At 44.9% G+C, this 54,303-nt stretch carries 41 protein-coding genes and 1 pseudogene (1 of these 42 running past the window's edge); 22 read left to right on the top strand and 20 right to left on the bottom strand.

All coding sequences use genetic code 11. From position 1 onward, the window contains the following. Positions 1-310: 310 nt before the first annotated feature. Positions 311-1,465 carry an IS110 family transposase gene (locus L1D60_RS16940; protein ID WP_239842145.1) on the bottom strand — a complete coding sequence of 385 codons (1,155 nt, stop codon included), beginning with the start codon at positions 1,463-1,465 and terminating at the stop codon, positions 311-313. Between the two features lie 265 nt (positions 1,466-1,730). On the opposite strand from L1D60_RS16940, the gene L1D60_RS16935 reads away from it, so the two are divergent. Continuing rightward, on the top strand, positions 1,731-2,126 hold the full coding sequence (locus L1D60_RS16935) for a hypothetical protein (protein ID WP_239842144.1): 396 nt from the start codon (positions 1,731-1,733) through the stop codon (positions 2,124-2,126). Between the two features lie 150 nt (positions 2,127-2,276). Continuing rightward, entirely contained in the window at positions 2,277-2,600 is a 324-nt protein-coding gene (locus L1D60_RS16930; RefSeq protein WP_239842143.1) for a hypothetical protein, read from the top strand. A 48-nt stretch (positions 2,601-2,648) separates the two neighbouring features. Here the strand turns inward: L1D60_RS16930 and L1D60_RS16925 are convergent. Both L1D60_RS16925 and rplY read right to left on the bottom strand, forming a co-directional pair. Continuing rightward, positions 2,649-2,753: pseudogene (locus L1D60_RS16925) on the bottom strand (CopG family transcriptional regulator); the annotation flags it as partial. Between the two features lie 192 nt (positions 2,754-2,945). Further along, the gene (gene rplY / locus L1D60_RS16920) at positions 2,946-3,224 is read right to left on the bottom strand and encodes a 50S ribosomal protein L25 (RefSeq protein WP_239842142.1); all 279 of its coding nucleotides are present in this window, start codon (positions 3,222-3,224) and stop codon (positions 2,946-2,948) included. A 369-nt stretch (positions 3,225-3,593) separates the two neighbouring features. Between rplY and L1D60_RS16915 the strand changes: the two genes are divergently transcribed. Both L1D60_RS16915 and L1D60_RS16910 read left to right on the top strand, forming a co-directional pair. Beyond that, complete coding sequence (locus L1D60_RS16915; protein WP_239842141.1) at positions 3,594-4,322, top strand: glycosyltransferase; 729 nt, start codon at positions 3,594-3,596, stop codon at positions 4,320-4,322. Between the two features lie 16 nt (positions 4,323-4,338). Beyond that, positions 4,339-5,595 carry an LssY C-terminal domain-containing protein gene (locus L1D60_RS16910; RefSeq protein ID WP_239842140.1) on the top strand — a complete coding sequence of 419 codons (1,257 nt, stop codon included), beginning with the start codon at positions 4,339-4,341 and terminating at the stop codon, positions 5,593-5,595. Between the two features lie 104 nt (positions 5,596-5,699). Here L1D60_RS16910 and L1D60_RS16905 read toward each other — a convergent pair whose 3' ends face one another. From L1D60_RS16905 to L1D60_RS16890, 4 genes are all read right to left on the bottom strand, one after another. Continuing rightward, positions 5,700-7,046: an ATP-binding protein gene (locus L1D60_RS16905; RefSeq protein ID WP_239842139.1), complete on the bottom strand. Its 1,347-nt coding sequence runs from the start codon at positions 7,044-7,046 to the stop codon at positions 5,700-5,702. Between the two features lie 59 nt (positions 7,047-7,105). Beyond that, complete coding sequence (locus L1D60_RS16900; RefSeq protein WP_032552202.1) at positions 7,106-7,765, bottom strand: response regulator transcription factor; 660 nt, start codon at positions 7,763-7,765, stop codon at positions 7,106-7,108. A gap of 51 nt (positions 7,766-7,816) precedes the next feature. Further along, positions 7,817-8,230 (bottom strand): hypothetical protein, encoded by a 414-nt coding sequence (locus L1D60_RS16895; RefSeq protein ID WP_239842138.1) that lies wholly within the window; start codon positions 8,228-8,230, stop codon positions 7,817-7,819. Positions 8,231-8,361: 131 nt separating this feature from the next. Beyond that, on the bottom strand, positions 8,362-10,104 hold the full coding sequence (locus L1D60_RS16890; protein ID WP_239842137.1) for a DEAD/DEAH box helicase: 1,743 nt from the start codon (positions 10,102-10,104) through the stop codon (positions 8,362-8,364). A gap of 95 nt (positions 10,105-10,199) precedes the next feature. Between L1D60_RS16890 and rsuA the strand changes: the two genes are divergently transcribed. The 3 genes from rsuA (at position 10,200) to L1D60_RS16875 (ending at position 12,894) form a co-directional block, all read left to right on the top strand. Then, on the top strand, positions 10,200-10,895 hold the full coding sequence (gene rsuA / locus L1D60_RS16885; RefSeq protein ID WP_239842136.1) for a 16S rRNA pseudouridine(516) synthase RsuA: 696 nt from the start codon (positions 10,200-10,202) through the stop codon (positions 10,893-10,895). A 125-nt stretch (positions 10,896-11,020) separates the two neighbouring features. Further along, the gene (locus tag L1D60_RS16880; RefSeq protein ID WP_239842135.1) at positions 11,021-12,232 is read left to right on the top strand and encodes a Bcr/CflA family multidrug efflux MFS transporter; all 1,212 of its coding nucleotides are present in this window, start codon (positions 11,021-11,023) and stop codon (positions 12,230-12,232) included. Further along, entirely contained in the window at positions 12,232-12,894 is a 663-nt protein-coding gene (locus L1D60_RS16875; RefSeq protein ID WP_239842134.1) for a DUF2913 family protein, read from the top strand. The genes L1D60_RS16880 and L1D60_RS16875 overlap by 1 nt, the downstream gene beginning before the upstream one ends. A 298-nt stretch (positions 12,895-13,192) precedes the next feature. On the opposite strand, the gene L1D60_RS16870 is transcribed toward L1D60_RS16875, so the two are convergent. Further along, on the bottom strand, positions 13,193-14,671 hold the full coding sequence (locus L1D60_RS16870) for a DUF2867 domain-containing protein (protein WP_239842133.1): 1,479 nt from the start codon (positions 14,669-14,671) through the stop codon (positions 13,193-13,195). Positions 14,672-14,935: 264 nt separating this feature from the next. On the opposite strand from L1D60_RS16870, the gene L1D60_RS16865 reads away from it, so the two are divergent. The 5 genes from L1D60_RS16865 to nhaA all read left to right on the top strand — a co-directional run bounded on the left by L1D60_RS16865 (position 14,936) and on the right by nhaA (position 22,113). After that, positions 14,936-16,309, top strand: coding sequence for an MATE family efflux transporter (locus L1D60_RS16865; protein ID WP_239842132.1), 1,374 nt, complete (start codon positions 14,936-14,938; stop codon positions 16,307-16,309). A gap of 122 nt (positions 16,310-16,431) precedes the next feature. Next, entirely contained in the window at positions 16,432-17,103 is a 672-nt protein-coding gene (locus L1D60_RS16860; protein ID WP_239842131.1) for an ABC transporter ATP-binding protein, read from the top strand. Further along, complete coding sequence (locus tag L1D60_RS16855) at positions 17,084-19,537, top strand: ABC transporter permease (protein ID WP_239842130.1); 2,454 nt, start codon at positions 17,084-17,086, stop codon at positions 19,535-19,537. The genes L1D60_RS16860 and L1D60_RS16855 overlap by 20 nt, the downstream gene beginning before the upstream one ends. Further along, entirely contained in the window at positions 19,538-20,674 is a 1,137-nt protein-coding gene (locus L1D60_RS16850) for a lipocalin-like domain-containing protein (protein ID WP_239842129.1), read from the top strand. Positions 20,675-20,949: 275 nt separating this feature from the next. Continuing rightward, a complete protein-coding gene (gene nhaA / locus L1D60_RS16845) occupies positions 20,950-22,113 on the top strand; it encodes a Na+/H+ antiporter NhaA (RefSeq protein ID WP_239842128.1) in 1,164 nt (387 codons plus the stop codon). A 157-nt stretch (positions 22,114-22,270) separates the two neighbouring features. Here nhaA and L1D60_RS16840 read toward each other — a convergent pair whose 3' ends face one another. Both L1D60_RS16840 and L1D60_RS16835 read right to left on the bottom strand, forming a co-directional pair. Continuing rightward, positions 22,271-22,879 (bottom strand): OmpA family protein, encoded by a 609-nt coding sequence (locus tag L1D60_RS16840; RefSeq protein WP_239842127.1) that lies wholly within the window; start codon positions 22,877-22,879, stop codon positions 22,271-22,273. Further along, the gene (locus tag L1D60_RS16835; RefSeq protein ID WP_239842126.1) at positions 22,879-24,186 is read right to left on the bottom strand and encodes a TolC family outer membrane protein; all 1,308 of its coding nucleotides are present in this window, start codon (positions 24,184-24,186) and stop codon (positions 22,879-22,881) included. The genes L1D60_RS16840 and L1D60_RS16835 overlap by 1 nt, the downstream gene beginning before the upstream one ends. A gap of 285 nt (positions 24,187-24,471) precedes the next feature. On the opposite strand from L1D60_RS16835, the gene L1D60_RS16830 reads away from it, so the two are divergent. The 4 genes from L1D60_RS16830 (at position 24,472) to fabV (ending at position 34,146) form a co-directional block, all read left to right on the top strand. Further along, positions 24,472-29,337, top strand: a complete 4,866-nt coding sequence (locus L1D60_RS16830) for a VCBS domain-containing protein (RefSeq protein ID WP_239842125.1) — start codon at positions 24,472-24,474, stop codon at positions 29,335-29,337. 429 nt (positions 29,338-29,766) lie between these two features. Further along, the gene (locus L1D60_RS16825) at positions 29,767-30,396 is read left to right on the top strand and encodes a TetR/AcrR family transcriptional regulator (protein ID WP_239842124.1); all 630 of its coding nucleotides are present in this window, start codon (positions 29,767-29,769) and stop codon (positions 30,394-30,396) included. Between the two features lie 55 nt (positions 30,397-30,451). Further along, entirely contained in the window at positions 30,452-32,734 is a 2,283-nt protein-coding gene (locus L1D60_RS16820; RefSeq protein ID WP_239842123.1) for an acyl-CoA dehydrogenase, read from the top strand. 209 nt (positions 32,735-32,943) lie between these two features. Further along, complete coding sequence (fabV, locus tag L1D60_RS16815; RefSeq protein WP_239842122.1) at positions 32,944-34,146, top strand: enoyl-ACP reductase FabV; 1,203 nt, start codon at positions 32,944-32,946, stop codon at positions 34,144-34,146. A gap of 341 nt (positions 34,147-34,487) precedes the next feature. On the opposite strand, the gene L1D60_RS16810 is transcribed toward fabV, so the two are convergent. After that, positions 34,488-36,170, bottom strand: coding sequence for an aspartate:alanine antiporter (locus L1D60_RS16810; protein WP_150894274.1), 1,683 nt, complete (start codon positions 36,168-36,170; stop codon positions 34,488-34,490). 235 nt (positions 36,171-36,405) lie between these two features. Further along, a complete protein-coding gene (locus L1D60_RS16805; protein WP_239842121.1) occupies positions 36,406-36,669 on the bottom strand; it encodes a GrxA family glutaredoxin in 264 nt (87 codons plus the stop codon). Between the two features lie 437 nt (positions 36,670-37,106). Between L1D60_RS16805 and L1D60_RS16800 the strand changes: the two genes are divergently transcribed. Further along, the gene (locus tag L1D60_RS16800; RefSeq protein WP_239842120.1) at positions 37,107-38,387 is read left to right on the top strand and encodes an iron-containing alcohol dehydrogenase; all 1,281 of its coding nucleotides are present in this window, start codon (positions 37,107-37,109) and stop codon (positions 38,385-38,387) included. Positions 38,388-38,460: 73 nt separating this feature from the next. On the opposite strand, the gene L1D60_RS16795 is transcribed toward L1D60_RS16800, so the two are convergent. The 5 genes from L1D60_RS16795 to L1D60_RS16775 all read right to left on the bottom strand — a co-directional run bounded on the left by L1D60_RS16795 (position 38,461) and on the right by L1D60_RS16775 (position 44,060). Next, entirely contained in the window at positions 38,461-39,315 is an 855-nt protein-coding gene (locus tag L1D60_RS16795; protein WP_239842119.1) for a MurR/RpiR family transcriptional regulator, read from the bottom strand. A gap of 372 nt (positions 39,316-39,687) precedes the next feature. Then, complete coding sequence (gene panP, locus L1D60_RS16790; protein ID WP_239842118.1) at positions 39,688-41,331, bottom strand: pyridoxal-dependent aspartate 1-decarboxylase PanP; 1,644 nt, start codon at positions 41,329-41,331, stop codon at positions 39,688-39,690. A gap of 133 nt (positions 41,332-41,464) precedes the next feature. Then, positions 41,465-41,992: a hypothetical protein gene (locus tag L1D60_RS16785; protein WP_239842117.1), complete on the bottom strand. Its 528-nt coding sequence runs from the start codon at positions 41,990-41,992 to the stop codon at positions 41,465-41,467. A gap of 207 nt (positions 41,993-42,199) precedes the next feature. Further along, a complete protein-coding gene (locus L1D60_RS16780; RefSeq protein ID WP_239842116.1) occupies positions 42,200-43,105 on the bottom strand; it encodes a lysine exporter LysO family protein in 906 nt (301 codons plus the stop codon). Positions 43,106-43,139: 34 nt separating this feature from the next. Continuing rightward, complete coding sequence (locus tag L1D60_RS16775; protein ID WP_239842115.1) at positions 43,140-44,060, bottom strand: HDOD domain-containing protein; 921 nt, start codon at positions 44,058-44,060, stop codon at positions 43,140-43,142. 364 nt (positions 44,061-44,424) lie between these two features. Between L1D60_RS16775 and L1D60_RS16770 the strand changes: the two genes are divergently transcribed. Then, entirely contained in the window at positions 44,425-45,006 is a 582-nt protein-coding gene (locus L1D60_RS16770) for a TfoX/Sxy family DNA transformation protein (RefSeq protein WP_150868835.1), read from the top strand. A gap of 116 nt (positions 45,007-45,122) precedes the next feature. Here L1D60_RS16770 and L1D60_RS16765 read toward each other — a convergent pair whose 3' ends face one another. The 3 genes from L1D60_RS16765 to L1D60_RS16755 all read right to left on the bottom strand — a co-directional run bounded on the left by L1D60_RS16765 (position 45,123) and on the right by L1D60_RS16755 (position 48,286). Continuing rightward, complete coding sequence (locus L1D60_RS16765; RefSeq protein WP_032548717.1) at positions 45,123-45,665, bottom strand: hypothetical protein; 543 nt, start codon at positions 45,663-45,665, stop codon at positions 45,123-45,125. A gap of 187 nt (positions 45,666-45,852) precedes the next feature. Beyond that, entirely contained in the window at positions 45,853-46,350 is a 498-nt protein-coding gene (locus L1D60_RS16760; protein ID WP_239842114.1) for a response regulator, read from the bottom strand. Next, complete coding sequence (locus tag L1D60_RS16755; protein WP_239842113.1) at positions 46,343-48,286, bottom strand: ATP-binding protein; 1,944 nt, start codon at positions 48,284-48,286, stop codon at positions 46,343-46,345. Before L1D60_RS16755 ends, L1D60_RS16760 begins: the two co-directional genes overlap by 8 nt. Before the next feature lie 185 nt (positions 48,287-48,471). Here L1D60_RS16755 and L1D60_RS16750 point away from each other — a divergent pair, with 185 nt between their 5' ends. The 4 genes from L1D60_RS16750 to L1D60_RS16735 all read left to right on the top strand — a co-directional run. Next, a complete protein-coding gene (locus tag L1D60_RS16750) occupies positions 48,472-49,734 on the top strand; it encodes a DUF945 family protein (protein ID WP_239842112.1) in 1,263 nt (420 codons plus the stop codon). Positions 49,735-49,945: 211 nt separating this feature from the next. Beyond that, positions 49,946-51,040, top strand: coding sequence for a 3-phosphoserine/phosphohydroxythreonine transaminase (serC, locus tag L1D60_RS16745; protein WP_239842111.1), 1,095 nt, complete (start codon positions 49,946-49,948; stop codon positions 51,038-51,040). 302 nt (positions 51,041-51,342) lie between these two features. Beyond that, positions 51,343-52,542, top strand: a complete 1,200-nt coding sequence (locus L1D60_RS16740) for an extracellular solute-binding protein (RefSeq protein ID WP_239842110.1) — start codon at positions 51,343-51,345, stop codon at positions 52,540-52,542. Positions 52,543-52,565: 23 nt separating this feature from the next. Next, a protein-coding gene (locus L1D60_RS16735) for a GGDEF domain-containing protein (RefSeq protein WP_239842153.1) crosses the window boundary here: on the top strand, positions 52,566-54,303 show its 5' portion. The gene runs 200 nt beyond the window's last position; the window shows 1,738 of its 1,938 coding nt (coding positions 1-1,738); it begins with the start codon at positions 52,566-52,568; the stop codon falls past the right edge of the window.

Raw genomic sequence — 54,303 nt, 5'->3', positions numbered from 1 at the left:
GGCGTTGATATGACCCCCACTGTCAATAAGAGCGTAGAAGTTTCTGCTCCCACATTTCCAGAGCCTTACTAGTAAATCAGTAGTAGTGTTACCGCATAGGTGAAGCAAGTAATTTCGTCGGTTCTCATGCTGATATACGTGGATTACTCACCGTTGGTGAGCAGAGCCTACCTTACTTGTTCCGTCGTGGCACCTGTCTTCAGTCTATGCTCGTGGTTCAATACAGCTTACGCTCTATTGCCGTCCTAACGCCGTCGGTGGTTGTGCCACACCCGATGCTTCATCCTTTGCGATAACACTAATTCGTTGTTCATGCAGGCAGCCTTGCGATGCGAGTTTTAGGATCGACGTCGCTAATGACAACCTCTCTTGCGATAGCCCAGATATAAGCAATCATTTCTCTAGCGATAGCCACGACAACAACATTCCTATGCTTCCCTTTTTGAAGCAGTCGTTGATAACGTCGACATAACCTTTGCTGGGCTTGCCAAGCGATATCGACGATCTCTTTAGGCAGTCCTTCTTGCCTTAGTTGGAGTTCTACAGAGATGTTCGCTTTGTGCTTATAGGTATGCGCGCCTTCAACGAGTAACCGTCTAGCCCGACTGTTACCACATTTTGTCAGACTGCCACGGCGAGTTTTACCGCCACTAGAGTTTTCTGTTGGGACAAGTCCAAGGTAAGCCATAAGCTTTCTTGGATGGTCGAACCGCCGTAAGTCACCCAGTTCAGCTATTGTTCCGAGAGCTACGAGTAACCTTACTCCTCGCATAGCTTGTATGGCTTTCACTACAGGATAATATCGCCAGTTTTTAACTTGGTGGAGCAGTTCGTTATCGAGTCGTTGAAGCCGTTGTATCCGTTCATTGATTGTGATGATCATCTCTTGTAAGACGATTTGTTGACTATGGTGAGGAAGAATGAGGTCGGTCAGCCACCGTAGATGCTTTTTAGACCAGTTATCATTCACCGTAGCTTGGATATTGTTACGAAGAAGAAAGCCTTTGAGTTGGAACTTTGCGTCTTTGAGATCTTTCATGGCCGTTTCTCTGGCACGTGAGAGGTCTCGAATGGCTTCATCCTCGGCTTCCGGTACATAGATGGGTGTAAGCTCTTCGGCTTTTAATAACTTAGCGAGCTTCACTGCGTCTCGTTTGTCAGTTTTAACTCGATCACCAGGCTTCTTAGGTATAAGTGATGGAGCGATAACATAGCAGAAGTGTCCAAGGCTCGTAATTAAGCGATAAGTCCAGTAACCACATGGGCCTGCTTCATAGACAAAGTGCAGAGTAGCTTTGGGATACTTGGATTGCAGTTGTTTGGTTAATTTAATTAACGCGGACTTATTGGATTTAATACGACCTAATTGTTGTGGTTTTGCCCCTCGATGTTCTTGTAAAACAGCGACTTGAATAAATGACTTATGCGTATCTAAGCCAATGAAAATTATGCTATCGTTAGTCATGCTAGCCTCCAAATTTAGTTGTTTGACGCACTAATTATGGCTCTGGCTTTAAGCTAACCCACGATTTTGGAGGCTAGCACCTCGTGGGGGTCATTATGTCTANTTATGCGTATCTAAGCCAATGAAAATTATGCTATCGTTAGTCATGCTAGCCTCCAAATTTAGTTGTTTGACGCACTAATTATGGCTCTGGCTTTAAGCTAACCCACGATTTTGGAGGCTAGCACCTCGTGGGGGTCATTATGTCTATGTGCAAGAGGGATAAATGAATAAGTTTAGGATGTATCTGTTATTTTTGTTGCCACTTATCATTGTAGGGCGAGAATACTACCCTCGCTATAAGGAAAATCAGCAGCTAGAAGAGTTAAAGTCGCAGTTTCAAGGGTTGTTGTTCGAGGAAGATGGAAAAGTAAAGGTTACTTCTTTAAGGGTTGAAGAAAACGTTATTTCTTTGCAAGTACATATATCAAATGTAGATCTAAGCGATACGAATAAAGAAGTACTTACTCGAAATTCTCGAAAAATGTTGCCAGCCAAGATATGTAATAGCGTGGGAATCAGTGAATGGTTGTCGAATGGAAAGTGGATTTCCGTAGATGTCACAGCCAATGGTAGTAAGCCCGTAACCAATGTGAGAATAACAAACGACAATTGCACATAACAAACTGCTTAAGACGGACTATCAACGCTCGGCGATTTTGGTTCTGGTCTGGTACAGTGTTTACGGTGGTTAGTTTAAGTATCGTGGTTTGCGTTGCTAACCACTTAGCAGGGCGTTATATGCAATACCAGACAAAGGAATGAAGTACCTATGGAGTTAAAAGTAGACGCAGATAATTTTATTCTTCAGCAGGAAGTATTTACTGGTGAGATGATTGCACGTATTGCCGAACATTTGGAAAGAGCTGGTATTAAGGGAGCATTGCTAAAAGAACTAACTGGTAATATTTCTTTTGAAGTTGCAAGTATGATCGACAGTTCTTCAAGCATTAGTTTTGATGGTGATGAAGCACATCCTTACTTGGCGTTTCTGAGTTGTGACAGTGATAATGAGTTAGTTCATTTGGGAGGTAATTCCACGTGCCATGAAATGGTGTATGGTATTTTAAATGCAATGTTTGAAGACAGCATATAACAAACTGTTTAAGAGGGATTCCTAACGCTCGACGCGTCCACGCCACAGTAGTGTTCGGCCTTGGCTTTCTGCCACTTGTTGAGCTAGTCGCTTCGTTTCTTCATCAACACGAAATTGAATTCTAGCGTCCACTATTTCTTTATGTGTACGAATGTTTGCAGTGGGTATGAATGTGGGCAACTAACTAAATACGCGAGATTTACGACGCTTTTGAGGGCTCAAAAACCGTGAAACCCCGATGTTGGTAGCATCGGGGTTTCGAATTTTTAGATTTATCGATTGGTAAGGTCGATTTATCTTTTATGCAAAAGGTTGGATTTATCCAACTAATTCCTTGGTAGGGAATTAGATGCGGATGAAGTCCATGTGCTCAACTTTTGGCTTGAACGCGTGACGTTGAACGTCTTGTGGCTTAACCTTAACTTCTGCGCCGTCGATCACTAGAGTGATTGCTTCGTAGAATTCAGGCTTGTCCATTTGGTTGATCACGTCGTCGTGTACTAGCGCGATAGAAACTGGCGCTGCTTCACCACCGTAAACAACTGCTGGGAATTGACCAGCGTGACGTAGGCGGCGGCTCGCACCTTTACCTAGTTCAGTACGTACTACTGCTTCGAATTTCATAGTTTTACTCTCAAATTAGTAAAAATTAAGTTCACACCTCAATGCGACCTTGAGTGTGTGGTAATGCTCAAAATAAACAAGTTCATGTTTGAGCGAGCGCGGATACTAACACTCTATTCTAGATTGAGCAAGTCAGAACCTCACTTGGAAACAAAATAAACGAGAAAATTAGTACGTTTGTAGAGAAAACCACCGGAAGTGCTCGTTTCTGCAATTTTATCTGTTTTCCACAGTGTCACCAAATCCATTTTAACCTTCATCAAATCATCACGTTAATGAACGGAATATGAATGCCAAACTAAGGATTGGTTAAGGCGTATCTAGTTAATCTTATTGCAACTTAAACAGCAGAACGTAATAGGTGGATTTATGGAACCGATCAGCATTGTGGTTATCACGTTAAACGAAGAGAAGCGCATTGGGCGTCTAATGGAAGAACTGAGTGTTCAGACACACCAAGAGTTTGAAGTTATCGTTGTTGACTCTAACAGCGAAGACAAAACCCGAGAGGTAGCACAAGCGTATGAGAGCGCGTTACCGGCGCTTACTGTTCATCATATGCAAGAGCGAGGTGTGAGCTTAGGCCGTAATACAGGCGCATCGCTTGCGAAATACAACAGGATTCTTTTCTTAGATGCTGATGTTGCACTACCAAGAAACTTCTTAGCGAAAGCTCTATACGAGCTGGATGAGCGTAAACTTGAAGTGGCCGGCGTTTACATGAGTTCTAAAGGTTTACCTTTGGTACATAAGTTTGGATACGGCTTATTTAACATTGGTTTATTCGCAACCCAGTTCTTTTTCCCGACGGCAATTGGCGCTTGTATCTTCTCAACTAAGCGTGTTCATCAAGAGATTGGCGGCTTCGACGAAGAGATCGTGCTGTGCGAAGACTGCGACTACGTGAAAAGAGCCAGTAAAACATGGCGCTTCCGCTTCCTCAATATGACATTTGGCTTTGATCCAAGACGCCTAGATCAAGATGGTGTTGTGGAAACCGGCATGACTTATCTTAAGGCGAACGTGCGTCGATTCTTCAAAGGTGAAATGCGGAATAACGAAATGAACTACCAATTCGGCCACTACAGAGAGCAATAATTAGAAAGGTATCGCTATGTTTGAGGGATTAGGACTGTTTCTAGGCGCATTAGGTGATGCGCTGATCGGCCCCAACCTTTTTGTACCGGGGGAGCCGTTTTTCATTGCTGCAGGGTATCAAGCTTATTCTGGCGTATGGTCGGCCTTGGTATGGGTAATGTTGGGCGGCTTTATCGGTGATCAACTTAGCTACTTTATCGGTTCGAAATGGGGTTTTAAGGCGCAGAGAAAGTTGATGGCTTATCGCCCGAAAACAAGACGGCTGATAGCACGTTGTCGATACCTTATTGCCAGAAAGGGAACTTACATTATTCTGTTCGCACGCTTGCTTGGCCCTATTGCTTGGGTAGTGCCTGTTATCGCTGGCTCTCATAAGGTGTCATGGCATAAGTTTTCATTGTTAGCGACCATTGGTTTGATACTGGGTGGTGGTCAGTTTATCTTTTGGGGAGCGCTACTGGCTCATGGCCTAGAGCATTTTCCAATGTTACAAGGGGTTCAAACCTTTATCTCTGAGCACCAAAGCTTGCTCATTGGTCTATTTGTCGTTGGTGTGTTTGCTATTATTGCGCGCCGCCTTAAGTGGCGTAAAGTGATGCTTAAGTCGAGCGCAATGCTGGTAGCTTGGATGCTTTACGCAAATTATGCCCATTTCTTCTGGAAGGCAGATGATTTTAATACTCAACCTTCAGAACTAGCGGCGCAGGCGATACATTTAGACACGGTTACATACAAGGCGTTTCCGGGGAAGTCTTCTTTCTATGACGCACAAGCAATCAATGTAGTGTATATCGGTGAGAGCCCACGAGAACTGATGGGCGAGCTTGGCTGGATCGAAAATCAAACCTTCTCTCGCAACGAGATCGAATGGGTAGGATACTTAACACTGCTAAACGAAAATACGCCACCCGTCTCCGACCTGTATTGGCGAGGTGAACCACAAGATATGGCATTTCAGCTACCTGGTAATTTGATGAAACGCAGTCACATTCGTTGGTGGCGAGCGGGCTTGGATCCAGAGACTCAACAGACGAAATGGCTTGGTGCGATTAGTTATGACAACGGCTTAAAGCTAACCCCATACTCAGGCATTGTGACGATTTTGCATAACATTGATCCAAACGTTGACGCAGAGCGTGACAGCTTAGAATTACAGGTGAGACAAAACCTTCCTCAGGTATCGATAGAACAACAGCCCTTAGCGAGAGCCGAGGTTCTAAACGATGACCATGATTACTTTACCGATGGCAATATTTTGGTTATTGGTGGGTAACGCCTTGTTAGCTCGCATCGCTCAGGTATTCGATGAAACTGGGATAAGCATACCAATGCGCTTGGTATGCTTATCTGATTTGCTTACTATCAAGCTCTAAGCATCTATTTTTGAGAAAGCTGAAGAATAAGGGTGGCTTTCAAACCGCCCATGGAGCTTTTTTCTAAATTGAGTTGGCCGCGATAGCTGTGTGCCATCTCATTTACGATGTTGAGTCCTAAACCTGTTCCCGGGGTTGTTTCATCCAAGCGTACGCCACGCTTAACCGCTTGGCTCATTTTCTCTTCTGGGATACCCGGTCCATCATCTTCAATAATCAGTTCGATTTGACCTTCACTAAGCTCATTGGAGTGCACGCGAATTATGCTGGCAGCCCATTTGTAGCTATTTTCCAAAAGGTTACCGACCATCTCATCAAGATCGGTCTTCTCTACGGCTACCTCAATCTCTGAATCTAGCTCGTTGATCATGGTCACTTCATTGGCAGCATAGACTTTATCAAAGGCCATCGAGATAGCTTCTACGCGTTCACAAGGCGATGACTTTACCGATAGGATATTCATTGCGCCCGCCATACGAGCTCGACCTAAGTGATAATCAATCTGGCTCTGGATCTGGTCTATCGGTTGCTGTAGTAAGTGTTGGTTCTCTTTAGGGACAGAGTGCACCTCATTTTTGAGAACCGACAGCGGTGTTTTTAATGCGTGCGATAAATTGCCGGCATGGTTTCTGGCGCGCTCTAGTAACTCTTGATAGTGAAAGAGTAGGGCGTTTAAATCAGACACCAATGGTGAAACCTCTTTTGGGTAAGTGTCGCTTAGCCCTTGCTGTTCGCCTTTACGTAACATGACTAACTCACGCTGCATCTTGTTCAGCGGTAACAGTGACCAACTAACTTGAATCCCGATGAGTAGTAGCACGCCCACAAACAGAAGCATTAAGATAATCCATACTTGTCCAGTTAGGTCGTGCAAGGTGGATTCAAGCGGGTCTTCATCGACACCGATAGTTATGGTGACAGGGTCACTAAATTCGGGTAAGTAGATTTCTTGCTCAATATAAATGAGTTTTTCTTTGTCTGGACCTTTAATCGAGGTATGGATCGGCGAGCGCTTGATGTCCATGTCCTTGTCCCACAGTGAACGGGAACGAATTACTTGCTCTTGAGTCGCTGCGCGCCAATAAACACCACTGTAGGGTTGGTTGTATCGCGGGTCCGATAAGCGTTCGGCCATGACAAGCAGGCCAGCACTATTAGTTTCGATGTTAGCTGTAAGCTCATCCATGGTGAGACTGAGCTGCTGCTTTAAATCATCAACCAGATAATCATTGACCAGTTTTGGGATACCGATACCGGCAGCAAGTATCATGGCACCTAACCAAAAAGCCGCAGCAAGGAGCAAGCGGCTTTTGAGACTGATTTTCTTGAGGGACTTTTTATTTAGAATCATCGCTATTTTGGCTCACTTTTATCTAGGGTCAAAATGAGCCATTCACAGAGAAAAAGAGATCAGTCGGCGTTCAACTGATAGCCTAAACCACGCACAGTTTTAATGATCTTCGGGGCGATCTTTTTGCGGATGCGGCCAATGAAAACTTCAACGGTGTTTGAATCGCGATCGAAGTCTTGCTTGTAAATGTGTTCAACTAACTCAGTGCGCGAGATAACCTTGTCTTTGTTGTGCATAAAGTAGGCAACGACTTTGTACTCAAGCGCCGTTAAGCTAACCGCTTGGCCCTGCCAAAGTACCTTCGAGCTGCGAGTATCTAGGCTTAAATCACCGATTTGTTGAATTGGCGATGCAGAACCAGATGCTCGACGCAGTTGTGCACGGATGCGAGCAATCAACTCAACCATTTCGAAGGGCTTAGTCAGGTAGTCATCGGCACCTGCATTTAAGCCTTCTACACGTTGAGTTAAGGTATCGCGCGCACTAAGAATGATCACTGGCGTATTGATATTCTCGTCTCGAATGCCTTTTAGTACCGTTAAGCCATCGAGTTTTGGTAAGCCAAGATCGAGAACAATCGCATCCCACTCTTCTGAAGTTGCACGATAAAGCGCATCGATACCATCTTGCGACAGTTCAGGAACCCAGTCGGCGCCTTCGAGAGTTTCAATAATTTGTTCGCCTAAACGCGGTTCATCTTCAACGACGAGAATTTTCATGATTGGCTCTTCTTATTTGTTGTTATTCGTTATTCGCAGTGGGCAATATTTTTATTGTGGCGATGATTCAGTGTCAGTTTTAATCGCTTCTTTGAAGTTTCGCCCTTTTATCATCAGCATCTCTAACGTTTCCGCGTTGTATTCGACCTTGATGATGTTGTTCTTGTGGTTAATTTTGAGCTCGTAAACCCAGATATCGTCGTCTTCTTCAAGTTCGACTTTGATGATGCGACCGTGCAGGTCATTTTCTACCGCCGCGTACATCTCAGAAAACGGGCGAATGTAGCCTTCTCTAACGGCTTCATAAACTTCATCTTGGTCTTCTTCGAACTCGATGCGCGTACCTTCCTTATGAACGTCTTGAACGAGGTCGTGCCCGTTAGGGTGTGAGTCCGCCCATACAGAGCCGGAAACCACTAAGCCAAAGCTTAAAGACATCAAAGAAATCATTGCTTTACTAAACATAGCGAATCCTAGGTAATGTTGATAGTAAGTAGTATAAAAAAGTGAAGATGAACAGAAAGTGAATCGTACCCACAATGAGACTTTAGCAGCCTTTGTTGTGGGTTTAGTGACACAAGAACGGTGAACTAGGACTAGCGTTCTTGAAGTTCATCATCAAAGATTTTGTCACGCATTTTCCAGAAACGACCGACCTTACGTGCAATCACGAATTGTGGTGGCCTGAATCGATGTTGGTGAGCGACCACTTTGGTTGGAGATGCTTCCTCAAAAGGGCGGTGTCTGTCGGCCAAATGAGGGCGAACAAATTGATCTTTAAAGGTCTGCTTTTGCTTTTGGGTAGTTAATGACCAAAACTCATGAACTTGCGCTTGGTTTTCACCTCGATACGTCACCTTAAGCTGAGATTTACCTTTATCATCTTTAAACACGTTTAGATCCATCTCTAGGCACTCAAATACAAGGGCATCTTTAAGGTTCAGTGCGTCTTTTAGCTTTTTGTCTGGGTCGACTAAGGTTGCGTCGCACTCATGACAAATTCGCGCTGCTATGTCGTTGTCGGCGCCACATTCACCACAATACTTGGCTCGGAATCGGTAGCCACAATGTTCGCGCTCGCCAGTTTCCTCGTCGGTGAAGTAGCCTTGGCATTTACGACCGAAGTGTTCTAGCAAGAAACCATTACTATCGAGCTTGCCCCAGAAGTTGTTATTGAAACCGCAAGCCGGGCAAGGAATGGTGATGATTTCACTGTCAGAGTCTGGTTTTGGATCGCCAACTTCAGGTTGATAAAGATCGTAACTGTTGCCAGCATAGTCCAATATCAAACACTCGTCTTTACCTGGAGACAGACGAAGACCACGACCAACGATTTGTTGATACAGGCTAATCGACTCAGTAGGACGCAGAATTGCAATCAAGTCCACGTGTGGGGCATCAAAGCCAGTGGTCAGTACTGATACGTTTACTAGGTACTTGGTTTTGCGCTGCTTAAAGTCGTTGATGATCTGATCGCGCTCTAAGGTTGGAGTATCGCCAATCACAATTGCCGCTTCGCCCTCAGGGAGCAAACTAAGGACCTCTTGCGCGTGACGCACAGTGGCGGCAAACACCATGATGCCTTGCTTGTCTTTCGCTAGGTGAATGATCTGCTCAACGATTTGTGGCGTCGCGCGTTTTGATTGTTCAATCACCATATCGAGTTCAGCTTCTTTGTAGCGCCCAGTGTTGGCGGGCTTTAGCTGAGAGAAGTCGTAACTTAATACCGGCGCATCAATCATGCGGGCAGGGGTTAAGAAGCCTTCGTCGAGAAGATAGCGAATAGGTAATTCAAAAATACAGTCGCGGAAGAATCTAGGTTCCTCTGAACGGACTTGACCGCGAGTATGGTATTGGTAAATCCACCCCATACCCAAGCGATAAGGTGTTGCCGTAAGACCAAGCACTTTAATACCCGGATTATTTTCACGTAGGTGAGCAATCACTTTCTGATAGCTACTGTTTTTCTCGTCTGGTACTCGGTGGCACTCATCGATAACCAGCAGCGAAAACTGATTTGAAAAGGCATCAAGATTACGGACCACTGACTGTACAGATGCAAATACCACTTGTTGGTCGGTCTCTTTTCGACCTAATCCTGCCGAAAATATCGAGCCTTTTAGGCCATAGCCTTCGTATTTTTCATGGTTCTGTTCAACCAACTCTTTCACGTGTGCCATTACAAGAACTCGCCCCTTGGCTAGGCGTGCTAATTCGGCAATAACCAAGCTTTTACCGGCCCCTGTAGGTAGCACCAGAACGGCTGGCGTTTGGTGTTTACGAAAGTAATGGATAACAGATTTTACGGAGTCGGCTTGATATGGGCGGAGTGTATACATACTGCGTCTTGTAAAGTGGCAAAAATAGTGTGAAATCGCTCAACTAATTGAGCAAAGGTGACTATAATACCTGACTTAGATTAGTTGAGGTATTCATGCGTTTAGATAAATTTCTATGTGACTCATTGGGCGTCACTCGAAAAGAAGCAACACAGATTTTAAAATCAAAAACAGTGACAGTGAACGACGTCATGCAAAAAAGCGGTGCCACTAAGGTTACCGAAGAGTGCGTTGTTGAATGGCAAGGCAATGAACTGCGTGTTCAAGGCCCTCGTTACATCATGGTTTACAAGCCTGAAGGTTTTGTTTGCTCGCATGAAGACAGCTCTAATCGCACGGTTTTTGATCTACTTGATGAGATCAAGATGGACAAGCTTCACTTTGCTGGTCGTCTAGATGTGGATACTACAGGTCTTGTACTTGTGACCGATGACGGCCAATGGTCTCACCGTATCACTTCACCGAAACATAAATGTGAGAAGCTATATCGCGTTTGGCTGGTGGATCCGGTTGAAGACGATTACGTAGAGAAGTTCAAAGAGGGCATCCAGCTGAAAAGCGAAGATGGTCTGACTCTCCCTGCACATCTTGAAGTGCGTGCAGAGCGTGAAGTGCTGCTTACCATCCATGAAGGTAAGTACCACCAAGTTAAGCGTATGTTCGCGGCACTAGGTAACAAAGTAGAAGCTCTACACCGTGAACGTATCGGTGAAATTGAGATGGACGAATCTTTAGAGCTGGGCGAGTACCGTTACCTGACTCAGGAAGAAGTCGATTCTATCTGGAAGTAATCTTCCTCTCTGTTTAATGCCGACCAAGGACAGCGTCGGCTATTCATTTTGACTGGTACTAGGAAAGTCTCAGCCAATATTCTGTTTGCGTGCAAGCGCAGTTCTTAGTATTTAGTCGGAGATTTATGCAAACCCAAACTGCCCCCAGTTCCCAACCTGAAACACCTCAGTTAGGCTTAATGCTGTTTTTGATTCTTGGAGCGATTGGCGCGTTGACGCCACTTGCTATCGATATGTACCTGCCTGCGATGCCAACCATCGCAAAAGACCTTGGTGTGACGGCTGGTGAAGTGCAGATCACACTTACGGCTTACACCGCTGGTTTTGCGTTAGGGCAGCTACTTCATGGTCCGCTGGCTGATAGCTATGGTCGTAAACCCGTGCTGCTCATCGGTGTGGTTTTGTTTGCTATTGCTTCGGTGGTCAGCGCAACGACACACGGTATTGAAGCGCTAACTTATGTTCGTACAGCCCAAGGTTTTGCAGGCGCAGCAGCAGCGGTCATTATCCAAGCTGTTGTGCGCGACATGTTTGATCGTGAAGATTTCGCAAGAACCATGTCGTTCGTTACTTTGGTGATGACGGTTGCACCGCTGGTGGCACCAATGATTGGTGGTTATCTTGCGTTATGGTTTGGCTGGCGTTCGATTTTCTGGGTATTGGCTATCTTCGCTGTGATCGTGATTCTGGCGGTATCATTCAAGATCCCTGAAACTTTGCCAGTAGAGAAGCGTCAACCGCTGCGCTTTAAAACGACAATGCGTAACTATTTCCGTCTGTGCAAAAACAAGACTGCGATGGGGCTTATCTTTTCAGGCGCGTTTTCGTTCTCAGGCATGTTTGCGTTCTTAACGGCGGGCTCTTTTGTTTACATCGATGTGTATGGTGTGCGCCCGGACTTGTTTGGTTACCTATTTGGATTGAACATTGTTGCGATGATCCTGATGACTAGTATCAATGGTCGAATGGTGAAAAAGGTAGGCTCTCATACTATGTTGAGAGTGGGGCTAGGGATTCAACTACTCGCAGGCATAGGTTTGTTCATTGGCTGGAGTTTAGATCTTGGCCTTTGGGGAATTGTGCCATTTGTGATGCTCTTTATTGGCACACTATCTACCATCGGCAGTAATACTATGGGTTTGCTGCTTAGCGGTTACCCAAATATGGCGGGCACAGCTTCGTCTCTTGCGGGTACATTACGTTTTGGTACAGGCTCGGTAGTGGGCGCTATTGTTGCGATGCTGCCGAGTGACAGCGCTGGCTCTATGGTCATTGTAATGGCAGTGTGTGCCGTACTTTCAGCGCTACTTTATTGGACATTAGGAAAGAAGGCATAATGTCAAAATACTATATTGAAATTCAAAAGCTGGTTAACACAGCATTAGATGAGTTAACGGCTCTACACAAATCTGGCAAAGCGGTTGATGCACCGATCGCTAATAACCTTTATTTGGTTCGTTGGGTGACTAAGGCGATCAAATCGCAAGCTTATGATCGCTGTGTCGCTGCAGATCTTATTCGTTGGCAGAAGCAGGGGCGCTCTAAAGGTAATAACTCGGATCTAACGTTTACGTTCCGTCGAATCTCTGCATTTTATGCTCAATTTTTCCCACACGGTGAAGAGCCAAAGCAGCTGAAAGACAGTGATGTTGAAGCCTTCATGGACAAGATGTATGACATGGGCTGGAGCGTATCAAGTGAAGATGAGCTGACTACTGGCGGCAAGATCCAGTTTTTCACTGATGGTGAGCACTCATTTGCACTCTGTGGTAAGCAGTGTGATGACTCGTTTGATGGCGAGCTAATGACGAAACCGATGAACTGGTTTGTGCGCGGAAACCACGCTGAGTTTGTTCAAGCAGCTATGGAGTCGGGCTTTATGCTTCATAAAGTGACAGACTACAAATCAGCAGTGAAATATCACGGCGAATACATCGTTTACCCGGCTAACCAAGGTAATCAGCTAGCTGAGATTCCAATCAGCTTTATTGCTGAATAGTAGATACGGGATACGAGATTAGAGAGACGAAGAGCGGAATTATCCGCTCTTTTTGTATCTCTTTAACGGAACGCAATGTCCACTCTTAAGTCTTTTCGCATCCCGACACTCGATACTCTAATCTGCCCTTAAGCCTTTTCTTATCTCGTCACCCGAATCCCGCATCCGCTTTTAACTCTCTTCTCATCCCGCCACTCGATACTCGAACCTGCTCTTAATCTCTTCGCGTCTCGTCACCCGAATCTCGAATCTACTGTTAATCTCTTCGCATCTCACCAGTCGAATCTCGAACCTGCTCTTAATCTCTTCTCATCTCGCCACTCGAATCCCGCATCCGCTCTTTTGCCTGCTTCTCTATCGCCTTCACCATACCTTTAAAGATAAACAGATGCGCTGGCATCATGGCAAACCAATACAGCAGTCCTAAGAAGCCTTTTGGGTGCCACCAAGCGGTAATGTTGAGCTCGCTTTGATTGTTTGTGTGGTCTTTCTCGGCAAGGTCGGAAACCGTGATTTCAAGGCGTCCAAGACCGGGACCCTTCATGCCAAATAGTAGCGATAGGAACTGATTTTCTTCGCAGCGAATCACTTTCCATGAGTCGATATGGTCACCCACCTTAAGCTTAGGGCCTTCTGGCTCCTGCCTTTTTGGTACGCCACCACCAAAGAACAAATCTAGCCACTCTCGGGTGCGCCATAACGCATTGGCAAAGAAGTAGCCTTGTTTTGGGCTGCCTATTTGCTGGGCTATCTGCCAAAGTTGTTCTTTGGAAACGCTAGACTGTATGGTTGCGCCAGTTTGTTTAGGGTAGTAACCGTAACCAGCTTGCCAGCGTTTAAATGCGGTCTTGTCGAAGCCCCAAACGTTACTCTTAACGAATTCACCTTCTGCTCTAATTGCTTGTTCCACCATAGTTTGGAATGAAATCAGGCGTTGCGGATAACGCTCCTGGATCGAGGTGGAGTTCGCGACAAAGTCATGCTTTAAACCCGCAAGAAGGGCTCGACCAATATTTGAAGGGACAGACGTTACGACGCCAAGCCAATATGAAGCGATTGTCGGAGTTAAGAGCGATGTTGCCCATAACCTTAGTGGTCTATCTGCGGTTTTAGCAATGTGTGCAAATTGATTGCGGTAGCTGACGATATCAGGGCCACCCACTTCAAAGGTTTGGTGAGCTTCTGGCGTTTCCTCGGCAAGCTTTAACAAATAATGATTGAGGTTCTTTAGCGCGATAGGGTTGGCTTTAGAATCGACCCATTTCGGCGCGATCATGATTGGTAGGTTGTAGACAAAGTCTCGCATGATCTCGAAGGCGGCAGAGCCTGGCCCGATGATCACGCCTGCTTGCAACTCTGTAATAGGAACAGAGCCTGATCTCAGTAGATCACCCGTTTTCTTTCGTGCTTGAAGATGGTCGGAATCTGCGGTTTGCGGCTGCAACGAACTTAGGTAGATCACATGTTGATTGCGAGGACCAAGTGCGTTGACAAAGTTTCTTGCCAGCTTGAGCTCGTAATCAATAAAGTCGTGTCCCTCTGCCATTCCGTGTACGAGGAAGAAAATTAGGTCGAACTCAGGCACTAGCTCTTGAGTGGCGTCTGCGTCAGCAAGGTCCAAATATTGGAGTGAAAGGTTAGGGTGAGGTTCAGTTCGAGCTTGCAGGTAGTCAATATGACGAGCCGCTGCCGTTATTTGATAGCCTTGTTCAAGGAGTTGAGGTAATAGTTGAGAACCAACATAACCAGAAGCGCCTAACACCAGTACTTTCTTCATAAAGACTCCATTCGTTGCTATGAAGTAGGGACGTCACTAAATGTTAATTTACCAGTGTCATATGCACAAAAGCCAATAGTATCTGCATCTCGATAGTGAAATATGGTGGCTCTTCTTAGCACAGGGGGTGACCTATAGTTAGTAAAACAGCAATAGATGTTAATTATCTAATTTTAGAGCCAGTTATGTTATTGGATGAATAGCAATCATGAGTATAATCTTGGCAACCGTTGTGGTTTATTCCCCCCATTTTTGAGGTTTCACATGCTTCTTGCTTCAATACTACGTCATACCAAAGGTGATTTTGTACGCCAGCTGATTGCGATTGCGCTACCCATTACCCTGCAGAGCATTATGTTTTCAAGCAGGGGCTTGGTTGATGTGTTGATGTTGGGGCAGTTAGGAGAGGCAGATATTGCGGCGGTTGGTGTTGCGAGCCGAGCGATGTTTGTAACCACTATTATGTTGGTTGGGGTTACCACTGGTGGTGCTCTTTTGACAGCTCAGTACTGGGGGGCGGGTGACAGACAAGGTGTACGAGAAAGTACCGCGCTGACTTGGCTTGTTTCCATGTTCTTTGCCGCGTTGACTGTGGTGTTTTTTGTTTCGTTTCCAACCCAAGTCATGGGTGTGACCACGGATTCACAAGAAGTTATCGGTCTAGGTACGGAATACATAGTAATTACTGCATTCAGCATGTTTGCTGTGGCTTGTGTAAGTAGTATGGCAGTCGGGCTTCGTGCTATGCACCGACCTGGGCTAAGTACCTTTTTTAGCGGTATCGGCATTCTTTCAAATATCTTTCTTAACTGGGTTCTGATTTTTGGCAACCTGGGTATGCCAGCAATGGGTATCAAAGGTGCGGCTATTGCTACCGTGATGGGTGGGGCGATTGAGGTGATAACGCTTTACGGCTATCTCTATTCGAAGAAGCATTTGTTGGCATTTAAACGAGCTGATATTGCGGCGGCTGCAACGATTCAGAAAGTGGTTCGTTTTCTAAAACTCTCTTTGCCGACAACGTTTAACTTCTTAGCTTGGGCTGGGGGTTTGTTTGCTTATCATGCAATTATGGGGCAGTCGGGTGTACAGGGCTTAGCAGCGCTTTCGGTGATGACGCCGGTTGAATCTATCTCTTTGGCACTTCTAATTGGTATGTCGACCGCAGCAGCCGTGCTGGTGGGTAACCAACTAGGCGCCAAGAACAACGAAGCAGTCTACTACCAAGCGTTGGGTATCAGCATTATTGCCTTCTTTACCAGTATTGTCGTTGCATTGGTTCTCTACTTTGTACAGGCTCCGATTTTGGATTCGTTCAGTGCACTGACTCCAGAAACTCGTGAGCTATCAGAAAAGTTCATCTTGATTCTGAGTTTAGGCATTGTTGTTCGCTCTATACCAATGACGGTGATTGTTGGGGTATTAAGAGCGGGTGGAGATGTGAAATTTTGCCTTTATCAAGACTTGATTGCTCAGTGGCTTATTAGTATCCCTTTAGCGGCCATTGCGGCTATCTATTTTGGCGTTAAACCTGAATGGATCTATTTGATGTTCCTAACAGAAGAGGTGATCAAATGGGGTGGCTCACTCTATCGCATGAAGAGTAAGAAATGGATAAAAAATCTTATAGGAAGTTGAAGTCAGACGTAAGATTTATGTGACTTTATACTTAGCATGTGATCTATCTTTCAAATTACTTCCTACAACCATAGATTTAGTGTAGATTCTCATTCCAAATTCTAACTAATGTGAGCTGTTTAATGTTAAAGCTATCAGACCTATGTAAAGGCTATGTCGACGGGGGAGAGTTCCATCCCGTTTTACAAGGTGCTGAATTAACATTAAATCAAGGAGACCAGCTTGCGTTAATGGGGGAAAGTGGCTCTGGTAAGAGTACGTTGCTTAACCTTATTGCTGGGCTCGACCTTGCTGACTCTGGGGAAATCCTATTTCCTAACTTTGATATGCATATGGCAAAGGAGCGTGATCGCACTGCTTACCGCCGCAATAACATCGGGCATATCTTTCAACAGTTCAATTTGCTACCAACACTGAACATTGCTGACAACATTCGCTTTTGCCGTCAACTGAAGGGTTTACCTGAAGATAAAGGCTTATGGCGTCAGATTCTGTCGGCGCTTGATCTTATGCCTTTATTAGGTCGCTACCCTGAAGAGGTGTCTGGTGGTCAGCAGCAGCGTGCCGCGATTGCTCGAGCTCTTTATATGGAGCCAAAAATTCTGCTTGCCGATGAGCCGACAGGTAGCTTAGACGAGCGTAATGCTGAAGCGGTAATGCGCCTACTGACGTCATTAGCGCGAGAGCTAGAGTGTACGTTATTTCTAGTAACGCACAGTGAAAAGGTTGCCCAGCATATGGATGGTTGTATCCGTCTACAAGGGGGACAGCTTCATGTTATGGCCCGTAGTTAAAGCGCTACTCGGTCACTATCGACGCTACCCACTTCAAATTATTCTTGTTTGGCTCGGTTTAACACTGGGCGTTTCCCTTTTGGTTGGTGTTACCGCTATTAACCAACACGCCAAACAGAGCTATGCTCATGGCGAAAAGCTGTTTTCCAATCCGCTCCCTTACCGCATTCGTCCAAAACACAACGCCAATAAAATCCCGCAAGGCTTCTATATTCAATTGCGCCGTGAGGGCTTTCAGCAGTGTGCACCATTTGATAACCATCGTGTAACCGACGAGAACGGCGCTAACTTCATGTTGATAGGTTTAGATCCTGTCTCAATGCTTCAGTTGCAACCGGGTGTCGCGCTTCAAGATCTCACCACGCTTAACCTGATGAAACCACCGTATCCAATTTTAGTGAGTGATGATCTGGCTAAGCACATGGAGTGGAGTGACGGCGATTATATTCATCTTATGGACGGCTCAGAGCTCGGCCCTTTGATTGTTGATCAAAATAAGATGATCAACGGGACGCGCTTAATTGCGGATATCTCTTTATTAAGGATGTTGAAGCGCAGTTCTGGTCTATCCGTGATCGCTTGTTCAGATATGTCGGAAGCAAAGTTTGAGCGTCTTAAAGAGATGCTGCCGAACGGTTTAACGATTTCACGTAGTTCTAAAGCAGAACTTGAATCGCTGACCAGCGCATTCCATCTGAACTTAACTGCGATGGGGATGCTTTCATTTGTCGTTGGTCTATTTATCTTCTATCAAGCTATGTCTCTATCTTTTATACAGAGACAACCTTTGGTTGGGGTACTTAGACAAACCGGCGTATCCGGCTGGCAGTTAACGAAAGCGCTCTGTTTTGAGTTGCTAGCACTGGTTGTAGTGAGTTGGATCTGCGGTAATGTTTTTGGTGTGATGTTGGCGAACCAGTTGCTACCAGCGGTGTCTTCAAGCCTTGGCGATCTTTATGACGCTAATGTCGGTTTAAGTATCGATTGGAGCTGGAAAGCCAGCGTTTATAGCTTTGGCATGGCTTTAATCGGCGCTTTTTTAGCATGTGCTTGGCCGCTGATTCGTTTGTTGAAGTCTCAGCCGATTAGACTTTCATCTCGTCTTTCACTCATGCGTTTTGCGGGTACTGAATTTACCTGGCAGGCGTTGATCGGTTGTGGCTTCTGTGTCGCTGCTGTGGCGGTTTACCAAGCACCTCAAACGCAAGAATCTGGTTTTGCCATCATTGCGTTAATGTTGGTAAGTGTTGCTCTATTTACGCCGTTTTTGATGTGGAAGCTATTCAACAGTTTCTCATACTCCTTACGTTGGGTTCGTGCGCGCTGGTTCTTTGCGGATGCCGCTGCCAGCATGAGCTATCGTGGTGTCGCTACAATGGCGTTTATGCTTGCGATGACAGCAAACATTGGTGTTGAAACAATGGTGGGTAGCTTCCGAGATACGACCGATAAATGGTTGTCACAGCGTCTTGCTGCAGATTTGTATATCTACCCAACCAATAACTCTGCAGCACGTATGAGTAACTGGCTGTCAGACCAGCCTGAAGTCGACTCGGTATGGTGGCGCTGGGAAAAAGACATTCCTTCTCCTGTTGGCAGTATTCAAGTGGTTAGTACAGGTCCTTCTGAAGGTGAACTAGAGGCGCTTACGATTAAGCTAGGTATCCCAAACTACTGGTACCACTTGCATCACTCTAAGGGCGTACTGATTAGTGAGTCGATGTCTTTAAAATTAGGTATACGACCGGGTGACTACATCGATATGTACGATAGCCTAGGCTCTGGCTGGCAGGTGGTCGGTGTTTATTACGATTACGGCAACCCATACCATCAAGTCATGATGTCACATCGAAATTGGCTCTACGGATTTGCGGGGCGAGGCAATGTCGGTTTAGGTGTGATACTTAAAGAAGATGTGAATCCAACCGGGTTACGTAGCCGCTTAGAGTCTGTGTTTAGATTGAGCTCTGAGCGTATCTTCGATAACAACAATATACATAGCCAAGCAATGCGCGTTTTTGACCGTACCTTTGCCATCGCCGATACCTTGGGCAACATTACCCTTGTTATCGCTGTGTTTGGTATCTTCTTCGCGACAGTAGCGGGTGAGGTATCAAGACAACGTCATATTTCACTGCAGCGCTGCTTAGGGGTTTCTGCAAAAGAGCTGATCTTTACTGGCAGCTTGCAGCTGTTTGTCTTTGGTTTGATTTCGTCGCTGATAGCAATACCACTCGGGTTGGCATTGGCGAATTTGATTGTCGATATCGTGATTAAGCAGTCGTTTGGTTGGTCGTTAGAACTGCAAGTCATTCCTTGGGATTACTTCATTACTTTCGCATGGTCAATGGCTGCCTTGATGATTGCTGGTGCGTTGCCAGTATTACGAATGATAGGTAATACCCCGATGAAATCATTAAGGGATGCATTGTAGATGGGTCAAAGAAAAGGCGTGAAAAAGCCAAGAAACAATGTGTTGTCTTCAATTCTACTGATCTGCTTTTTTGGCTTATTTATTGGTATTTGGTCTTATTACTCTTACTTCGCTGATGTTGGCGAAGAGGGCGTCAACGAGGTCAACTCTGTATTGATGAGTGAGCAATTTAAGGTGTTCGAACCTGTCTTGCCTGATCGTACTGTTTCACTGCCAAAAGACTTCCAATTCCACCCTGAGTTCCAACATGAATGGTGGCACTACTTTGCAACTTTAGAAGATGCCAGTGGTAAGGATTACTCCGTTCAATGGAGCTTCTTTCGAATTGCAACTGACGAACGCGAAGCTCGAGGCTGGCAAAGTCCGCAGATCTATATCTCCAATGTCGTTGTTACCTCAGCGACGCAAGTGTGGAAAGAACAAAGGCTTGCCCGTGGCGGTATTGGCCAAGCAGGTATGACTAACCGACCATTTCGTATCTGGATTGATAACTGGAATTGGCGAGCACTTGGCGCGACCCCGTTTCCTGGACGTTTGAGCGTAGAGACGGACACTTTCGGTTTAGAGCTCGATTCGGTCACCAAGGGCCCTTACGTGTTGAATGGTGAAAATGGTTATCAAAAGAAACATGACCTGCTTCCTATTGCCTCATACAACTTTAGCGCTCCGTTCTTGGCTTTGAATGGCACACTGACTCTTGACGGCGTTGAAGTGGAAGTCTCTGGCAATGCTTGGCTCCATAAAGAGTGGGGCAGTGGTTTGCTTGGCGAAGGACAACAAGGTTGGGACTGGTTCGTCTTTAATCTAGACGATGGTGCTGCTCTGAGTGTTAGTCGTTACCGTAATAACCATCAGATGCCGTATGTGTTTGGTACGCTAGCAACGCGATCAGGAAAAGTTTATCGGCTGTCTGAATCTGATATCGACATTAAACCATTGCCAAACAGTACATTGCTCAATGGACGAAGAATGCCGCTTCAATGGATCATCAATGTACCGAAATATGAGATCAACCTCACAACTCGGATTCAACGTAGGGACATGTGGCTGCCGTTTGTTATCCCTTATTGGGAAGGGCCTATTATGGCCAGTGGAAGCCATGAAGCGTCTGGCTTTATGCAACTGACAGGATATTGATTTTTATATAAGGCTATCATTCGATAGCCTTTTTTATGCACTCTAGGTCACTTTATGGAGGGTTCGTCTAGCTTACACTTATAATTTTGGTCATCTATACTTAATTTAGTGTGAGTAACAACATTATGGAATATACGACGTATTGTTTAGTATTTGTAGGAAAAACCGAAGTTAAACATCCAAAGAAGTGATTATGTATCGTCGAAAGTTGGCTATACACTCGTGTCTATTCTTTGTTATTCGTTTATTTAAATAATAAATATAAGGGCGAAATCATGAACGACGTCATCCGTGACTTCTTTAAAATGGAATCTGCTGGCGGCATCATTTTGGTAATTGCTGCGGCAATTGCAATGTTCGTAGCGAACTCACCTCTGAACGAAATGTATCAGGGTATGCTACACACATACGTATTTGGTATGTCTGTGTCTCACTGGATCAACGACGGCCTAATGGCAGTCTTCTTCCTACTTATCGGCCTTGAAGTAAAGCGTGAGCTTTTAGAAGGCGCATTAAAATCTAAAGAGACAGCAATCTTCCCAGCTATCGCTGCGGTAGGTGGTATGCTAGCTCCTGCACTTATTTACGTGCTATTTAACTCAAGCAACCCTGAAGCGCTTCAAGGCTGGGCTATCCCAGCAGCAACAGATATCGCATTCGCATTGGGTATCATGGCACTTCTTGGTAACCGTGTACCGGTAAGCTTGAAGGTGTTCTTGCTAGCGCTAGCAATCATCGATGACCTAGGTGTTGTTGTTATCATTGCACTGTTCTACTCAGGTGATCTATCTACGCTTGCACTAACGGTTGGCTTCATCGCAACAGGTGTGCTGTTCATGCTCAACAATAAGCATGTGACTAAATTGAGCGCTTATCTGATTGTTGGTGCAATTCTGTGGTTCGCAGTATTGAAGTCTGGTGTTCACGCAACACTTGCTGGTGTGGTTATCGGCTTCGCGATTCCACTTAAAGGCAATAAAGGGGAGCATTCTCCGCTGAAACACCTAGAACATGCTCTGCACCCGTATGTCGCTTTTGCAATCTTGCCTATCTTCGCATTTGCAAACGCAGGTATCTCACTGGAAGGTATCTCACTTTCAAACCTAACAGGTATGCTACCGCTTGGTATCGCTTTAGGTCTATTGATTGGTAAGCCACTGGGTATTTTCCTATTCAGCTGGGGCGCAGTGAAAACAGGTGTAGCTAAGCTTCCTGAAGGTGTGAATTTTATGAACATCTTCGCAGTGTCTGTGCTGTGTGGTATCGGCTTTACGATGTCTATCTTCATCTCTTCATTGGCATTTGGTCCAACGAACGCAGATTTTGATACGCTTGCTCGACTAGGTATCCTAATGGGCTCAACGACGGCGGCAATCTTGGGTTACGTACTATTGAGTATCTCGTTACCTAAGACAAAGCATCAAGAAGTTAAACTGTAATCACTACAAAACATGTTTGAAAGGGTTGGCTGGTTAGGACAGTAGCCGCCAACACTTTTAGAAACATAATGACAAAGAAACGAAAAAGCCGTGATGAATGTTCATCACGGCTTTATTGTTTACTTGCCTTATGGTGACAAGTTCTCACGTCTTATGACTATTTTTCTAGGGTGGTAAAAATAGTCCACTCTTCGACGATTTGCTCTTCCAAGCCGACTACCGTTGCAGTTACTCTTCGGTTTAAGGCATGAGAGGTTGCGTCATCGCCCTCTTTTTCAAGTCTAGATTCACCAAACCCTACAATACGCACACGATCCGCTGCGATACCATTTTGAAGAATCTCATTCTGAACTTGGTTTGCTCGTTTTTTCGATAGCTCTAGATTGTATTCGTTAGAACCGACTTTACTCGCATAGCCTTGAATCTCAATGGATGCTGATTTGTACTTCTTAAGAAACTCTGACATCGTGGTTATCTGATCAGAGAAGATAGGGTTTATTTCATAAGAGTCGTGCGCGAACAATATTCTTAGTTGTCTCACTTCTTGAGAGCGAACGGTTTCCCCACATCCGTCGTTATCAACTTGAGATGCACCGGGAGTCCCAGGGCAAAGGTCTCTAGCATTGACAACGCCATCTTTATCATCATCTCTTAGATCGGATATTTGCTCCGCCTCAGGAGTCTCAATGTAATCCTCTTCTTGGTAGTCGGCTGCATTAACAGTTAGGGCTACTATGGGAAGTAATAAATAGAAAGCTTTCATCATTAATACTCCACAGGTTGTGTCCACTCTTCTGGAATGTCTACAAGTAGCGCATTGAGAAGTGAACCTGTTGCGTTCAACACACGATATTTCGCATATTGCTCAGAATAGTGAGCATCGAGGTAGTCTTTACGGGCCTCAAAAAGCTCATTTTCCGTATTGAGTAAATCAAGTAGGGTACGTTGGCCAATTCGATACTGCTTCTCGTACGCAATGACTGTTTCCGCAGCTGAATCGACATGGTCAGAAAGGAAGTTTTTCTGTTGTAGGGTTAAATCCAAAGCACTCCAAGAGAGTCTTAACCCTTCCTCTACTTGTCGGTAAGCTCGGTCTCTCAAGTCTTTCGATTTGTTTAGTTGGTAAGCTGCCGCCTCGGTTCTGTCGCTATCAGACCCACCGTTATACAAGTTATAACGCATGCGCAGCATGGCCAGTGTCTCGTCGCTTGATCCTTCATCACCACCTGCATCATCCCGCCAGGTTTGTGAAGCCTCAATAGAGAAGGTTGGGTAGTTAACCCCTTTAGATTGTTTGTATTGGAAGTGTGCTGAATCCACATCAGCTGCTGAAATCTTGATCACAGGGTGATTGTCAAATGCATAGACGATTGCATCATTCAAAGATAAAGGCAGTTTGGATATATCAGCTCTTGGGTAAATCAACCCTAATGGTTCTTGTCCTACAACCCTTCTAAATTGAGTGTGTGTGTCAACCAGGTTATTTTGTGCGGCCAACAGGTTACCGTGGGCTTTCGCAATACGAGCCTCTACCTGAGACACGTCTGCCGTGGAGCCTATTCCTGATTCTGCTCTTCGTTTAATGTCTTTATAGATCTTTTTATGGACAGCTAAGTTGCTTTCCGACAGCGCAAGCACTTCAGTTGCTTTCACAGCATCAAGGTAAATCTGGGTTACCTCTAATGCTTTGTCTTCCGCATCTGCAATGAGTTGGAATCTTACTGACTCTGCTTCGGCGGCTGTACGATCCATATCGTATAAAGTCGCAGAACCATCCCAAATGAGTTGAGTAAGAGAAATCGTTGCTTCTTTTCTGGTTAGATCGGTATCAGGACCATTATTGGGAGCTGGATTGATCCCCTCATATCCAATACCCGCATCTAAATCTATGCTTGGTAAATAAGCACCTCCAGAAGCGTCATTTTGTTTTTTAACGCTCACAAATTCGTTAAAGATACTTTTTATCTCGGGGTTGGTTGCCAAAGTGATGGCGACTGCCTGCTCAAGGGTTTGACTGTAAGCTGGAGCCCCAGTCATAAAGCAGCAAATAATAGATAGTTTAAACAATTTCAAAGTAGGTCTCCTTCTACTTCTAGATGTCTTATTTTTACTTTCGTCGATGCTTTCAATGGAACAAAAGTCATAATCGAAGCTTAGGACATTTGAACCAAAACGCGAAGTTTACCTAATTTTTTTTTGAATCTAAGTAACTAGCTATATTGACATATTTGTCACTATGCGTTAGCTGGCGCGGTTAGTGAGTGGATCATCAATAACATTACAACTAAATTTAAGTGGGTGTTATAGCGAAGTTCAGTCGAGTGGAAAGACGGACTGAACTGTGCAAGGAAGTGAGTTATGGGAACTATCAATGTTGGCTTACTCAGTGGGGTGAGCGGCGCTTTGGTTGTGGACGCACAAGGGCAAATAAGACGGTTAGCAGAGGGAGAGACACTGCGTGCCGGTGATGTTGTTGTAAGTGTCGACAATAGCAGTGGAAGTGAACCGGCGATCAATGCTCGGTATTACGAAGACGAAACAGTAAATAGAGTCGTCGATACTGATGATGCCATCGCACAAGTTATTAGAGCTGTGGAAGAGGGCTTTGACCCTACGGCCGATTTAGGGGAAGAGTTTGACACTGCCAGTGGCGAAACTGATGGGTCAAGTTTAGTTAACAGCGGAACCATTACCAGAACGGGTGCTGAAGTACAGGCAACAACCCACTTTGAAACAGATGGGCTTGAAAGCCAGGGTTTGTCTGAGACTCAAAGCCTAGAGCTAATTGACATTATTGCGTTTGCATTAGTGTCCGGGGTATCTGACGTTATTGAGTTTGAGGAAGATGTTCCGATTGAAACCGGGGGTAATCTGATTACCGATGATCCCGAAGTAACCTTTATTGCAGATGAAGGCGAAGGGGATAACGGTTACGGTGATTTTGTCATTAATGAAGACGGAACGTGGACCTTTGTTGCAAACAGTCCATTCGACGAATTGGCAGACGGAGAGCAAATCCAAGATAGTTTTACCGTGGAAACATCAGATGGTACCGAGCAAGTTGTAACAGTGACGATCATAGGTACAGATGATGCAGCGGTCGCGACTACAGGCTCGGGTAGTGTAACCGAGGATGTCGATGTTTCACTTGAAGGTAACCTTCTGGAGACTTCTGGCCAAATCTCGATTTCAGATGTCGACAGTGAAACACCAACTTTTGAACCAAATGGTGTCTTTAATCCAGTAGGCTCAACTAATGGTAGTGCATTAGGTGTGCTTACTATCAGTCCTGATGGTACATGGAACTATGAGGTTAATAATGATCTGGTTCAGTTCTTAGACGACGATGAAAGTGTGGTTGAGGTTTACACCGTAACGGCGACAGACGGCACCACCAGTGAAGTGACCATTACCATCAATGGTGCGGACGATCCTTCTGAGATCACCGTTGGTGAAGGCGATTCAGACATGGGGGCAGTGACGGAGGATGTAAATGTCTCGTTAGACAACGAGCTTACCACGTCAGGTACGTTAACCATTACTGACGTTGATACCAGTGATGACCCCGCCTTTGAACCTAACGGCACCTTTAATCCAACCGGTTCTACTAATGGCAGCGCACTCGGTATGCTTACCATTACACCAGACGGTGCGTGGACTTATGTCGTTAATAATGACTTGGTTCAGTACTTAGATGACGATGAGAGTGTGGTTGAGGTTTACACAGTAACGGCGACAGACGGAACCACCAGTGAAGTGACTATTACCATTAACGGTGCGGACGACCCTTCTGAGATTACCGTTGGCGAAGGCGACTCAGATATGGGTGAAGTCACCGAGGATGTGGATGTCTCGTTAGATAATGAGCTTACTACGTCGGGTACGCTGACCATCACCGATGTCGATACCAGTGATAATCCAACCTTTGAGCCAAACGGCACCTTTAACCCAACCGGCTCTACCAATGGCAGCGCACTCGGTGTGCTCACCATCACACCAGACGGTACATGGACTTACGTCGTTAACAACGACTTGGTTCAGTACCTAGATGACGATGAGAGTGTGGTCGAGGTCTACACAGTAACGGCAACAGATGGCACTACCAGTGAAGTGACCATTACCATTAACGGTGCGGACGACCCTTCTGAGATTACCGTTGGCGAAGGCGACTCAGATATGGGTGAAGTCACCGAGGATGTGGATGTCTCGTTAGACAACGAACTGACAACGTCAGGTACGTTGACCATTACTGATGTCGATACCAGTGATGACCCAGCCTTTGAGCCAAACGGCACCTTTAACCCAACCGGCTCTACCAATGGCAGCGCACTCGGTATGCTTACCATTAACCCAGACGGTGCCTGGACTTATGTAGTTAACAATGACTTGGTTCAGTATCTTGATGACGATGAGAGTGTGGTTGAGGTCTACACAGTAACGGCAACAGACGGCACCACCAGTGAAGTGACCATTACCATTAATGGTGCAGATGACCCTTCTGAGATCACCGTTGGAGAAGGCGACTCAGATATGGGTGAAGTCACCGAGGATGTGGACGTCTCGTTAGACAACGAGCTGACCACGTCAGGTACGTTAACTATTACTGATGTTGATACCAGTGATGATCCCGCCTTTGAACCTAACGGCACCTTTAATCCAACCGGCTCTACTAATGGCAGCGCACTCGGTATGCTCACCATTACACCAGAAGGTGCCTGGACTTATGTAGTTAACAATGACTTGGTTCAGTACTTAGATGACGATGAAAGTGTGGTTGAGGTTTACACCGTAACGGCAACAGACGGCACCACCAGTGAAGTGACCATTACCATTAACGGTGCAGATGACCCTTCTGAGATCACCGTTGGCGAAGGCGACTCAGATATGGGTGAAGTCACCGAGGATGTGGACGTCTCGTTAGACAACGAGCTGACCACATCAGGTACGCTAACCATTACCGATGTCGATACCAGTGATGATCCCGCCTTTGAGCCAAACGGGACCTTTAACCCAATCGGCTCTACTAATGGCAGCGCGCTCGGTATGCTCACCATCACACCAGACGGTGCATGGACCTACGTCGTTAATAATGATTTGGTTCAATATCTGGATGACGATGAGAGTGTGGTCGAGGTCTACACAGTAACGGCAACAGACGGCACCACCAGTGAAGTGACCATTACCATTAACGGTGCAGACGACCCTTCTGAGATCACTGTTGGTGAAGGCGACTCAGATATGGGTGAGGTCACCGAGGATGTGGATGTCTCGTTAGAGAATGAGCTTACTACATCGGGTACTCTAACCATTACCGATGTTGATACCAGTGATGCCCCTGCCTTTGAGCCGAACGGCACCTTTAATCCAACCGGATCTACCAATGGCAGTGCGCTCGGTATGCTCACCATCACACCAGAAGGTGCGTGGACCTACGTAGTTAATAATGACTTGGTTCAGTACTTAGATGATGATGAGAGTGTGGTTGAGGTCTACACCGTAACGGCAACAGACGGCACCACCAGTGAAGTGACCATTACCATTAACGGTGCGGACGATCCATCGGAAATCACTGTTGGTGAAGGCGACTCAGATATGGGTGAAGTCACCGAGGATGTGGATGTCACTCAAGACAATGAGTTAACCGCTTCTGGTACCTTAACCATCACTGATGTCGATACGAGTGATACACCGGCATTTTTGCCAAACGGTACGTTCAATTCTGTCGGATCCACGTTGGCGATGGCGATGGGGATGTTAACCATAACTCCGGATGGTGCGTGGACGTATACACTCGATAATAGCGCGATTCAATATCTAAACGATGATGATACGATAATCGAAAACTACATTGTCTCTTCAACGGATGGTGTCACCCACGAGATTCAAATCACCATTAATGGGGCGAACGATGCTCCAGTCGCAGAGAGTTTCGTTGTCGTCGACAATGACAACACTGTTATTCCAATCATCTTTGATAGTGACAGCGAAGGTATTCCTGACTACATCTCGGATTTAGAGGATGACTACGATGATATTCCTCTAAACATTAGAATCGTCGATTTACCAAGTAGTGGCACTTTGCTCTATACCGATGAAAATGGTGTGAGTCGAGAAGTGACACAAGACGATATTGATAATGAAACCTTGTTTGTCCCCAACAACATCAGTTTTGTTGCGGGCCCTGGTGAAGAATTTGAACTGGGCTACAGTGGTGCGAGTGACGACTTCCCTGAACTGGTCGATGGTTTTTACAACTGGGGTGAAGAAGTTTCTCCTACAGAGCGGTTGATCACCTTATCTAATGGTAAAACCATAACCATCTCTATTGAAGACAACAATGACAAGCCTTTGAAACAGTATCAAGGTGAACAACCACACGTTGGTTATGGTATCGGAGACACTGATGGTCGAGGCATGAACATGCAAGAGACTCTCATTGTTGATTTAACCGATAATCCACTGGATACCGTAACATTTGGTTTGGACGGCATGGGAGCTGAATTCAACACCAATAGTAATGTCTATATTGAAGTTGTATATACCTTCCTAGACGGAACACAACACACAGAACAGTATCAAAAAGATGAAGGAGATGTAGGTAACGATCAGATTCTGTATGAGTTTAGCTATTCTTCTCCTTCTAATCCGATTGTTTCTATGGAACTGTCATCGACAGGGGGTAACTGGGAGCTTCGCTACATCCAAGGTAATGAAGTGGTCACAGAAGACGCAACCTTCGACTATGTTGCGGTAGATTCAAACGGTGCGGAAAGTTCTGTTGAAACGGTAACGCTCGATATTGAAGAACCACAAGCCTATAACGTGATCAGTGCTGAAAATGATGAGCCATTAGTCGCTGACTACGGCAATGACATGTTAATTGGTAATGCTGAAGATAACATCTTCGCATGGTTGGATGATGCGTTGGATAACGGTACGGATGTCATTAAAGACTTTGAACTGTACAGCGATGGATCGGGCGATCTGATTGACTTGAGCGATCTGCTCGAAGATCCGCAAGATGGCGATCAAATGGAGGCTCTATTGAGCATGATAGATGTGAGCATCAATGGTGACGATGTTGAATTGAGTATTCCACTTGAAGGCGGCAGTGATGCTCAAACCATTGTTATACAGAACGTTGCGCCTGAGTTAGGAATGTCTATCGATATAAATGATGACTTAGCCGTATTAGGTGAACTGATTAAAAACGATGCAGCTTAATCTTGAGATTAGTTAATACACTAGTCACTAAAACATTAGGTTATGGTACAAAACGTCCTACGATTTCGTAGGGCGTTTTTTTGTTTAATGTAGACAAAAAAAAGCCCAAACCAACGCGGTTTGGGCGGATACAAGTATAGGAGTTAATAAGGAAATTGCAGTGAGTAACAAGAGAGTGAAACAAGTCTGACGGCCAGAAAGACTTAAAAATGCGCTTCTTGTTACCCTTGTTATGACCCGCGAACTTCCAATCAGTTCCAAGAAAATTTGTTCTTTTTTCCTTATTTTCTAAAACACAGGTAATTCAGGCTGTTAGCTAACTATTTTTTAAACTGGTACGACCAATGGGTGAAAATGTGATGTTGCTTACTTGTTAAATAAATGTTCTATGGGTATATTTCAAACAGTTGTTTAATACGAGTGATTGAAATGGCACCAAGAAGTTCGACCAAAGAGAAGATACTGGATGTAGCAGAGGGATTGTTTGCTGAGCATGGCTTTAATGATACTTCGTTGCGCACCATAACGAGTAAAGCGAATGTGAACCTAGCTTCGGTAAATTACCACTTCGGCGATAAAAAGACCTTGGTTCGAGCAGTACTCAATCGTTACTTGGAAGCGTTCATGCCTGCACTTCAAGATGCACTAGTGAACCTTAATTTGAACGAAACGTATACGATGAGTGACGTGTTTGAATCTTTGAGATCGCCACTACGCTCTCTTAACGATGTAAGACCGGATGGTACAAGTCGCTTCATGCTATTAATTGGCCGCGGCTATACCGATGTTCAAGGGCACTTACGTTGGTTCATTACCACTCGTTACAGTGACGTTTTGGGGCTGTTTACTAGTTCGGTGATGAAAGCCAACCCAGAGCTCACTCAAGAACAGTTATTTTGGCGACTGCACTTCACCCTAGGGACATGTGTATTCACCATGGCGTCAAGCCAAGCACTGATGGAAATATCAGAAAATGATTATGGAAGAGAGGTTGATGCGAAAGCTGTTGTCGATATCTTGATTCCTTATTTAGCGGCAGGCATGTCAGCTAAAGAGTAAGAACAATAAGAAGCATAAATTCACACCAAAAATAGTGAACAAAAGGATCTGAACTATGAGCTCTCTAAGACAAAAATGGGTGAGCGACCCAGCTTTTAAACTCTTCAAAAAAGTACTGCCGCCGCTTTCTAGCACTGAGAAAGAAGCGATGGAAGCCGGTAGTGTTTGGTGGGATGGAGAGCTTTTTTCTGGTAAGCCAGACTTCCAAAAACTGCATCAGTACCCAAAACCGGAACTGACAGCGGAAGAGAAGTCATTTATGGACAACGAGCTTGAGACTCTACTTGAGATGCTTGATGACCATAAGATCGTTAAAGAAGACCGTGACCTTCCAAAAGAGGTTTGGGACTTCTTACGAAAAGAGCGTTTCTTCTCACTGATCATCTCGAAAGAGTACGGTGGTCGAAACTTCTCGTCGCTAGCAAACTCAACCATCGTAACCAAAATTGCTACTCGTAGTATCAGTGCTGCAGTATCAGTAATGGTTCCAAACTCTCTTGGCCCGGGTGAGCTACTGTCTCACTATGGTACTCAGGAGCAGAAAGATTACTGGCTACCACGCCTAGCTGATGGTACAGACATCCCATGTTTCGCACTAACTGGTCCTGAAGCGGGCTCTGATGCAGGTGGTATCCCAGATGTGGGTACCGTGTGTATGGGCATGCACGAAGGCAAAGAGACACTAGGTATTCGTCTTAACTGGAATAAGCGTTACATCACGCTGGCACCAGTAGCAACTGTGCTTGGTCTCGCATTTAAACTGCACGATCCAGAGAAGTTATTGGGTGATAAAGAAGACATCGGTATCACATGTGCGTTAATCCCTGCTGATCATGAAGGTGTCGTGATTGGTGAGCGTCATGACCCACTTGGTCTTGCGTTTATGAATGGTCCAACACGTGGTCATGATGTATTTATCCCGATGGAGTGGCTAATCGGTGGTGCAGATTACGCAGGTAAAGGCTGGCGTATGCTGGTGGAATGTCTGTCTGCGGGTCGTGGTATCTCGCTACCGGCTCTAGGTACAGCGATGGGTCACCTGACTGCACGTACAACCGGTGCATACGCATACGTTCGTAAGCAGTTTGGTATGTCGATTGGTAAGTTCGAAGGTGTGGCAGAAAGCTTAGGTCGTATTGGTGGCTTAACTTACCTGCTTGAAGCAACGCGTACACTGACAACAACATCACTCGATTTGAAAGAGAAGCCGGGCATTGTTACTGCGATTGCTAAGTACCACATGACGGAAATGGCACGTACCATTTTGAACGACTCAATGGATATCCATTCTGGTCGTGCAATCCAAGATGGACCGATGAACTATCTGGCTGCACCGTATCTAGGTATTCCAGTGGCGATTACAGTAGAAGGCGCAAACATCCTGACACGTAACCTAATGATCTTCGGACAAGGTGCGACTCGTTGTCACCCTTACGTACTACGTGAGATGGAAGCAGCAGCGAACCCAGATGAGAAGCAAGGTGCGAAAGAGTTTGATGACCTGCTGTTCAAACATATCTCTCACGCAACTAAGAACACATTTGGTGCTTTTGGCGCGGCATTAACAGGCTCTAAATTCATCAAAGCGGATATGAGCGGTCCAACGAAACCTTACTATCAAGACTTAACACGTCTAAGTCGTGCCCTAGCGGTAAGTGCAGACTTTGCGATGCTAACGCTAGGTGGTGAGTTGAAACGTAAAGAGCTGATTTCTGCACGTTTAGGTGATGGCCTAAGTTACCTATACATGGCATCTGCTGCACTTAAGAAGTATGAAGATGAAGGTCGTCAACAAGCAGATCTGGATTACTTGCACTACGCGGTTCAGCACTGTTTCCATCATGCAGCGAAATCACTACAGGAAGCATACCGTAACTTCCCGAACAAGGTAGTGGGTAAGGTTCTAAAAGGGCTAATCTTCCCAGTGGGCAACCACTTCGAGAAGCCAAGCGATACCTTAACAGTGAAGCTTGCGGAAAGCCTAATGACTCCTGGTGCACACCGTGAGCGTCTAACTCACCTTTGCTACATTGGTCAAGACGAAGACGACAGCGTAGGTTTGATGGAGAATGCGTTTATTGCAATGTACGACATCAAGCCACTAGAGCGTAAGATCTTCAAAGCAGTGAAAGAAGGCAAGGTTGCACGTAAAGGTTTATTAACTGAGCGCCTAGAGCAAGCGTTGGCTGCTGAGGTATTAACACAAGCAGAAGTGGATCAAATCTTAGCAGCAGACAAACTGCGTTACGCTGCGATTCAAGTTGACCACTTTAGCCACGACTATAGTGAAACTTTGACGCGAAAAGAGCTGAAACCTAAGCTAAATAGCGTTGCTTGATAGAAATATCATCAAAAGGCACCTTTCGAGGTGCCTTTTTTGTATTTGTACGGCACGCAACCAGAACTTTGCTAGAATTTTGAACAAATGTCAGCAAATACATCGTGAGTGCTCCAACCACTTGCATTTTAGCCACATTTTTGAAGAAATTAGATGCCATTTGCAGACGAAACTTTTATCCTAACAGGGATTTTTTAAGGAAGTTGAATATGATCATCAAACCTCGAATTCGCGGATTCATCTGTACTACAACACACCCAGTTGGTTGTGAAGCTAACGTAAAAGAACAAATCGCTTACACCAAAGCTCAAGGCCCAATTGCAAATGCACCAAAACGTGTACTTGTTGTGGGTTCTTCTAGTGGCTATGGCTTGTCTTCTCGTATCGCAGCTGCATTTGGTGGCGGCGCTTCAACTATCGGTGTTTTCTTCGAAAAAGCTGGTACTGAGAAAAAGCCGGGTACAGCTGGCTACTACAACTCAGCAGCATTCGATAAGCTAGCAAAAGAAGAAGGCCTATACTCGAAAAGCCTAAATGGCGATGCTTTCTCAAACGAAGCTAAGCAAAAGACAATCGACCTAATTAAAGAAGATCTAGGTCAAGTTGATATGGTGGTTTACTCACTGGCTTCTCCAGTACGTAAAATGCCTGAGACTGGCGAAGTTATTCGCTCTTCTCTTAAGCCTATCGGCGAGACGTACACTTCAACAGCGGTTGACACTAACAAAGACACAATCATTGAAGCAAGCGTAGAGCCTGCAACAGAAGAAGAGATCAAAGACACAGTAACCGTAATGGGCGGTGAAGACTGGGAACTTTGGATCAACGCTCTATCTGAAGCTGGCGTTCTTGCTGACGGCTGTAAGACAGTTGCTTACAGCTACATCGGTACTGAGCTAACGTGGCCAATCTACTGGGATGGCGCGCTAGGTAAAGCGAAGATGGATCTAGACCGCGCAGCAGCGGCTCTAAACGAGAAACTTGGTCAAACTGGTGGTACAGCAAATGTTGCTGTTCTTAAGTCTGTTGTGACTCAAGCAAGTTCTGCAATTCCAGTAATGCCACTGTACATCGCAATGGTATTTAAGAAGATGCGTGAAGAAGGCGTACACGAAGGTTGTATGGAACAGATCTTCCGTATGTTCAGCCAACGTCTATACAAAGAAGATGGCAGCGCAGCAGAAGTGGATGAGAAGAACCGTCTACGTCTAGATGACTGGGAACTTCGTGAAGACATCCAAGAACACTGCCGCAACCTATGGCCACAAATCACGACTGAAAACTTAAAAGAGCTAACTGACTACGTAGAGTACAAAGAAGAGTTCTTGAAGCTATTCGGTTTCGGCGTTGAAGGCGTAGATTACGACGCAGACGTTAACCCAGCTGTTGAATTTGATGTAGCAGACATCTAATTCAATTTGCTTGGTTTAAATATGAAAAGGCGCTCATTGAGCGTCTTTTTTATTGGGGCAAATACGAGATTCTAAGAGGTTAAAAGCAGATACGGGAGTCGAGTGGCGGGATGCGAAGGGAATTAAGAGCAGATGAGGGATGCGAGTGTCGAGATGCGAAAAGATTAAAAAGCAGATTAGAGATGTGAGTGCCGGGATGCGAAAAGATCTAAGAGCAGATAAGGGAGTCGAGTGGCGGGATGCGAAAAGATATAAGAGCGGGTACGACAAGATTTGGAGCAATAAAAAATGCACTAACTCTTGCGAATTAGTGCATTGAAATGTATGAACGAATCTAGTTGTTAGCTGATAATGATGATAAACGTACCCGCTAAGGTCATCAATATATTGGCTATCGCGTATGTACCCGCATAACCTAGAGCTGGGATAGTTGAGCGAGCGTGGTCGTTTACAATATCCATCGCGGGTGCACAGGTTCTAGCGCCGATGATGGCACCAAACAATAGCGCTCGGTTCATCTTAAGAATATACGCTCCCACTAAGTAAGCGAAGATTACCGGCAATACACTCACAATCAAGGCAATACCAATTACCTGTGGGCCGACTTGAGTTAAATGCTCAAATATCTTGCCACCGGCACTCAAGCCAATGCCTACCATAAAGAACATCAAACCTAGGTCCTTGACCATATTCAGCGCGCCCTGAGGCACATAACCAAAGGTAGGGTGGTTTGCTCGTAGGAAGCCCAACATAATGCCCGAAAGTAACAGACCAACGGCATTACCCAGACCAAACGAAACTTGACCGAATGTCATGGTAATGAGACCGAATAGAATCCCTAGAATAAAGAAACTACAGAATGCCATTAGGTCTGCCATTTGACTGTGAATTGAGATGAAACCGATTTTCTCAGCGAGACCATGAACACGGCTCTTTTCACCACTGACCTGAAGTACATCACCTTTAGCTAATACGATATTCAAATCCATCGGCATTTCGATTTGAGCACGCACCACGCGGTTCAGGAAACAGCCATATTCAGATAGGTTAAGGTCTGAAAGACGCTTGCCAGCAATGCTATCACTTTTTACGACGATCTCTTCTTCAACGATACGGAGGTCAAGAAGGTTACGGTCGAATACCTCTTTACCGTTTCTAAAGCTAGGGTCTAGACGAGCGTGACTATCTGGGAAGCCAACTAGCGCGATCTCATCACCTTCTTGCAGAATTGCGTCACCATCTGGGTGGGCAAGAATGCCGTTACGACGAATACGTTCAATGTAACAACCCGTTTGGCGGTAGATACCCAACTCACGCAAGTTCTTGCCGTCTGTCCAGTCAATCAGTTCTTGTCCAACGCGGTATGCGCGAATGATTGGCAGGTACACTTTACGCTGACCAGAGGCGCCTAAACCACGTTCTTGCGCAATCTGTTCTGCTGAGTCATGTAGATTGACCTTTTGTAGCTTTGGAATCAAACGAGCGAACATGATCATACTGATCAAGCCGACCAAGTATGCCATCGCATAGCCAACCGATAGGTTTTCAATTACCAGACTGATGTCCATGTTTCGAGGTACTTCAGCAAGTCCTGAATTGAGGGCGTCTTGGGCACCTACAAGAATCGGTGTAGCTGTGAGTGCACCAGCCATCATACCCGCAGACAAACCGAAGCCTAACCCTAAGTATTCGCTACAGAAATAGGTAAGGGCGATAGCAGTTGAGAGTACGACTAAGCTCAGAATTAGGTAGTGTTTACCGTCTCTAAAGAAGATACCAAAGAAGTTTGGTCCAGCTTCAATACCTACACAGTAGATAAACAGCATAAAGCCAATGGTTAGTGCTTCTGCGTTGAAAGAGAAGCCAAGGTGACCCATTACCAACGATGTGATTAAGACACCAATCGAGTTACCTAATTGAAGATTTCCAAAGCGGATTTTACCAATGGCAAGGCCAATCGCTAATACGACAAAGATGAGAAGAATAGGGTTTTGCTCAAGCAAAAGTACAACGTCGATATTCACAGCAGCAGCTCAGTATAAGGCGTGAAACATAAGGTAGTGTAGAGGTGTGAATTGTATCTAATTATAGATAAATTATAAGCGCTAATTTGCTATTTTACTTGATTTTTACGTGATTCATTTTTGTTCTATGCATTAAAAAAGCTCACGTGAACCACGTGAGCTTTAAAATAAGGTTTTATTGTTGATTTTGTGGTTTGCAGCTTCTTGCTAAACCTATCTAAATCAATGTTTTCGATTAATCGAAAAGACCTAGGTTTTCTTTTGCGTATGCTTCGAAGTCATCGCAGCCGCCGATGTGCTCTTGGTCTACAAAGATTTGAGGAACAGTTTCAACTGGCTTACCTACTGTTTTCTCTAGGTCAGCTTTGCTGATGCCTTCAGCGTGAATGTCAACATAACGGTAGTTGAAGTCATCGCGCTTAGCTTTAAGAGTCTCAGCGTGCTCTTTAGCACGAACACAGTATGGACAAGCAGGGCGACCAAAGATTACTACAAACATTTCATTTCTCCTAAATACGGGATGAGGCTCGTTAACCCAAATATGTTAACTATTCTTTAAGGGATACGACTCAAAATTCTTAAAACCAACTATGCCTCAATGCTATAGGGAAATAAAGATGGAATTGCCTGTTAATGCAATAGGTTTTGCCTATCAGCTTAAATTGTATTCACTCACCCTTCGCTTTTTACTAATGCCCTCGCTAGACGCAAGGAGATAGGGCACAGAATGTGAATCAGCGCTAAGAATCCGACTTTGTGGCGCTTTTAATGCGACAAGTTGCACCGCGTCAAAAAAAATCGATTCAGTTACAGGCATCTTGTAGTTAGATAAACCATATAGCATTTAAATGTTTAGATAAGCGTGTAGAACGTTTTTAGAAAACCATAACAACAAAGAGTTCGTAGTATTGTTTGGTCATAGGCGCAGGAGGCACCATGTTTCAATTTATGACATCTACAAAGATCATCTTTGGTGAAGGAGCATTACAGTCTTCACTGTCTCAGTTTAACCAGTATGGGTATAGCGTGTTACTGGTCACTGGGAACAACTTAGACAGAACCACGATTGTTACCGAATATCTCGATGCACAAAGCATGCGTTATCAGCATATAGCAGTGTCTGGCGAGCCTAATATTAAGATGGTCGAAGAAGCCGCTACTTCTGCGCGCCGTTTTAAGCCTGATATGGTAGTCGCAATGGGGGGCGGCAGTGCCATTGATATGGGGAAAGCACTGGCTGCAGTCTTACCAAACCAAGGGAACGTGTATGACTATGTTGAAGTGGTCGGACGCAATGTACCTTTGAAAACAAAACCATTACCCTTTATTGCTATTCCAACCACGGCAAGCACTGGTGCCGAAGTGACGAAAAATGCGGTACTCAAATCAGGCCAAGACCAAGTGAAAATCAGTCTACGTAGCCCAGATATGTTGGCGGACGTAGCGATAGTGGATCCAACGTTGACCTACGGTACGAATTTGTATCTGTCAGGGCGTGGGGCGATGGATGCCTTTACACATTTGATGGAAGCCTATGTTTGTGGTGACCCAAATCCACTCACTGATATGATTTGTGAAGAGGGCTTAAGAAAGCTAAGCGCTTCAGTGGTGAAAGCGTGTGTGGAAGACCAACCTCAAGCTCGGGCTGACCTTGCATTTGCTTCTATGCTAGGTGGCATGGCGATAACGAATGCTAAGTTGGGGGCGGCTCATGGCTTGGCGTCAGCGTTAGGTGGGAAAATACATGCGCCACACAGTGTGATTACTGCGCGCTTAGCACCCTTAGTGATGTTAGAGAACATTGAGGTTGCGAGAGAGCAGGGACGTGATGATATCTTGGCTCGCTATCAACGTATCGCGGCAATCGTAACGGGTGACAGTGACGCGGTTGAAGAGCAGTCGGTCAGTTGGCTCTCTGAGGTGTTGGAGACACTTGAAATCCCTAGTCTGCTGCACTTCGGAGTATGCAAAACACCTTTTGAGGATGTTGCGGAAGATGCGATGAAGTCTGTGGCGATCAAAGGGAATCCATTGCCGCTTAACAAAGCTCGCTTGGTGCACATTTTAGAGAAGGTTTGCCGTGACTGCAGTTGTGACTCTTCGCAACTTCAGCATAAGACTCACAGCGACAGTGGTGTGGAATCGAGTTTTACGATTATTAACTCTTACGCCTCAGAGAATAGTGTGGTGGAGAAGGGCAATAGCTGGACAATCTAGAACGGCGAAAAAGCACAGTTAAAACAAAAACGGAGCCATAAGGCTCCGTTTTTACAATGAATCTACAGTTAGTTTAGAACTGAGAGTATTTCTCGTAGCGAGAATCACGCAGTGACTCTTTTACACGTTTTAGATTTTCGCGGAAACCAGTACCACGACGCAGTGTGAAGCCAGTTGCTAGAACATCGATAACCGTCATTTGTACAACGCGGCTTGCCATTGGCATGTACACATCAGTGTCTTCAGGCACATCCAGTGAAATAGACAGTGAGCTTGCCTTATCCAGTGGAGAGTCTTTAGCTGTGATTGCGATGACTGTTGCGCCATTTTCACGAGCTAGGTTCGCAATTTCAACTTGGCTCTTCGTGCGACCAGTGTGTGAAATAAGAACAATAACATCGTTGTCGCTACAGTTGATGCAGCTCATGCGTTGCATCACGATGTCTTCAAAACATGTGATTGGAATGTTGAAACGGATGAACTTGTTTTGAGCATCTTTTGCGACAGATGAAGACGCACCCAAACCAAAGAAGGAGATACGTTTAGCTTGCGTTAGCAGGTCAACCGCGCGGTTTACTTGCATTGCGTCCAAGCTGTTTTTAGCAACATCTAGACACGCCATTGTCGATTCGAAAATCTTATGTGTGTATGCATCAGGGCCATCATCTTCTTCAACGTTACGGTTCACGTAAGGTGTTCCGTTTGCCAAGCTTTGAGCTAGATGCAATTTGAAGTCAGGGAAGCCTTTCGTATCTAAACGACGGCAAAAGCGATTAACAGTAGGCTCACTTACATCGGCCATTTTTGCCAATGTAGCGATACTAGAATGAATAGCAGTTTGAGGGGAAGCCATAATGACTTCGGCGACTTTACGCTCAGACTTGCTGAAATTTTCCAGGTTTTTTTGTATTTTTTCTAATGTATTCATAGTGTTCACGAGGGTATAGAGAACAACTTGCCAGTTAATATCTGCTCACCAGGGGAATGGCTGAAACAAATAGCAGTGAAGAGTTATCAAGCAAAAACTAGCTATAACGATAATGCTCTTTAAGTACTGCCGTTTCAAATAGATATATTTTTTAACTAGCACCATAGGATAAGTATAAACCTAACACACTATTTACTAATACAAAAACACGGGATGAATGCTTCAGAATATGACAAACCTCAACAAAATTTTAGAAAACTACAAAACTGGAAGAGGATTTGAGTGAAAAAAGTGCAAATAGGCGTGGAAATGACGTGTTAGTTACACCAAAAAGAAATAAATTTTCAATCTGGTGCAACTAAATTTGAATAACTATGATTGAATCTTACTGACTAGGGCTGTGATCTTACCCATTAAATTCGGAGCTAGCTTAGCGATTTCTCGCTGCTCTTCAAGCACAGAGGTCAGGATCTCATTCCCCGTGAGAGGGTTAGCAAGTACCACACGGAACACGATGATATGTTGGTGTGACCAAGCTTCAGGGGTGAGACGTGTACGAGATACGAACGACTTACCCGTTTCACGCTGTTTCTTCTGAATGAATTTAGTGAGCTCGTTCAGTAGTTCGTTAAGCTCTGTACGGTCAGCATCGTTGGCCTTTTCAAGCGCTAGTTTAACGCTTTCAGGCACATAACGGTAAGTCAGAAGACACAATTCAGGTTCAGAAACGAGCTCGAAGTCACTTTGCTGTTTAATAAGGTCTGCAAAATAGCGTGCTTTATTAATGCTTTGGTCGATCAGCAGTTCATAGCCAGGACGACTAATGATATGCATCGCAGCATAGACTAGCATCGCCATACCTGAACGAGAGCCCTCTAAAGTGTGGCTTCCTAGGTCTTTTGAGCCTTTACGCAGAATGTATTGCGCGTGGTGCTCGATGGCTGTCATTGCATCAGGCTGTTTGAACAGCACCATGCCTGCACCCATAGGAATATAGAGCTGCTTATGGGCATCGATCGTCACTGAATCGGCTAACTCAATACCGTCTAATAGATGGCGGTGGTTATTCGACATTAACGTTGCACCGCCCCAAGCTGCATCGACGTGGAAGTGACACGCCTCTTCAGCACAAATCTCAGCCATTTTTTTCAGAGGGTCAATGTTGCCTGTCTCGGTCGTACCTGCAACACCAATCACTGCGAATGGCTTGATGTTATTGCTTTTTAGCTCGGTGATCTTGCGCTTTAAATCCTCAGTACAGATTCGGTTGTCGTTGTTTGTTTTAACTGAAACAAGGCCTTCTTGACCGATACCTAGTACATCAGCGGCTTTTTTAAGAGAGTAGTGGCCGCGTTCAGAAACCAAAATCGCTAGGCCTTCGTAACCGTAGTGCTTCATTGCCTTAAACAGGCCTTCTTTCTCTACGCCCTTAAATTCACCTTGCGCTTTCAGTGCATTGTTACGTGCAACCCAAAGAGCTGTGATGTTGGCTATGGTACCACCAGAGCAAAAAGCCCCTAGCGAGTGATTAGCACTGTGCATCCAGCGAGAGTAAAAAGTATCGTCTTGTTGGTAGATAAGGCGATGTAGCATTCCCAGCACTTGACGCTCAAGCGGTGTAAATGCTTTTGAAGTTTCGATTTTCACTAGGTTCTGGTTGAGCGCAATCATGATCTTTGACAGCGGCATCAAGAAGTACGGCAGGGCAGACGTCATGTGGCCAATGAAGCTTGGTGCTGACGTGTGCACTGAGTGAGAAACTAGCGAATCGAGTAGGTGCTCGGTATGTTCAGAAACAAACTCTGGCTGCTCAGGGATATGAGCATTAGAAAAGTCCTTCTCAATCTCACGAAGCGGCTTCTCTTCAGCCACTATGTGTTCTCGTAGAAATTGATTCAGGTTCTGTGACAGTTTGTCTTCGATTTGTGTAAGTGTTGAGTCTGGTCCTTCTGGTACCGTAAAGATACGCAGTAGGCTGTCAAAGCTTACATCTGCTGTTTTTTGTTCCGTAACCATAGCAAGCGAGTTATTTTTCTAATATTGACGCGAGCGGGACAATCTAAACGAAAACGGGAACAAAGTCCCGTCTTAATTATGAAATCCCACTTCCCATAAACGTAACTTTTAATAAGAAGTCACGTTTATGTCGCTATTTACACTGAGTATTTTCTACTTTAGCGATAGATTGGTTGTAGCGCTGAAGGGCTGTGTCAATCTGTTTTGGATGGCTTAGCAGCTCAGCAAATGCAGAACGTAGCTCGTAGTTTTGAGCGTGTGGCTTAGACTGGCGATCATCGAAAGTTGTCTTCGCTACTTTGCCTAGTTCATCGTCACGTTGCGATAGCGCTTTGATGTCATGTTGCTCTAGCTTTAGCCAACCCTCAACGGATTGCTCTGTAGCGACTTTACTTGAATCGTTAACTAGGTAGTAACGCACAGCAGCTCGGTTTAACTCGAAGTGGTGCTGACGACCCTCAAGGAACCATTGGCTTACTTCTTTCAGCTCTGGGTATTTTTCTGCTGTGAGATCAGCAAGATCAGAATACCAGTTCAGAGATGCATCGATGTACGCATCGTATTTTTCAGCAAGACATTGTTGGTTTCCAGTTAAGCTATCTGCTGCAAAAGAGAAAGTAGAAGTTGATGCTAGCAGTAGTGCGACACAAAGGCGTTTCATAGTGGTTCCTTTTTGGGTTTATTCTTTTTAGAACTAATTTTTATGTAGAACTATGTCTTCACAGATTACCGTGGTTAGTATTTGTTGAGCAACGACACTTAGTGTCTTTTTATTTTGGTAACTGTTTCAGTATCTTGGGCAATTTCAGTGTTACGAGTCATGGTGTACCGACGCATTCTAATGGAAAACATCGGTCATTCCTGCGATCTAGTTAGCAAGAGATACAAAGAATAGCATCAATACAGGCACTAGTAGGCTCAAAATGAAACCACTGACGATCGCAATAGGTACACAACGTACGCCGCCAGTTGTCTGTATGACAGGGAGCGTGAAATCCATCGCTGTTGCACCCGCATAACCGATAGAAGTGCAAGGGTAGCTTCTAATTAGCATTGGGATGACGACTAGAGCCACTAGCTCACGCAGCAGTTCCAACATAAATGAAGCGCCACCATAAACAGGCCCAAAAGCATCGCCCATTAAAATTCCCGCAAGCGAATACCAGCCAAAGCCCGAAGACATAGCGAGTGCGCGGAAAAGAGGAATATCTAAGAGGTACGCAGCAATCACACCGCCAAGCATAGAGGTCACAATGATGGTGGCAGCGATGACCATGCCATGCTTGTTAAGAAGGATCTGCCGTAGCGTGAGGCCACTGTTACGAAGCTGAATACCGATGAAGAAGAGGAGGGCGAATAGAATCCATTCGCTAGCGGTGTCGACCCAGCCCAAACTGATCGGAAGTAATAGGCCAGCAATGAGGCCAGATCCAACCACCAAAATCAGTTTTGCAGACTCTAGTGCCATTGAAGAAAGAGGCAGCTTTTTCTGACTGCTGTCTGTCTGTAGAGGGAGCGCTTTATCAATCAGCGGCAGCGCTAGCAAATTACATGCACTTAGACAGACAAAGAATGTTGCCGTGTAGAGCAAGATTGTTTGTAGGTTACTGCCTAGGTTATCCAGTGCCGCAAGGCTAAGTCCCATTAGGCTCAAAATGACGTAAATCAGATAAGAGGTAGAGCGGTTAATCAGCTCTAACGTCTTTTCATTAGAAATAGAAAATAGGTACCCCACCACAAGCGGGGCAAAAATGAAGATCATCCCTGTAAACATGATTCCCTCGATGCTGACTTAGCGGTCTATGGCCTTATAAACCGCTGGCACTGATAACGTCGTTAAGCTGTCCGTGGAACTCATTGTCATTTAAGTTGCTGAGTTGATAGAGAACTTCAGCTCCAGTGACGTTAAGTTCGACTTCGTGAGAGTCGATGTTTTCATCATTGTTTCTAAACATCAAGAGATGATTAGCAATTCGTGCAATATCGAGGTAAGAAACGTCTTTCTCACTGTTTATAGAGGACTTATTAGAAGAGACATCAATAAAATCGCGGTCGAAACCCCACTGCTTCAGAACCAACTGGCTGGTGGCTGAACACTGAGTTTGGAAGATCTGTAATGCGATGTCTTGGTCGAGGTAATTGCCTCTCTCCAGATAGTTATGATATTCGCTAACCAAACAGAACAGACCGATGTCGGCAAGCAAGCCAACCAATAGCGCTTTCTCTTGTTCGAGATAGCTATATTCCTGTGGTTCGTGCTCTTTGAACTGGTTGGTGACCAGAACCATCGTCGCCCCAAGCTCTTTTGAAATCGATGCGCTTTGTCTTAGCAGCTGATTGCAATCTTGGCTTAGGTTGACGGTGTGCTTTAGCTGCTCAATCGCTTGTGCTGTCACGATGTCACGGACTCTTAGAATACCGAGGCGCGATACCGCAGTCATGATGTCTACGCAAGTGATGTTGCGGCGGTTGAATACCACTGAGTTGGCAACGCGAATGACGATAGCAGTTAAACCAGGATCCTCTAACAAGCATGTTGCTACATCAGCAATTCCTGTTGATTCAAGGGTACAAAGTTTCTGAATTTTCAAAACCACATCTGGGATTGGAGGTAAGTTGATTTTACCAGAGGCAATAGAGCTACTAACCAGTTGTGCGAACTCAGTCTCGAGTCCTTTGAGTAGAAGTGCTTTGTTCTCAGGAAGCCAATAAAAGGATAAATGATTCATATAGTGGGAATAAATAGTAAGACGTCACCAGTTTACAAGCCGCAATGCTGCCGTGCAATAGTACAAAAGTAAAAATCGGTTTCGGCTAAAAACAGGTAAATTTGAACCGGGATAACACTAGGCGTCAAAATGAAAGCACCGAATAATGGCGTAATGTGATATCAATCATGAAATAATGTGATAGTCACTTAATTGCTGTGAGCTAAGTCCAGACTTAATTTTCTTTTCGAAGTATGATTTATTTCAAAGGTGACAAGCAACTCATAATATTCACCTATATTTAGAACATTTTATTTTCGCATACAAAAAGCTGCTTATCTGGTGATCGTACTAATCGGGGTAATTTGATTAAGGATCAATGGATATGACCGAGACAGCATTTATTAATTACGTAAGTAAGTTTGGTGAGCACCAAAAGCGTTCAATGTTTGGAGGTACAGGCCTCTTCCAGAGCGATGCGATGTTTGCACTGATTAGCGAAGGTTGTTTATTTATTCGCGGTGGTGAGTCGTTAGATGAAAAGTTGACGGATCTAGACTGTGAAAAATATCGCCATGTCAAAAAGCAGACAACAGCCACTGTAAATTACTACGATATTACCGATCTGTTTACGTGTGAGCACCCTGAACTGGATAGCATTATTCGAACTTCTATCGACAATTCGGTTCAACAACGTAGTTTCAAAAAATCGACTGCTAGCCGTCGTTTACGTGACTTACCCAATATGCAATTGACGTTAGAGCGTATGGTTAAGAAGGCTGGTGTCGAAGATGTCTCTATGTTCATGCAGTTAGGCGCATCTGAAGTTTTCAGTAAGGTTCGTAAAACTTACGGCAACGATGTCGACCTAAAGCTACTTTGGAAATTTGCTGGTGCAATTGATGGTATTCACTGGAAACTGCTTCAAGAGCCTCGTAAACAACAGCTGTTGAAGAGCTGTCACTAGAATCCACCTATATGCTCAGAATAATTCAATACAAATAAAAACCGAGGACATAATCCTCGGTTTTTTGTTTTCTATTCAATCGCTTATTGAGCCAACACTCATCGGCTCAACGTTTACTAGAACTTGAAGCGAGTAGTGAACATGATTTGATCACCGTAGAAGTCGTTGATACGAGCTTCAGCGCCTAGAGAGAATAGCTCTGTAGAGTGGAAACGAGCGTAAACAGAACCGATCCAATCGTCGTTGTCATCGATAGATACGTAACCCGCTTTACCACCAACTTCAAGTTGTGGACCTAACCATTGACGAACACCTAGGTTCAATTCCATACCAAGATCAGTCGAGCTAGAGTCTTCTGGCTGTACGATACGCATTAGCATTTCACCAGTAAGATCTGCCCAGTTGTTGATTGGCGAGTGGAAGCCAAGACCAACGCCAGAATCGAAATCGCCTTCAAACTCAGAGTCGATACGTGCTACAGCGTGAGCATTCGGGTGGATTGACTTACTGAACGCGCCACCGAAAGTAACTGGGCTTGCGCCGATACGAGCTTCAAAGTAATCGTAGCTGAAGTTGCTCATTACTTGTGGTTGATCATCGGCTGCAAATGCTTGGCTAGATGCCAGAAGCATAGCGGTAGTCAGTAGAATTTTACGCATAACGACAGTAAACCTTTATTAATGTTAATTCCCTGTGTCTGCACCCAGTGGCACAAACAATAAATATCGAGACATTCTAGTCTAACTTGTAGAAAAGTAATCCTTTTAAATGTCATTCATTTGTCATTTAGCTAAAAAGTAAGCAAATTGAGTGCCATTGTGCAACTTTGATTGCTAGATTTGTAGTCTACTCGCCAAAACTAGTGCGTTTATTCGCCATAGTTGTAAGAATTCTTTCTGTGTCGAGGACGGATGTCCATTGCAATAAGTTATCGTCTTGCTGGATAACATAGTCGGTAAGTTGTTGTGTAATGGTGCTTCTGAGCTCATCGCCACGCCAAGGTTTCGAGATATAAAAATCGAGAGCAGCATTATTGATTGCAGTCACCGTATCTTCTAGACCAGCTTGCCCAGTCAATAGAAGCTTACGAGTAGGCTGAGTTGAAGGTTGTTGGTTCAGTTCAATCAGAAAATCGATGCCGGTTTTTTCTGGCATAATATGGTCACAAAGGATAAGCGCCAATTTTACGCCGTCTTGTTGCATCTCTTTGATCACGTCTTTTGCCTCATCGACCGACTCTGCACCTTCAACAACAAAATCGTCTTCAAATGGAGCAAGGTCTTGAAGGACACTATTGAGCACTTCAGGCTCGTCATCAACACATAGTATTAGGTACTTATTCATTTGAGGCTCCTTGTGATTCGAGAGGTAGCCATACCTGCATCGAGGTATAGCAATCAGGCTCTGAGTCAACCGTTATAAATCCGCTGTGCGCGGTTACGATTTGTTGTGAAATAGAAAGTCCAATTCCGAGACCGAAGTTTCCTTCCTTCTTGGTTGTGAAATTGGGGCTAAATATGGTCTCGAGATTGGCACTGTCGATGCCGTGTCCATTGTCTTTTATCTCGACGACCCAATAAGCTTGCTGGTCGCGATGTTGTTGAGAGGTCGTAATCTCAATGACGCCGCGTTCGGGCAGGGCATCAAGCGCATTCGATAAGAGATTGGTCCACACTTGTTGCAAAGCCAGTGGCTGACAAAGTAGCCGAGGGAGGCTGGTATCGTAGTGTTTCTCTAAGGTATGAACTTTCAGTCGATTTTCAAAAATCACCAGCGTGTCTTCGATCCCTTCGTGGAGGTCAGCGTGCAGTCTGGCTTCGTCATCTTGTCTTGCGTAGCCTTTTAGGCTTTTGACCATATCGGCAATTCGTTTGCTACAAACACGGATTGAGCGAATAGAGTTCCCAACTAAATGGTAATGTTCTAAGTCACTGAGAAGCTCTTTTGCGGCGGCAGGGGACTGTTGCAGCGTTTCTATAACCTGTTGTTGATCGGTAAGGTTGAGTCTCACAGTTTTCTTGGCTAAAGCTCGGTCGCTAACAGTGGAAGAAAGGGCTTTAACCAAATCCCTCTCTTGTGCGGTCGAGAGCGGTTTAGACAGCTTAGCCGTGTCGAGCACTTGAGGTGCTAATGTTGAATTCGGTAGGTTTGAGTTCAACAGTATTGAGTCGAGATTGTCAGAAAGGGTTTCGATGCTGCGCAATATTGCGGCGATCGGATTATTCAGTTCATGAGCGACACCCGCAACCAGCTGCCCGAGCATTGCCATCTTCTCTTTCTCAATTAACTGCTGGTGGGCGGACTCTAATGATTCCAGCGTCTCTTGCAGGCGAAGTTTAGTGGTAATGCTGCGCTGCAAGCGGCGGTTGAAATGGCGTAGTAACAGATTCGTGAACAGTGGCAGTAGAGTGCTGTTTGAGTGCATGACTTGCGAGAATACGTCTCGGTCTAGCTTAATAACGTGCGTTGGCGTTAGCGTAATCGCGGTTGAAAAAGAGGGCTCGCCAGTCACAAACGACATGCCGCCAACGATGTTTCCTTTGGTATGCCTCACTACTTCACGTTGCTGCCCTAACTCATCTTTTTTATACAGAGCCACTTCGCCTTCGGTGATAAACCACAAAAACCGGTTGTCTTCGCCTTCTTTAGTTAATAAGTGATCGGAAGAGTAGGCGCGAATTGCTTTGGTTTTATCGTCTTGAGAAAAGAAATCTCGCAGTGCACTGATCACCTTTTCCGCTAATGCAGCATCGGATAGCTGATGGAAGTCGTGAATAAAGCCGGATTGAAATGAGCGAATTTTTTGCTCTATATGTGCCCGTAAGATTCGTTGTTGGTCTAGCACTTGGCTGTAAGTGAGTAAGTCATCAGCTGCGTACTTGATGATAAAAGATGTGAGCTCTTTCTGGGCAGACTTGAACAGCACTTGGTCGGGTACGGGCTTGGTTAAACAGTGGTTTAGGCGACCTTCATTCACGGCGGTTAAGATAATTTGAATATCTGACGATGCGCTAACCAAAATCGTACGTGCCGTATTAGTATGAGGCAGTTGCTCAAGCTCGATAAGGAATTGAACCCCATCGAATTGAGAGTGATGGTGGGTAATCACCAATGCGACTGTTTGGTGATTGTCGTGAATGTCTTTCAAAGCCTGATGAGCTTCGTCGAGATCTTCTGCTGTATAAATATCGAACGTCGCAGAGAGTGGTGCGAGCTCAATCCGGATCCGCTCAATGCTAATTGGGTTATTATCTAAACAAATAACAGCGTATTGATTCACGTTTTTCCCTCTGTAACTTCCCTAGTCTTAGAATATCAATATGTATCAGTAAAGGATGAGAGCTAGTTGGTAATTTGTTGAGCTAATTGAAGTATTCAGCAATAGACTGATTTAACTCAATGTTTCCTGATTGCTATTGTTGGGTTAGACTGAGTATTACAAACGATCGTAATTAAAGAGAACACATGGAACAGCTTAGAAAAATCGGTGCCATTGGTGGCGCCATTTCATTAGCACTCTGCTGGCCGCTTGCCGTAGGCCAGATTGGGCAGAATGCGATTACAGATGGTATCGCAACATTGAACAGTTCTAGCATTCAAGCTGAAATTGTTGATTACGACCGCGGTTACTTTTCATCGAATGTAAAAACACGCATTACGGTAGTCGATGAGAGCCTCATAGAGCAGCTAGCCATCGATGGCTTGCCAACCGAGTACATTGTGAACAGTGATGTTAGCCATGGCTTAATTGGCCTTGATGCGCTGTCGACTCTTGAAGACCAACCTAACTTGCCTTTGACTTTGACAACGAGCACAGAGCTCAATGGCAATACGAGTTTTAATTTAGAACTGAGTCAGCTGAATCACCAAGGTACAGCAGAAAATGAAACCTCAGTTTCAATTACTAAGTCGACAGTATCTGGTCACGCTACTGTGCTGGGGCAGATTGATTATGAGCTAGATATCCCATCTATTCAGATTGATTTCCCATCAGGGGAAGAGATGACATTGTCGAACCTGAAAGGTGTGGGTGAAGGTAAGCAAGCAAAAGGCTACTGGTTAGGCACCCAGAATTTTACCATTGATTCGTTTGCAATTACGGATGCACAAATGCAGCCGTATGTATCGATTCAAAACTCGCAATACGACTTTGAATCGCACCTTGATGAAGCAACAAAACGCCTACGTAGCAACTTGAAGCTAAACATCGCATCGATTCAAACCAGTGACGGTGAGGTGAATAACCTCAATGTTGATTTTGAAATGGATAAGCTAGACAGCCAGTCTTTTGAAAAGGTGTTCGAAATTTACCAGTCAAACCCTGTACTGACTCAGGAAGATATTGAGCAGATCATTCCTTATATCGATACCTTTTTCGCGAAAGGGTTCGATCTTTCTATGAAGAATATCTCTTTGGATTTAGGTGAAGGTGAGTTCCACTCTAAGTGGTTAGTCAGTGTTCCAGAAGGTACCGAAAACATTAGCAGCGATCCAAGTCGAATTATCCCAGCATTAACGGGTGACATCAGCTCAAGCTTCTCGAATGAATTGGTGCAAGAGTACCCATTTATTCAGGAAGGCATCGATGAGTTGATCGTTATGGAGATGATTGAACAGACGGATACAGGTTATGAAATTCGTGCTGCACTAGAAAATGGAAATTTAGTCTTTGAAAATGGGCAAGAAATTCCATTAATTGCACTGTTAATGCCTGCTTTAATGCAGTAATTAGAATCACAAGCATCGTGAATACGCCTTTTAGCTAGCTAAAGCTAAGGTTTTTAATCGATACACAACAAAAGAGGTCTGTAGACCTCTTTTGTTGCTTTTTATGTTGAGTAAAACGTGGTATTACTTGCATAGTTATATCGGTTTACGGCTATATCGATTTATAGCTATATCGAGCCACAGTTATTATCGAGCAGGAGCATCACCCCCCATGGAAAACACTTTAGATAACGTTTTTAATTTCAGTGCAGGTCCAGCAGCATTACCAAAACCAGTAATGAAGCAAGCGCAAGCGGATTTAATTGACTGGAATGGCCTAGGCACATCCGTGATGGAGATTAGCCATCGCAGCAAAGAATTTATTCAAGTAGCGGATGAGTCGGAGCAAGACTTACGTGATCTTCTGAATATCCCAGACAACTACAAGGTTCTGTTTTGTCAGGGCGGTGCGCGTGCTCAGTTTGCGGCGGTTCCACTAAACCTACTGGGTGACAAAACAAAGGCAACTTACGTTGATGCCGGCTACTGGGCAGAGAGTGCAGTAACAGAGGCGAGCAAGTATGCCGAGATCGACGTATTCAACGCGAAAACAACAGTAGATGGTAAAGCAGCGGTTATTCCTGCAAGCGAGTGGAAGATTGATCCAGAAGCGGCATACGTGCACTTCTGTCCAAACGAAACCATTGATGGTGTTGAAATCAATGAGCTGCCTGTAACAGATAAACCGATTGTTGCAGATATGTCTTCAAATATTCTTTCTCGCCAAATTGACGTGTCAAAATATGGAGTAATTTACGCGGGTGCTCAGAAGAACATTGGTCCTGCTGGTATCTGTATTGTGATTGTTCGTGACGACCTTCTAGAGCTGGCAAACTCAGTTCTGCCTAGTATCCTGAACTACAAGGTTCTGGCAGAGAAAGACTCTATGTTCAACACACCTCCAACGTTTGCTTGGTACTTGTCTGGCCTAGTATTCAAGTGGCTAAAAGCGGAAGGTGGTGTTGAAGCAGTTGAGCGAGTGAACCAAGAGAAAGCACAGCTGCTTTACAATGCGATTGATGAGTCTGACTTCTATCGTAACGAAGTTCACCCAGCAAACCGTTCTCGCATGAACGTACCTTTCCAACTTGCGAAGCCAGAACTTGACGGTAAGTTCCTTGAGCTTGCTGACAAAGCGGGTCTCAAGTCACTGAAAGGTCACCGAGCTGTAGGTGGTATGCGTGCATCAATCTACAATGCTATGACGCTTGAAGGTGTACAAGCGTTGGTGAACTTTATGAAAGAGTTCGCGCAAGAGAACGCGTAGTCGTTAAATAGACAGTATTTATTAGTTAGGGTGTCACAGTGTGACACCCTTTTTTGTGTCTTTTATAAAATCCTCACTTCAAAGGTCTACATATGATGAGCTAGCTCAAGCCCTGATGACAATACGCTCGCCAATTATAACCGTACGGGTTATTGTAAATGACTTTGAGTTTTCTCCTTGTATCGAACTTTGAAAGGGGAGAGCCAATAGCGAATTTTCTTCTTTTTAATGGACAAGTACTGTATAACGTATCGCCGCAAATTTGCGGTATTTTCAGTGTTTGATTTGGTGATGAGGCAGGTTTGAAAATACTAACGGGGCTCGTAGCGTTTTTCCCTTGGATAGCATGTGCGGCAAGCATTGAAATATGGGCTGGCATTGAGTTTGAGACAGCTCAAAAGGTAAAGCAGCATATAGAAAATTTGACTGAACATACGGTCGAGGTTCGCCGTTTTGACATTAATACAATTCGCGCCGAGCTTGTGGTTGCGGACCCAAGAGACACTGCTTTCCCAGACGCGATATGGGTTCCTTCCGATTTCCTCGGCTTGTCGGACTATATTGACATTTCCACCATTCCAACTGCTTGGGTTGACGAAAGCCGCTATGAGGAAAAAGCCCTTGAAGTAGTTGAACTTAATGGCGAGCTCAAAGCGCTTCCAGTCGCTATTGGCAACCAACTTGTTCTCTATTCCCGAGTTCAAAATGACGCTCTACATCAAAACCTCTCTCAAAATCAAAGTGGGACGCAAAATCCAAGCAATGCACAGATGACATGGGAGCAATTGATTACCTTGTCGCAAGAGTCATCACGTGAAGCCATCGCTTTTCCAAATCCAAACATGTACTTCTATCTGGCTTTTCACCAGCTGTTTTCAAATCAACCCTTCTCATCGAGAAGCATCAATGGCGAGAGCGTGCTAGAGATCTTTCGCTTTATTGAACAATTGGAACAACAGGGCGTGATTGCAGGAGGCTGTGATAATGGTTGCGCACGTCAACGGTTCTTAAGCGGGCAGGTCGATTACCTAATCGATGGGGATTGGGCCTATAACGAGCTATCTCAATCAGAACCCAACTTAACGATTAACGCTTTGCCGACGTATCGAGGTAAGCCGATGGCCTCTTTCAGTGGTGCCAAAGTGTTCGCGATAACTGAAAAAGGTATGCAAGATATTGATAAGCAGTTGGTATTGCGTGAAATGGTGAGTTTTCTACAGTCAAATCGATTCAGTTATTTAGCGCGAAGTGATGCGATGATGTCACCTTTTAAAGACGTAAATCAGAAGCGTATGGCGTCAAATGAAGGCAGTTTTACTCAGATGTATCAACAGTTCCAAGCCGCACAGATCATGTCGAGTGATTACTATATGGCGATAGTGTGGGAAGCATCAGCCCGCGCGTTAGAACGTTATAAGCTAGGTATGCCGAAAGAAGAAATTCCCGCTTTCTATGATGATTTTGTTGAACGCTATGCCAAACGGTTAGGGGGGCAGCATTAATGAAGCTGTCTCTCAAATACACCATGGGGTTGGTGCTTCTATGTTGTGCGGTGCTTCCTGTTTATTTTGCAGGTCAGCTGATTTTAAACAAGCAATCTGAAACGCTATTAGAACAGAAGGCAATAAACCTCAATAACTCAACTCAAGGCATTACTCAAACTGTAGCGAGCCAAGTCGACCTGACATTACGTTTAACCGAATGGTACGCCCAAGACCGCTCACTGTTAAAGGCCGGCAGTAATGTATTCTTCTCTAGCGTGGTGTGGGAAAAAATGGCGAGCTTTAACGAGCTTGCTGATGGCGTTTCAGCGACGTATATCTTGGATAAGAGTTGGCGTCCTATCTATGACAGTAAAGGAAGCTTATACCACTTTGAAAATAGCCAATTGTTGAGTGAGATAAAGCGTCCTAAGTCTACCTATATTAAAGGGAAGATCTTTCACAGTGAGTTCGCTGAACCCTCGCTGGCTAACGATTCAGAATCGGGCATCGCTATCGTTGCACCGATATTGCCTTATCGATTAGTTGAAGGCTCTGAATACTCGCCGCAAGGCTATTTAGTGGTATTAATGGGCTACGACCTATTGAAGAGCAAAGTCGCTCCGTTTCTTTATGATAAAGAGTCGGTTGCGTTTCATTACGCTCACTCTGCCGATTTGAACTCGGGTAACGAGCATGAACACCTGGTCAAAATAGCCAACCCACTGTTTTTAGACCCACTCTCGATTGAAGTTAAACATAACGTGTCTGATGAAGCGCGCCAGCAAGAGATGCAGCAAGCACAAGTGGTTTTTATAAGGATTCTATTTGCGACATTTTTGCTCGCGGTCTTGTTTGCGCTGGTCCTCAATCACTGGTTCTCACGTCAATTGAATTTGTTGTTGGAATCGGTGGAGTCGTACTCAAAAGAGAAGCTGCCCACGATTAAACCTGAACAGCATAAGTTTACAGAGTTTTACGCATTCAGTGTGTTACTCGACAAGATGTGGCAGCGGATCGGGGACCAGTTAGATGAACTCACGATACGTAATGATAAGCTCAAATCTGCGTATCAGCAGATAAAGGTAAACAACGCACAGCTTGAAAACTTTAATGTTCAGCTTGAGCAAACCGTTGAAGAAAAGACCTATCGATTGACTCACTCTCTTCAAAGAGAAGCAGACCAAAAACGTAACATTATGAGGATCGTCGAGTTTGCGTCGATGCGACAAGGTGTCGAATATCGATTAATCCCCAACTTGGTCGAAACCCAGTTAGCCGCTTTGCTCTCAGGGAAGAGTATCCAATTCTCGTTTACTAAACCGACTTTAGATGTCTCGAATACCAACCGAGTGCAATCTTTGTTGGATTCGAAAGGACAGGTGATTGGCTACTTTAATCACAGTAGTGAATACCTGACGTTGAGCGATGAAGACCAACTTATCTTCGACCTTTATCAGAAACAGCTTGCGGCGTGGATTGAACTAGAGAACATGACACGGGTAGACCTTGCTTCAGGATGCTTTAACCGCAAAGCGTTTGATGATGACTTAAGCTACTGCCAACGCAAAGTGATTGAGAAAGGCTGGATACTGTCTTTACTGGTCATCGACGTCAATGGGTTAAAGCAGACCAATGATGTTCACGGGCATCAGGCAGGGGATAGGCTCATTAAAGCGTGTGTGGATATTGTTCAGGAGCGCCTGCAAAGCCATAGCAATATGTATCGACTGGGAGGAGATGAGTTTGCGGTACTGACTTTAACCCCGAGCGCTGTGCCGG

The sequence above is a fragment of the Vibrio sp. Isolate30 genome, assembly GCF_022397975.1.
GTDB lineage: Bacteria > Pseudomonadota > Gammaproteobacteria > Enterobacterales > Vibrionaceae > Vibrio > Vibrio fortis.
This window is presented reverse-complemented; position numbering and strand designations above follow the sequence as displayed.

What these genes read in the sequence shown, in the direction of transcription:
- L1D60_RS16940 (WP_239842145.1), bottom strand. Translation starts at nt 1,465, where the DNA reads ATGACTAACGATAGCATAATTTTCATTGGCTTAGATACGCATAAGTCA.
- L1D60_RS16935 (WP_239842144.1), top strand. Translation starts at nt 1,731, where the DNA reads ATGAATAAGTTTAGGATGTATCTGTTATTTTTGTTGCCACTTATCATT.
- L1D60_RS16930 (WP_239842143.1), top strand. Translation starts at nt 2,277, where the DNA reads ATGGAGTTAAAAGTAGACGCAGATAATTTTATTCTTCAGCAGGAAGTA.
- rplY (WP_239842142.1), bottom strand. Translation starts at nt 3,224, where the DNA reads ATGAAATTCGAAGCAGTAGTACGTACTGAACTAGGTAAAGGTGCGAGC.
- L1D60_RS16915 (WP_239842141.1), top strand. Translation starts at nt 3,594, where the DNA reads ATGGAACCGATCAGCATTGTGGTTATCACGTTAAACGAAGAGAAGCGC.
- L1D60_RS16910 (WP_239842140.1), top strand. Translation starts at nt 4,339, where the DNA reads ATGTTTGAGGGATTAGGACTGTTTCTAGGCGCATTAGGTGATGCGCTG.
- L1D60_RS16905 (WP_239842139.1), bottom strand. Translation starts at nt 7,046, where the DNA reads ATGATTCTAAATAAAAAGTCCCTCAAGAAAATCAGTCTCAAAAGCCGC.
- L1D60_RS16900 (WP_032552202.1), bottom strand. Translation starts at nt 7,765, where the DNA reads ATGAAAATTCTCGTCGTTGAAGATGAACCGCGTTTAGGCGAACAAATT.
- L1D60_RS16895 (WP_239842138.1), bottom strand. Translation starts at nt 8,230, where the DNA reads ATGTTTAGTAAAGCAATGATTTCTTTGATGTCTTTAAGCTTTGGCTTA.
- L1D60_RS16890 (WP_239842137.1), bottom strand. Translation starts at nt 10,104, where the DNA reads ATGTATACACTCCGCCCATATCAAGCCGACTCCGTAAAATCTGTTATC.
- rsuA (WP_239842136.1), top strand. Translation starts at nt 10,200, where the DNA reads ATGCGTTTAGATAAATTTCTATGTGACTCATTGGGCGTCACTCGAAAA.
- L1D60_RS16880 (WP_239842135.1), top strand. Translation starts at nt 11,021, where the DNA reads ATGCAAACCCAAACTGCCCCCAGTTCCCAACCTGAAACACCTCAGTTA.
- L1D60_RS16875 (WP_239842134.1), top strand. Translation starts at nt 12,232, where the DNA reads ATGTCAAAATACTATATTGAAATTCAAAAGCTGGTTAACACAGCATTA.
- L1D60_RS16870 (WP_239842133.1), bottom strand. Translation starts at nt 14,671, where the DNA reads ATGAAGAAAGTACTGGTGTTAGGCGCTTCTGGTTATGTTGGTTCTCAA.
- L1D60_RS16865 (WP_239842132.1), top strand. Translation starts at nt 14,936, where the DNA reads ATGCTTCTTGCTTCAATACTACGTCATACCAAAGGTGATTTTGTACGC.
- L1D60_RS16860 (WP_239842131.1), top strand. Translation starts at nt 16,432, where the DNA reads ATGTTAAAGCTATCAGACCTATGTAAAGGCTATGTCGACGGGGGAGAG.
- L1D60_RS16855 (WP_239842130.1), top strand. Translation starts at nt 17,084, where the DNA reads ATGTTATGGCCCGTAGTTAAAGCGCTACTCGGTCACTATCGACGCTAC.
- L1D60_RS16850 (WP_239842129.1), top strand. Translation starts at nt 19,538, where the DNA reads ATGGGTCAAAGAAAAGGCGTGAAAAAGCCAAGAAACAATGTGTTGTCT.
- nhaA (WP_239842128.1), top strand. Translation starts at nt 20,950, where the DNA reads ATGAACGACGTCATCCGTGACTTCTTTAAAATGGAATCTGCTGGCGGC.
- L1D60_RS16840 (WP_239842127.1), bottom strand. Translation starts at nt 22,879, where the DNA reads ATGATGAAAGCTTTCTATTTATTACTTCCCATAGTAGCCCTAACTGTT.
- L1D60_RS16830 (WP_239842125.1), top strand. Translation starts at nt 24,472, where the DNA reads ATGGGAACTATCAATGTTGGCTTACTCAGTGGGGTGAGCGGCGCTTTG.
- L1D60_RS16825 (WP_239842124.1), top strand. Translation starts at nt 29,767, where the DNA reads ATGGCACCAAGAAGTTCGACCAAAGAGAAGATACTGGATGTAGCAGAG.
- L1D60_RS16820 (WP_239842123.1), top strand. Translation starts at nt 30,452, where the DNA reads ATGAGCTCTCTAAGACAAAAATGGGTGAGCGACCCAGCTTTTAAACTC.
- fabV (WP_239842122.1), top strand. Translation starts at nt 32,944, where the DNA reads ATGATCATCAAACCTCGAATTCGCGGATTCATCTGTACTACAACACAC.
- L1D60_RS16805 (WP_239842121.1), bottom strand. Translation starts at nt 36,669, where the DNA reads ATGTTTGTAGTAATCTTTGGTCGCCCTGCTTGTCCATACTGTGTTCGT.
- L1D60_RS16800 (WP_239842120.1), top strand. Translation starts at nt 37,107, where the DNA reads ATGTTTCAATTTATGACATCTACAAAGATCATCTTTGGTGAAGGAGCA.
- L1D60_RS16795 (WP_239842119.1), bottom strand. Translation starts at nt 39,315, where the DNA reads ATGAATACATTAGAAAAAATACAAAAAAACCTGGAAAATTTCAGCAAG.
- panP (WP_239842118.1), bottom strand. Translation starts at nt 41,331, where the DNA reads ATGGTTACGGAACAAAAAACAGCAGATGTAAGCTTTGACAGCCTACTG.
- L1D60_RS16785 (WP_239842117.1), bottom strand. Translation starts at nt 41,992, where the DNA reads ATGAAACGCCTTTGTGTCGCACTACTGCTAGCATCAACTTCTACTTTC.
- L1D60_RS16780 (WP_239842116.1), bottom strand. Translation starts at nt 43,105, where the DNA reads ATGTTTACAGGGATGATCTTCATTTTTGCCCCGCTTGTGGTGGGGTAC.
- L1D60_RS16775 (WP_239842115.1), bottom strand. Translation starts at nt 44,060, where the DNA reads ATGAATCATTTATCCTTTTATTGGCTTCCTGAGAACAAAGCACTTCTA.
- L1D60_RS16770 (WP_150868835.1), top strand. Translation starts at nt 44,425, where the DNA reads ATGACCGAGACAGCATTTATTAATTACGTAAGTAAGTTTGGTGAGCAC.
- L1D60_RS16765 (WP_032548717.1), bottom strand. Translation starts at nt 45,665, where the DNA reads ATGCGTAAAATTCTACTGACTACCGCTATGCTTCTGGCATCTAGCCAA.
- L1D60_RS16760 (WP_239842114.1), bottom strand. Translation starts at nt 46,350, where the DNA reads ATGAATAAGTACCTAATACTATGTGTTGATGACGAGCCTGAAGTGCTC.
- L1D60_RS16750 (WP_239842112.1), top strand. Translation starts at nt 48,472, where the DNA reads ATGGAACAGCTTAGAAAAATCGGTGCCATTGGTGGCGCCATTTCATTA.
- serC (WP_239842111.1), top strand. Translation starts at nt 49,946, where the DNA reads ATGGAAAACACTTTAGATAACGTTTTTAATTTCAGTGCAGGTCCAGCA.